Origin of the sequence: Tsukamurella ocularis (assembly GCF_965138335.1) — a bacterium.
GTDB classification, from domain to species: domain Bacteria; phylum Actinomycetota; class Actinomycetes; order Mycobacteriales; family Mycobacteriaceae; genus Tsukamurella; species Tsukamurella ocularis_A.
Map to the genome: position 1 here is coordinate 109,022 of NZ_CBCSDV010000004.1, position 57,671 is coordinate 166,692.

41 protein-coding genes, 3 tRNA genes and 9 pseudogenes (2 of these 53 running past the window's edge) are annotated in these 57,671 nt (G+C 73.2%); 15 read left to right on the forward strand and 38 right to left on the reverse strand.

All coding sequences use genetic code 11. The features are described from left to right. Positions 1-291, forward strand: the end of a protein-coding gene (locus ACNAYW_RS06035) for a class I SAM-dependent methyltransferase (protein WP_415848824.1). It extends 540 nt beyond the left edge of the window; the window shows 291 of its 831 coding nt (coding positions 541-831); its start codon lies beyond the left edge, outside the window; the stop codon is at positions 289-291. A 23-nt stretch (positions 292-314) separates the two neighbouring features. Here ACNAYW_RS06035 and ACNAYW_RS06040 read toward each other — a convergent pair whose 3' ends face one another. The 10 genes and pseudogenes from ACNAYW_RS06040 to ACNAYW_RS06085 form a co-directional block, all read right to left on the reverse strand. Beyond that, positions 315-1,541, reverse strand: coding sequence for a phthiocerol/phthiodiolone dimycocerosyl transferase family protein (locus ACNAYW_RS06040; protein WP_415848825.1), 1,227 nt, complete (start codon positions 1,539-1,541; stop codon positions 315-317). A gap of 16 nt (positions 1,542-1,557) precedes the next feature. Then, a complete protein-coding gene (locus ACNAYW_RS06045; protein WP_415848826.1) occupies positions 1,558-2,403 on the reverse strand; it encodes an ABC transporter permease in 846 nt (281 codons plus the stop codon). Next, positions 2,403-3,206, reverse strand: coding sequence for an ABC transporter permease (locus ACNAYW_RS06050; RefSeq protein WP_415848827.1), 804 nt, complete (start codon positions 3,204-3,206; stop codon positions 2,403-2,405). The genes ACNAYW_RS06045 and ACNAYW_RS06050 overlap by 1 nt, the downstream gene beginning before the upstream one ends. Further along, positions 3,203-4,186 (reverse strand): ATP-binding cassette domain-containing protein, encoded by a 984-nt coding sequence (locus tag ACNAYW_RS06055; protein WP_415848828.1) that lies wholly within the window; start codon positions 4,184-4,186, stop codon positions 3,203-3,205. The genes ACNAYW_RS06050 and ACNAYW_RS06055 overlap by 4 nt, the downstream gene beginning before the upstream one ends. Then, the coding region (locus ACNAYW_RS06060; protein WP_415848829.1) for an acyltransferase domain-containing protein at positions 4,183-7,203 on the reverse strand (3,021 nt) is incomplete at its 5' end. The genes ACNAYW_RS06055 and ACNAYW_RS06060, both read right to left, overlap by 4 nt. A gap of 1 nt (position 7,204) precedes the next feature. Beyond that, positions 7,205-7,529: pseudogene (locus ACNAYW_RS06065) on the reverse strand (ketoacyl-synthetase C-terminal extension domain-containing protein); the annotation flags it as partial. 1 nt (position 7,530) lies between these two features. Continuing rightward, positions 7,531-8,562: pseudogene (locus tag ACNAYW_RS06070) on the reverse strand (beta-ketoacyl [acyl carrier protein] synthase domain-containing protein); the annotation flags it as partial. Further along, on the reverse strand, positions 8,559-10,190 hold a 1,632-nt coding region (locus ACNAYW_RS06075), incomplete at its 5' end, for a beta-ketoacyl reductase (protein ID WP_415848830.1). The pseudogene ACNAYW_RS06070 and the gene ACNAYW_RS06075, both read right to left, overlap by 4 nt. A gap of 1 nt (position 10,191) precedes the next feature. After that, positions 10,192-13,946, reverse strand: a pseudogene (locus ACNAYW_RS06080) (type I polyketide synthase); the annotation flags it as partial. Then, positions 13,946-16,558 (reverse strand): SDR family NAD(P)-dependent oxidoreductase (locus ACNAYW_RS06085; RefSeq protein ID WP_415848831.1); only part of this gene is annotated, 2,613 nt, incomplete at its 5' end. The pseudogene ACNAYW_RS06080 and the gene ACNAYW_RS06085, both read right to left, overlap by 1 nt. Before the next feature lies 1 nt (position 16,559). Here ACNAYW_RS06085 and ACNAYW_RS06090 point away from each other — a divergent pair. After that, a pseudogene (locus tag ACNAYW_RS06090) lies at positions 16,560-16,655 on the forward strand (hypothetical protein); the annotation flags it as partial. Between the two features lie 7 nt (positions 16,656-16,662). Here the strand turns inward: ACNAYW_RS06090 and ACNAYW_RS06095 are convergent. The 10 genes and pseudogenes from ACNAYW_RS06095 to ACNAYW_RS06140 all read right to left on the reverse strand — a co-directional run. Next, positions 16,663-19,376 (reverse strand): type I polyketide synthase (locus ACNAYW_RS06095; protein WP_415848832.1); only part of this gene is annotated, 2,714 nt, incomplete at its 3' end. Between the two features lie 2 nt (positions 19,377-19,378). Continuing rightward, entirely contained in the window at positions 19,379-19,936 is a 558-nt protein-coding gene (locus ACNAYW_RS06100; RefSeq protein WP_415848917.1) for an acyl carrier protein, read from the reverse strand. 75 nt (positions 19,937-20,011) lie between these two features. After that, positions 20,012-21,340, reverse strand: a pseudogene (locus ACNAYW_RS06105) (SDR family NAD(P)-dependent oxidoreductase); the annotation flags it as partial. A 6-nt stretch (positions 21,341-21,346) separates the two neighbouring features. Next, a pseudogene (locus ACNAYW_RS06110) lies at positions 21,347-22,267 on the reverse strand (acyltransferase domain-containing protein); the annotation flags it as partial. A gap of 186 nt (positions 22,268-22,453) precedes the next feature. Beyond that, positions 22,454-22,548 (reverse strand): annotated as a pseudogene (locus tag ACNAYW_RS06115) (hypothetical protein); the annotation flags it as partial. A gap of 20 nt (positions 22,549-22,568) precedes the next feature. Then, positions 22,569-24,124: pseudogene (locus ACNAYW_RS06120) on the reverse strand (beta-ketoacyl synthase N-terminal-like domain-containing protein); the annotation flags it as partial. Beyond that, entirely contained in the window at positions 24,121-29,547 is a 5,427-nt protein-coding gene (locus ACNAYW_RS06125; protein ID WP_415848833.1) for a beta-ketoacyl synthase N-terminal-like domain-containing protein, read from the reverse strand. The gene ACNAYW_RS06125 and the pseudogene ACNAYW_RS06120, both read right to left, overlap by 4 nt. A gap of 2 nt (positions 29,548-29,549) precedes the next feature. Next, positions 29,550-31,307, reverse strand: coding sequence for an AMP-binding protein (locus tag ACNAYW_RS06130; protein ID WP_415848918.1), 1,758 nt, complete (start codon positions 31,305-31,307; stop codon positions 29,550-29,552). Between the two features lie 281 nt (positions 31,308-31,588). Next, a complete protein-coding gene (locus tag ACNAYW_RS06135; RefSeq protein WP_415848834.1) occupies positions 31,589-32,287 on the reverse strand; it encodes a thioesterase II family protein in 699 nt (232 codons plus the stop codon). Positions 32,288-32,335: 48 nt separating this feature from the next. Then, positions 32,336-33,253, reverse strand: coding sequence for an FAD-dependent oxidoreductase (locus ACNAYW_RS06140; protein ID WP_415848835.1), 918 nt, complete (start codon positions 33,251-33,253; stop codon positions 32,336-32,338). A gap of 131 nt (positions 33,254-33,384) precedes the next feature. Between ACNAYW_RS06140 and ACNAYW_RS06145 the strand changes: the two genes are divergently transcribed. Both ACNAYW_RS06145 and ACNAYW_RS06150 read left to right on the forward strand, forming a co-directional pair. Next, positions 33,385-33,981 carry a DUF1269 domain-containing protein gene (locus ACNAYW_RS06145; RefSeq protein ID WP_415848836.1) on the forward strand — a complete coding sequence of 199 codons (597 nt, stop codon included), beginning with the start codon at positions 33,385-33,387 and terminating at the stop codon, positions 33,979-33,981. Positions 33,982-34,006: 25 nt separating this feature from the next. Continuing rightward, positions 34,007-34,840 (forward strand): acyl-[acyl-carrier-protein] thioesterase, encoded by an 834-nt coding sequence (locus ACNAYW_RS06150; RefSeq protein WP_415848837.1) that lies wholly within the window; start codon positions 34,007-34,009, stop codon positions 34,838-34,840. A 19-nt stretch (positions 34,841-34,859) separates the two neighbouring features. Here the strand turns inward: ACNAYW_RS06150 and fdhD are convergent, their stop codons facing one another. Genes fdhD through ACNAYW_RS06180 form a run of 6 tightly spaced genes read right to left on the reverse strand, consistent with a single transcriptional unit; the run spans position 34,860 to position 40,809 of the window. After that, positions 34,860-35,690, reverse strand: coding sequence for a formate dehydrogenase accessory sulfurtransferase FdhD (gene fdhD, locus ACNAYW_RS06155; RefSeq protein ID WP_415848838.1), 831 nt, complete (start codon positions 35,688-35,690; stop codon positions 34,860-34,862). Between the two features lie 41 nt (positions 35,691-35,731). Then, on the reverse strand, positions 35,732-36,493 hold the full coding sequence (locus ACNAYW_RS06160; RefSeq protein WP_415848839.1) for a MerR family transcriptional regulator: 762 nt from the start codon (positions 36,491-36,493) through the stop codon (positions 35,732-35,734). Between the two features lie 9 nt (positions 36,494-36,502). After that, on the reverse strand, positions 36,503-37,987 hold the full coding sequence (locus tag ACNAYW_RS06165; RefSeq protein ID WP_415848840.1) for a flavin-containing monooxygenase: 1,485 nt from the start codon (positions 37,985-37,987) through the stop codon (positions 36,503-36,505). A gap of 18 nt (positions 37,988-38,005) precedes the next feature. Further along, positions 38,006-38,929, reverse strand: coding sequence for a ferritin-like domain-containing protein (locus ACNAYW_RS06170; protein WP_415848841.1), 924 nt, complete (start codon positions 38,927-38,929; stop codon positions 38,006-38,008). A 30-nt stretch (positions 38,930-38,959) separates the two neighbouring features. After that, complete coding sequence (locus tag ACNAYW_RS06175; protein ID WP_415848842.1) at positions 38,960-39,814, reverse strand: SDR family NAD(P)-dependent oxidoreductase; 855 nt, start codon at positions 39,812-39,814, stop codon at positions 38,960-38,962. After that, positions 39,814-40,809, reverse strand: coding sequence for an alpha/beta hydrolase (locus ACNAYW_RS06180; RefSeq protein WP_415848843.1), 996 nt, complete (start codon positions 40,807-40,809; stop codon positions 39,814-39,816). The genes ACNAYW_RS06175 and ACNAYW_RS06180 overlap by 1 nt, the downstream gene beginning before the upstream one ends. Positions 40,810-40,896: 87 nt before the next feature. Between ACNAYW_RS06180 and ACNAYW_RS06185 the strand changes: the two genes are divergently transcribed. Together ACNAYW_RS06185 and ACNAYW_RS06190 are read left to right on the forward strand one after the other, a co-directional pair. After that, entirely contained in the window at positions 40,897-41,961 is a 1,065-nt protein-coding gene (locus tag ACNAYW_RS06185) for a 2Fe-2S iron-sulfur cluster-binding protein (protein ID WP_415848844.1), read from the forward strand. Between the two features lie 73 nt (positions 41,962-42,034). After that, positions 42,035-42,583, forward strand: coding sequence for a dihydrofolate reductase family protein (locus ACNAYW_RS06190; RefSeq protein ID WP_415848845.1), 549 nt, complete (start codon positions 42,035-42,037; stop codon positions 42,581-42,583). Here the strand turns inward: ACNAYW_RS06190 and ACNAYW_RS06195 are convergent. The 6 genes and pseudogenes from ACNAYW_RS06195 to ACNAYW_RS06220 all read right to left on the reverse strand — a co-directional run bounded on the left by ACNAYW_RS06195 (position 42,580) and on the right by ACNAYW_RS06220 (position 45,538). Then, the gene (locus ACNAYW_RS06195) at positions 42,580-43,521 is read right to left on the reverse strand and encodes an LppP/LprE family lipoprotein (protein ID WP_415848846.1); all 942 of its coding nucleotides are present in this window, start codon (positions 43,519-43,521) and stop codon (positions 42,580-42,582) included. The two genes, ACNAYW_RS06190 and ACNAYW_RS06195, sit on opposite strands and share 4 nt — an antisense overlap. Before the next feature lie 123 nt (positions 43,522-43,644). Continuing rightward, positions 43,645-44,073 (reverse strand): annotated as a pseudogene (locus ACNAYW_RS06200) (DUF6264 family protein); the annotation flags it as partial. A gap of 144 nt (positions 44,074-44,217) precedes the next feature. Beyond that, positions 44,218-44,291: transfer RNA gene (locus ACNAYW_RS06205), tRNA-Phe, on the reverse strand. Positions 44,292-44,333: 42 nt separating this feature from the next. Continuing rightward, a tRNA-Asp gene (locus tag ACNAYW_RS06210) sits at positions 44,334-44,410 on the reverse strand. Positions 44,411-44,435: 25 nt separating this feature from the next. Beyond that, positions 44,436-44,508, reverse strand: a tRNA-Glu gene (locus ACNAYW_RS06215). Between the two features lie 178 nt (positions 44,509-44,686). Next, complete coding sequence (locus tag ACNAYW_RS06220) at positions 44,687-45,538, reverse strand: sigma-70 family RNA polymerase sigma factor (RefSeq protein ID WP_415848847.1); 852 nt, start codon at positions 45,536-45,538, stop codon at positions 44,687-44,689. Positions 45,539-45,616: 78 nt separating this feature from the next. On the opposite strand from ACNAYW_RS06220, the gene ACNAYW_RS06225 reads away from it, so the two are divergent. Genes ACNAYW_RS06225 through ACNAYW_RS06235 form a run of 3 tightly spaced genes read left to right on the forward strand, consistent with a single transcriptional unit; the run spans position 45,617 to position 46,850 of the window. Then, a complete protein-coding gene (locus tag ACNAYW_RS06225) occupies positions 45,617-46,003 on the forward strand; it encodes a DoxX family protein (protein WP_415848848.1) in 387 nt (128 codons plus the stop codon). 41 nt (positions 46,004-46,044) lie between these two features. Continuing rightward, positions 46,045-46,371, forward strand: a complete 327-nt coding sequence (locus ACNAYW_RS06230; RefSeq protein WP_415848849.1) for an ArsR/SmtB family transcription factor — start codon at positions 46,045-46,047, stop codon at positions 46,369-46,371. Further along, positions 46,368-46,850, forward strand: a complete 483-nt coding sequence (locus ACNAYW_RS06235) for an SRPBCC family protein (RefSeq protein ID WP_415848850.1) — start codon at positions 46,368-46,370, stop codon at positions 46,848-46,850. Before ACNAYW_RS06230 ends, ACNAYW_RS06235 begins: the two co-directional genes overlap by 4 nt. 57 nt (positions 46,851-46,907) lie before the next feature. Here ACNAYW_RS06235 and ACNAYW_RS06240 read toward each other — a convergent pair whose 3' ends face one another. Together ACNAYW_RS06240 and ACNAYW_RS06245 are read right to left on the reverse strand one after the other, a co-directional pair. After that, a complete protein-coding gene (locus ACNAYW_RS06240; protein WP_415848851.1) occupies positions 46,908-47,477 on the reverse strand; it encodes a YdeI/OmpD-associated family protein in 570 nt (189 codons plus the stop codon). A 360-nt stretch (positions 47,478-47,837) separates the two neighbouring features. Beyond that, positions 47,838-48,254, reverse strand: coding sequence for a VOC family protein (locus tag ACNAYW_RS06245; RefSeq protein WP_415848852.1), 417 nt, complete (start codon positions 48,252-48,254; stop codon positions 47,838-47,840). A gap of 100 nt (positions 48,255-48,354) precedes the next feature. Here ACNAYW_RS06245 and ACNAYW_RS06250 point away from each other — a divergent pair, with 100 nt between their 5' ends. After that, positions 48,355-49,578 (forward strand): glycosyltransferase, encoded by a 1,224-nt coding sequence (locus ACNAYW_RS06250; RefSeq protein WP_415848853.1) that lies wholly within the window; start codon positions 48,355-48,357, stop codon positions 49,576-49,578. Here ACNAYW_RS06250 and ACNAYW_RS06255 read toward each other — a convergent pair. From ACNAYW_RS06255 to ACNAYW_RS06270, 4 genes are read right to left on the reverse strand one after another with little or no spacing between them, the layout of a single operon-like run. Beyond that, a complete protein-coding gene (locus ACNAYW_RS06255; protein WP_415848854.1) occupies positions 49,492-50,562 on the reverse strand; it encodes an ABC transporter ATP-binding protein in 1,071 nt (356 codons plus the stop codon). The two genes, ACNAYW_RS06250 and ACNAYW_RS06255, sit on opposite strands and share 87 nt — an antisense overlap. A gap of 47 nt (positions 50,563-50,609) precedes the next feature. After that, a complete protein-coding gene (locus tag ACNAYW_RS06260) occupies positions 50,610-51,926 on the reverse strand; it encodes an ABC transporter substrate-binding protein (protein ID WP_415848855.1) in 1,317 nt (438 codons plus the stop codon). 38 nt (positions 51,927-51,964) lie between these two features. Continuing rightward, positions 51,965-52,768, reverse strand: coding sequence for a carbohydrate ABC transporter permease (locus ACNAYW_RS06265; protein WP_415848919.1), 804 nt, complete (start codon positions 52,766-52,768; stop codon positions 51,965-51,967). A 26-nt stretch (positions 52,769-52,794) separates the two neighbouring features. Further along, positions 52,795-53,727, reverse strand: a complete 933-nt coding sequence (locus tag ACNAYW_RS06270) for a carbohydrate ABC transporter permease (RefSeq protein ID WP_415848856.1) — start codon at positions 53,725-53,727, stop codon at positions 52,795-52,797. Positions 53,728-53,919: 192 nt separating this feature from the next. On the opposite strand from ACNAYW_RS06270, the gene ACNAYW_RS06275 reads away from it, so the two are divergent. The 5 genes in view from ACNAYW_RS06275 to ACNAYW_RS06295 are tightly spaced (each overlapping or abutting the next) and all read left to right on the forward strand, a layout consistent with a single transcriptional unit that may run on beyond the window. Then, positions 53,920-54,201 (forward strand): hypothetical protein, encoded by a 282-nt coding sequence (locus tag ACNAYW_RS06275; protein WP_415848857.1) that lies wholly within the window; start codon positions 53,920-53,922, stop codon positions 54,199-54,201. Next, positions 54,198-55,160, forward strand: coding sequence for an ABC transporter ATP-binding protein (locus ACNAYW_RS06280; protein WP_415848858.1), 963 nt, complete (start codon positions 54,198-54,200; stop codon positions 55,158-55,160). The genes ACNAYW_RS06275 and ACNAYW_RS06280 overlap by 4 nt, the downstream gene beginning before the upstream one ends. Beyond that, the gene (locus ACNAYW_RS06285) at positions 55,157-55,990 is read left to right on the forward strand and encodes an ABC transporter permease (protein WP_415848859.1); all 834 of its coding nucleotides are present in this window, start codon (positions 55,157-55,159) and stop codon (positions 55,988-55,990) included. The genes ACNAYW_RS06280 and ACNAYW_RS06285 overlap by 4 nt, the downstream gene beginning before the upstream one ends. After that, positions 55,987-57,144: a sensor histidine kinase gene (locus ACNAYW_RS06290; RefSeq protein WP_415848860.1), complete on the forward strand. Its 1,158-nt coding sequence runs from the start codon at positions 55,987-55,989 to the stop codon at positions 57,142-57,144. The genes ACNAYW_RS06285 and ACNAYW_RS06290 overlap by 4 nt, the downstream gene beginning before the upstream one ends. Further along, a protein-coding gene (locus ACNAYW_RS06295) for a response regulator (protein ID WP_415848861.1) crosses the window boundary here: on the forward strand, positions 57,141-57,671 show its 5' portion. The gene runs 108 nt beyond the window's last position; the window shows 531 of its 639 coding nt (coding positions 1-531); the start codon lies at positions 57,141-57,143; its stop codon lies off the right edge, out of view. The genes ACNAYW_RS06290 and ACNAYW_RS06295 overlap by 4 nt, the downstream gene beginning before the upstream one ends.

The following is a 57,671-nucleotide window of genomic DNA, read 5'->3' on the forward strand; positions in this document are numbered from 1 at the left end:
GTGGGCGAGGTGCAGATCGACTTCTACAGTCGGCTCGCGATCCGCAGCCAACGGCTCCACATGCTCAACCGCACCACGGGATCGGTCCTCCATTGGGGCGTCGACGATCCGGCCGAGGTGGTCGCGGCGGTGCCGGGCCTGCGTCCGGTCGCCGCCCTCGGCTTCTTCGACGCGGAGACCTTCCGCGGCAGTTCGCGGCTGTTCGCCGCGCTGGGCGGCGTCGGCCGGGTGGTGCGGCCGATACGGCGCGCGCTGCAGTACCACCGGTACGCGTTCGGCCCGCGGGGCTGACCCGCGCGGGCGGGTCCGGACGGTCATCGCCCCTCGGCGAGCGCGCTGAGCAGCGCAGCGACGGCTGCGACGGCGCGCTCCGGATCGGCTCCGTGCGTGTGGTACTCGAGCTGCAGCCGGCCGTCGAAGACCTTGCTGGTGTACATCTCGATCCCGGAGCCCACCTGGAAGTACAGTTCGCCGTGCACGGCACTGAGCTCGACGCCCGGCGGGGTCCGGACCGGTGGCACCACGCCGTTGTCGGTCACCATCACCACGTCCGGCAGCCCCGGCGGGTTCCCCACGTACGCGGGGCGGAAGTGCAGCAGCGACTGCTGGATCACGCCCTCGGCCAGGTCCGCGCGGAACGTCTCGGCGATCTCGCGCGCCAGGTCCAGGATCCCGGTCTCCGAGTCGATCTCGGCGAGATACGTCGCCACGCCGACCGGGTTCGTGCAGGCCGTGGCCGACACGGTCGGGGAGAGCACGTAGCGCAGGTCGACGGGGTAGATGTAGGGCACCGGGACGGCGGTCCCGCCGCGCAGCCGCCACTCCGCGAGCAGCACGGCGGCGGAGAAGATCCCGTTCACGCTGACCCGCTCCGCGCGCGAGACGTCGAAGAGCGCGCGGGTCTCCGCGGCGCTCATGGTGTGCTGCACCATCGGCACCCGGATCGGCCGGTCCGGGCGCTCCGCGGTCACCGACCGGCGCGAGGCCGGCAGATCGTAGGCGTACATCGCGGGCATGAACCGTTCGAGCCCGGATCGACGTTGCTTGACGATGTTCCGCTCCGCGAGCACCGCCTCCAGCGCGGCCGGCGTCGGTCGCACCGGCCCGGGGCTGACGGTGCCCGTCGCGACGAGGTCGGTGTAGAACCCGAACAACTCCTCGATCAGCGCGAACTGGTGATGGCCGTCGGCGAGCGCGTGGTGGACGTACAGCGTCGCCGCGGTCTCGGTCTCCCGCGGATCGACGACCAGCCGCACCAACGACTGCACCTGGTCGAAGGGCTGATCGGCCGCGGCGTCGGAGGCGAGCACGACTCCCTGCGGCAGGAGGTCGTCGGCGACGATCCGGAAGCCGCCGTCCCCGTCCGGCTCGAGGCGCGCGGCGAGCACCGGATGCACCTCGAGCAACGTCTCGAAGGCCTCGCCCAGCAGCTCGACATCGACGGGCCCGCGCACGTGGGCTCCGAGCCCGACGAAGTTGTGGGTCTCGGCGAACATCTTCTCGCTCTCGGCCAGCGGGCGCAGGACAGCGGATTCGAACATCTCTGCCTTTCTCGGTTCAATCTCGGGTGCTCGCCCGGCGGTAGCCGATGGTGAGCGGCACGACGCACACCGCGATGATGCCCACCGTCCAGGCGAGCAGTTCCATGAGCGGCGCGGCCACCGGGCCGCCCACGGCCAGACCGCGCATGGTGTCCACGGTGTTGCTGAAGGGCTGGTGCTGCACCGCCGGGCGCAGCCACTCCGGGTACTGGTCGAGGGGCACGAATCCGGTGCAGAAGAACATGAACAGTCCGGAGATCAGGGCGGTGGCCTCCACGACGATGGTCTTCGCGGCGTAGACGGCGACGGTCAGGACCGCGGTCGCGAAGGCCACGCCGAAGAGCACCGGCACCAGCAGCCAGCCGAGCACGGAGAGCACGCCGTTCTCGAAGCGCAGACCGAGCAGGACACCGGTGACGGTGAGGACCGACGTGGCGACGACGATCCGCAGCGCCTCGGCGAGCAGCCGGGAGGTGATCCCGGCGCCGCGATGGATCGGCGTGCCCCATAACCGGGCGAGGAATCCGTTGTCCCGCTCGGCCATCACACCGAGTCCGCCGACGGTGGCGCCCTGCGTGGCCGCGACCAGTGCCACGAGCGGCACGCTGCCCGCGAGGGCGTCGGCGCCGGTGATCTTCGAGATGCCGTCTCCGAGCACGATGTCGAGGGTCACGAGGAAGGCGACCGGCACCAGCACCGTCTCCGCCAGCGTGGCGGGGTCCCGCACCCAGCGCCGGACGATCCGTCCGGCCAGTACTCCGGTCTGCCGAAGCAGGTCCCGCGGCGACCGCTCGCTCGATCGAACGGCCCGATGACTGCGCACGCGCGTGCCGGGGCGCTCCTCCAACCGATGCGCGCACATCACCGGTTCCTCCGCGCCGCGACGAGGGCGTGCAGTGGGAGGAGGACGGCGAGCAGGCCCAGCGCCCAGTAGACCGCGGGGCCGACGACCGCCCAGGACGCCTCGCCCGCCGCGCCGGGGATCGAGTCCCCGGCCAGCGCGCGCAGCCCGAAGACGAACTGCGAGATCGGCTGGTCGCGGACGAATCCCTGGATCCACTCGGGGAACCGCTCGACCGGCTGCACCCCGACCGAGAGCAGGCCCAGCGTCAGCTGCGGCAGCATCATCAGGTGGGTGGTCGCGTCCGGGTTGCGCGTGGCGGTGCCGACGAGGTCCCCCAGCACCGACAGCGTGAACCCGAGCAGCAGCACCAGACCCACGAACCCCGCGGTGTGGAGCGGCCCGCCGTAGAAGCGGAAGCCGATCACGTAGCCGCACACGAGCGAGATCGCCAGCGCCAGCGCGCACCGGTACATGCTGCCGGACATGCGCGCCGCCATCGGGGTGAGCCGGCCGATCGGCATCGACCGGAACCGTCGGTCGATGCCCTCCACCGCGTCGGTGGCGGCCCGGAACCCGCCGGAGATCGCGGCGAACGAGATCGCCTGCAGCACGATGAGGGGGGTGAGGTACTGGGCGTAGCTGCTCATGGTCGCCGCGTAGGCGCCCATGAACTGCTTGAGCGGGATGTAGAAGCCCACGGTGAACATCACCGAGGCGGCCACCTGGGTGACCAGCTCGCCGTTGCGCAGGCTGGGTGCCACCGCGCGCACCGTCAGCACCCACCACTGCTGCGCCCGTGAGGTGTCGGGGCGAGAGCTCACAGAGTCACTCCCTCGGGCACGGCCGCCGTGTCACGGGTCGCGGGATCGCCGGTCAGCGCGAAGAAGACCTCGTCGAGCGAGGGGCGCCGCAGCGCCACGTCGAGCAGCTCGATCCCGGTCGGGTCGATGCGCGAGACGGCCGCGACGAGGGTCCGCGTCCCGTACGGGGCGGGGATCGAGATCCGATCGGCCCCCTCGGCGACGCGCTCGCGGCCGACCAGCGGGCCCAACGCCCTGAGGATCGCCGGGACGTCGCTGCGGTGTCGCGGCACGATCTCGCAGATGGTGGCCCCCGTGCGGGCCTTGAGCTGGTCGGCGGTGCCCTCCGCGATGACGGTGCCACGGTCGATCACGGTGATCCGATCGCTCAGCGCGTCCGCCTCCTCCAGGTACTGGGTGGTGAGCAGCGTCGCGATCCCGTCGTCGCGCAGCTGGGCCACCAGCTCCCACACGCCCTGCCGACTCCGCGGATCGAGCCCGGTGGTCGGCTCGTCGAGGAAGACCACCTCCGGCCGGATCACGAGGCCGCAGGCGATGTCGATGCGGCGGCGCATGCCTCCGGAGTACGTTCCCACCCGGCGGTCGGCCGCGTAGTCGAGGTCGAAGCGGCGGAGCAGTTCCCGCGCCCGGGCGCGGGCCTCGGACTTGCGCAGGCCCTGCAGGCGCCCGAACAGGACCAGGTTCTCACGGCCGGTCAGCAGGTCGTCGAGCGCGGCGTTCTGCCCGGTGAGCATGATCGCGCGCCGGACTCCCGCGGGGTCGAGCGCCACGTCGCAGCCTGCCACCCGCGCGACGCCGCTGGTGGGCCGGGACAGCGTGGCGAGGATGTCCACCGTCGTCGTCTTGCCCGCCCCGTTGGGACCGAGCAGGCCGAGGATCTCGCCGCGCCGCACGTGCAGGTCGATGCCGCGCAGCGCGGTGAAGTCGCCGAAGCTCTTGGTCAGGCCCTCCACGATCACGGCGGGTCCGGAGTGCCTCATCGCGCATCCCCCTCCGACAGGTCGACCAGCTCCCAGTCGTCGGCCTCGTCGTCCGCGGGCTCCGCGTTCGTGCGCGACACCGCGCCGAGCGCCTGCTCGACGGCGGCCGACAGGGCGTCGATGCGTGCGGCGTCGACGCGCCGCGCGTCGTACCACCAGTCCAGGTGCACCCTGCCGCCGCTGCGGTAGACCCGCACCTCGACGGCGTGCCCGAGGCCGGGCACGGCGTCGCGCACCGGCATGGCGGCGTCGGCGGCGAACCACACCGCCTTGGGGCCGTGCGCGATCTCCGGCGGCTCGGGAACGGTGCCGGTCACCACGAGGTGCAGGTCGGCGCCGGGCGCCCCGGCCAGGTGGGCCGCGGTGGGCGCGTGCAGGTAGCGCAGCAGTCCGTGGCCGACGCCGTGGTGCGGCACCGCACGCAGAGCGGTCCGCACGTCGTCGACCAGCTCCTCGTCGCCGTCCGGAACGGTCAGGGCGACCGGGTGGACGGTCGTGAACCAGCCCACCGTGTTCCGCGTATCGACGGCGGGCCTGAGCACGGACCGGGCGTCGCCGTCGACGTCGACCACCACGCGGCCGGGGCCCACCGCCGCCGACACCCCGCGCACGAGCGCCGCGGTGACGAGCTCCTCGAGGCGGACACCGGTGCGGCGACGTGCGTCGTCGATCTCGGCCGCCTCCACCGTGCCCACCATGGTGGGCAGGCGGCGGTAGTCCGCGGCGACGGGACCGTCGTCGGGGTCGGCGGTCGCGATGCGCACCGCCGGCCGCGCCGCATCGATCCAGCGCGACCGGGTCTCGAGGACGGCCGGGTGGCCGGCGAGCGCCGCGAAGTGCTGGCACCACTGCGCCCACCCGGTGGCCGGCGGCGCGAGGAAGACCTCCATGCCCGCGGCGCGCTGCCCGAACGCGGTGAGCAGGTCGGCCGCCAGGATCTCCCGGGAGCGGGTCTCGCCCACCCAGCCGGGCACGGCCAGCGCGAGCCGACCGTCGCCGCCGCCCGCGGGGCGCAGCAGCAGCGCCCGCACGGGCGGGGCGCCGGCGTCCGCGTCGGCGATCATCGCCGTCAGTCGCTCCTGCGCGGCGGTATCGAGATCGGCTGCGGCGGTGCTCTCCTCAGTGACCGACAGGTTTCCGTCGACATCGTCGGCGTCGGCGATCACCTGTTCCCACAGCCCGGCCTCGTCGCGTTGCAGCCGGAGCCGCAGGGCGTCGTGCCGGCGCACGAGCGCCCCGAGTACGGCGGCCACGTCCTCGGCGGTCACCTCCGACCCCACCCCCAGCACCAGCGGAATCCGCCACCGCGGGTGATCGCGCAGCCCCGATTCGCCGAGTCGCGCCAGGTTCGGCGTGAGCGGCGGGCGCTGCGACGGTGCCGTCGGCTCCGCGAGGCCGCCCGCGGCGTCGCGGGCGGTGACGGCGCGGGCCAGCGCCGCCACCGTCGGGTGGTCGTAGAGGTCCTGCGGGGTCAGGTCGATCCCGGCGTGCCCGGCGGCCATCGAGACGCCGATCGCCACGAGGGAGTCACCGCCGAGGTCGAAGAAGTCCGCCTCCGGGTCGACGGCGTCCACCCCCAGGCACGCGGCCCACACCCGGCCGAGCACGGCCTCGGCGCCGGTGTCGGCACCGTCCTCGCCCGCCGTCGCCTCGCCGGACGGTCCCGCGTCGGAGGTCGGGGTGGGGCGTCGGTGCGGTGCCGCGTCGATCCAATGCCGCTCCGGGAGGAACGGATAGCCGGGCAGGAGCACCTCGCGTCCCTCCGGCGCTCCCGGGTCGACGTCGAGCCCGGCGGCCCACAGCTGCCCGAGGCCCTCCAGGAAGAACTCGCGATCGTCCCGGTCCTGAGCGGGGTGCCGCACGAGCCGCGCGATGCGATGTCCGTCGCCGAACCGGGGGTGCCGCTTCGCCGCGGAGGTCAGCGTTCCGCCGGGACCGACCTCGACGAGCACCCGGTGCGGGTCGGCGAGAACGGCGTCGAGCTCGTCGGCGAACCGGACGGTGGCCCGCATCTGGCGCGCCCAGGTGGCGGGGTCCGTGGCCTCCTCGTCGCTCATCATCGCCCCGGTCACGTTGGAGGCCATCGGGATCCGGGGCGCACGCAGCTCGATGCCGGCGAGGAAGTCGGCGAACCGCGTCGCGGCGGGTTCCATCAGCCGCGAGTGGAAGGCGTGCGAGGTCCGCACGCGGCGCGCGGTGATCGTGTCGGCCGCGAGCTTGGCCGTCAGGTCGGCGATCGCCCCCTCCGGGCCCGCGACGACGCACCCGCCCGGCTCGTTGACCGTGGCGACGTCGATGTCCGAGTCGAGGTAGGGCCCGAGGTCGCTCTCGCCGAGCGGCACCGCGAGCATCACCCCGGGGGGCGCGGCCTGCATCACCCGGCCGCGTTCGGCGACCACCGCGATCGCCGTGGGCAGGTCGAAGACCCCGGCCAGCGTCGCGGCCACGTACTCGCCGACGCTGTGTCCCACCAGGATCGACGGCCGCACGCCGCGCGATTCGAGCAGCCGGGCCAGCGCGTACTCGACGGTGAACAGGGCGGGCTGCGAGCGATCGGTGCGCTCGAGCTCGCGGCTGCGGCCGCCGAACATCAGCGCGCGGAGGTCGATGCCGAGAGCCGCGTCGAAGCCGGCGGCGCAGCGGTCCACGTTCTGCGCGAAGACCGGCTCGGCGTCGTAGAGGCCCCGCGCCATCCCCACGTACTGGGCGCCCTGCCCGGGGAAGAGCAGCGCCACCCGGTCGGTGGCGGCCGTGGCACCGTCGGGAACGGACCCGACGCTCCCCTCGCCCGCACGGAGGGCGGTGATCGCGTGGGAGCGGTCGCGCACCACCGTCACGGCGCGGGTGGTGTCGGCGGGCCGCGCGGCGAGAGTGGCTGCGACATCGGCCGGTTGCAGCGACGGGTCCGCCTCCAGCTCGTCGGCGAGCCGGGCACGGGCGACGGCGATCCGCTCGGCCCCGCGTGCGGAGAGCAGCAGCGGGTAGGCGCCCGGGGCGGGGGCCGGCGCCGCGGGCGANGGGGCCTCCTCGAGCACGAGGTGCACATTGGTGCCGCCGACGCCGAAGGAGCTCACGCCGGCGAGCCGCGGCCCGTCACTCTCCCAGTCGACGAGGTCCCGAGTGATCGCGAACGGGCCGTCGCCGAGGCGCAGCTCGGGGTTGGGGGCCGTGTAGTGCACCGTGCCGGGCACGGCCCGGTGCTTGAGCGCGAGGATCACCTTGATCACGCCGGCGATGCCGGACGCGACCTCGAGGTGCCCGATGTTGGCTTTGACGGAGCCGAGGCGGCAGGGGGCGGCGCGGTCGCGCTCGCCGAGATCGAAGGCCTGGCGCAGCCCTTCGANCTCGATCGGATCGCCGAGCGGGGTTCCGGTGCCGTGGGTCTCGACGTAGCCGATGTCCGCCGGGTCCACGCCGGCGACGGCGTGCGCCTCCGCGATGACGGCGGCCTGCCCGGCCGCGGTGGGGGCCGCGTAGGTCATCTTGGCCGCGCCGTCGTTGTTGATCGCCGAGCCGCGGATCACCGCATGCACGCGGTCGCCGTCGGCCCGCGCCCGTTCCAGGGTCTTGAGCATCACGACGCCGACCCCGCTGCCGAAGACCGTGCCGTCGGCGCGCACGTCGAAGGGCCGGCAGTGGCCGCTCGGCGACGTCATGGCGCCGGCGGTGTGCCAGTATCCCGCTCGGTTGGGCACCCGGATGGACGAGCCGCCGGCCAGGGCCGCGTCGACCTCGCCGGAGAGCAGCGCCTGGCAGGCCAGGTGCACGGCCACGGCCGACGAGGAGCAGGCGGTCTGCACCGACAGCGCGGGCCCGTGCAGGTCGAACTGGTGCGCGATGCGGGTCGCGATGTGGTCCTTGTCGTTGCGCAGCGACAGGTCGATCATCTCGTAGCTGGCACCCTGGCCGATGGTGCGGTCGACGTCCAGCCGCGACATCAGGTTGTTGAGCAGATAGCCACTGGCGGAGCTGGTCCCGTACACGCCCACGGCACCGTCGAGCTCGCCGGGCAGGTACCCCGCATCCTCGATGGCGTGCCACACGCTCTGCAGGAACAGGCGGTGCTGCGGGTCGAGTCCCTCGGCGACCGCCGGGGTGAACCCGAACAGGGCGGCGTCGAACTCCTCGATGCCCTCGAGCGGGGCGCCGGCGCGGATGTAGCCGCGGTCGTCGAGGGCGTCGTCGCCGATTCCGCTGCGCCGCAGCTCGTCCTCGGCGAGCGGAACGATCGATTCGACGCCGTCGCGCAGGTTGCGCCAGTACTGCGCGAGGGTCCGGGCCCCGGGGAAGCGCCCGGCCATGCCGATCACGGCGATCGACTCGCCGTCCTCGGGTGCGTCGTCGTCGATCCCGGTGCGGGGCTCGGTCGAGGTCATACGGTGTTGCCTGCCTTCCGTCGTGCCGTTCCGCGCCGGCGCGCCGCGGCGCGCTGCTGCGCTCGATCGCGGAGCCCGCCGGGCGCCGCTGCGGTCTCGTCCGTGTCGTCGTCGACGCCCAGCCTGCGGACCAGGTCCACGGCGAGGGCCGTGAGGTCCGCGCCCTGCAGAAGCAGGGCCACGGGCGGTTCGATCCCGAACTCACCGCGGGCCGCGTTGCGGATGCGGACCGCCATCAGCGAGTCCAGGCCCAGTTCGGTGAGGGGGCGGTCGGTCGCGATCCCGGCGCCGCCGGAATACCCCAGGACGGCACCGATCCGTTGGCGCAGGCGGTCGAGCACCAGGGTGACGGCCGCCGCGAAGGGCAGTGCCGTCAGCGCTTGTAGATCGATCGCGCCGGCGTCCTCCTCCGGTTCGAGCTCGGCGAAGAGGTTCGCGAAGTAGCCCCGGCCCGCCAGCTCGGGGAACGCCGACGCGGCCCGGTCGAGCCGCAGCCGGGCGACGCCGACGCGGGCGTCCCCGCCACCGAGGACCGCATCCAGGGCCTCGAGGCCCTCCGCCGGCGAGATCGGGTCGAGCACCCCCATGTCCAGCGAGCGGGCGAGCCCCACCTCGGACCACTGGCCCCAGCAGATCGCCGTCGCCGCGGCGCCGCGAGCGCGCCGTCGTTCGGCGAGGGCGTCGAGGTACGCGTTCGCCGCGGCGTAGGCGCCCTGCCCGGGCGAGCCGAGCAGCGAGGCCACCGACGAGAACAGGACCCACCAGTCCAGGTCGCGGTCCGCCGTCGCCGCGTCCAGCCGGTCGGCGCCGAGCGCCTTGGGCCGCCACACCCGGCCGAGTGCATCGCGCGACATCGCGGCGACCAGCTCGTCGTCGAGCACCGCCGCGGAGTGGATCACGCCGCGCAGCGGGCGGCCCGTCGCCTCGGCCGCGGCCACCAGCCGCTCGGCGACGCCCGGGTCGGCGATGTCGCCGCGCAGGTACTCCACGTCCGCATCGGCGCGGAGCTCGTCGAGCGCCGCGGCCGCCTCCGGCGAGGGCTCGCCGCGGCCGCTGAGCACCACCCGGCCCGCCCCGGCCGCGACCAGGTGCCGGGCGATCACCAGCCCGATGCCGCCGAGGCCGCCGGTCACGAGGTACGCGCCGTCGGCCCGCACCGCGGGAGTGCCGGTCGTGGCGGGGGTGCCCTCGCGGCGGACCAGCCGCTGGACGTACCGCACCCCGTCGCGCCAGGCGATGAGGTCGTCCGCCCCGGGCGCCGCGCTCTCGCGCGCCAGCGCACCGCCGAGATCGGCGCCGGAGGGCAGGTCGACGAGCGTGGCCCGCAGGTCGGGGTGTTCGTACGCGAGCACGCGGACCAACCCGGTCAGCGCGCCCGCCGCGGGGGTGCCGGCGTCGCCGTCGCGCACGACCAGCCCGTCGCGGGTGATCAGCCACAGCCGGGGCGCCCGGCCGTGCCACCCGCTCGTCACGGCGCGCACCGCCGTGGCGACCCGCCAGACCAGTGCCTCGGCCTCCTCGGCGCCCGTCCCGGTCCCGGTCTCCGACGGTGCGCCCTCCAGCAGCAGCACCACGTCCGTCGGGGGGTGCTCGGGGTCCTCCGCGCATCGGGCGACGGCGTCGGCGAGNGCGCGCTCGTCGAACCCGGCCGTGACGATCCGGCGGTGCGGCGCCGCGAGCGAGTCCGCGGCCGCGCGGGCGGCATCGTCGGTGCCCGCGAGCACCAGCCAGCCCTCGGAGCCCGTCGCGGCGGCCGCGGCCGGGGCGGGAACGGCCTCCCACCGGTGCCCGAACAGCTTGCGCTCCAACGGCAGCGGAACCGATCGGCGGTGGATGCGCCGGAGGAACACCCCGCGCACCTCGACGGCGACGGTCCCCGCGGTGTCGAGGACGGTGATGTCACCGGTGGCGCCCTCGTCGCCGAGGGAGGTGATCCGGGCGCGGCACAGCGCGCGGCGTCCCACCGGGGCGTGCAGCCGGATCGACTCCACGGCGACGGGGAGGTAGGCGGCGTCGCCGTCGGCGGCCTCGTCGGGCAGGGCCGCGGCGAGGGTCTGCAGCGCGGCGTCCAGCGCCACCGGGTGCAGCAGCAGCGCCGGGTGCGCGGTCGCCTCGGTAGGCAGCGCGATGTCCGCCTCGGCGGCGCCCGCCGGGTCGCGCAGCACTCGCTCCAGAGCGGCGAAGGCGCGGTCGTGGTGCGCGCCGGCACGGCGCAGCGCCGTGTAGACCGCGCGGGGTGAGACGGGCGCACCGTCGGCCGGGGCCCCGACGGGCGCTCCCGCCGGTTCCTGCGCCACGCCGACGCGGGCGCGGGCGTGCCGCACCCACTCCCCCGCGGCGGTGCGGCTGAACACCTCGACCAGGGCGGTACCGTCGTCGGCGCGCGTGAGCTGCGTGGTCAGTGGTACCGAATCGGTCAGCGGCAGCATCTGTTCCACGTCGAGCCGGGTCGCCGCGACGGCCTCCGGGCCCAGGGCCGCCCGGCCCGCGGCGAGCACGATCTCGGCGAACCCTGCGGCCGGCATGATCGGCTGCCCCTGCACCCGGTGGTCCGCGAGCCAGGCGATCGCGTCGAGGCCGACGTCACCGTGCCACACCACGCCCGTCCCGGAGGGCAGGTCCACGCGATCGCCGAGCAGCGGGTGCGCCGCGCCGGCGCCGCCGGCGCGGCGGCCGGGAACGGCGCTCGCCCAGTACCGCTCGTGCTTCCAGGTGTGCGGTGGCACGTCGATGATCCGGCCGGCCGGCGGCTCGCCGCCGAGCCGGGCGCGGTGGGTGTGGAAGACGACGGTCTCGTCCTCGTCGCGCAGCAGGGTGGGCAGCACCGCCACGCCGCGGTCCGGCGGAACGTTGTCCGTGAGCGCGTGCGTCAGGACGGGATGCGGGCTGACCTCGATCAGGGAGCCGTAGCGGGCGGCCGCCTCGGCCGCCACGGGGGCGAAGGAGACGGGCCGGCGCAGGTTCGCCACCCAGTACTCGGCGTCGAAGACGGGGGCCTCCTCGCCCGGCCGCACGGTGGAGAGCACCGGGATCCGGGGTGCGACGGGCTGCAGTCCGGCGAGGGCGGTGCGCAGCTCGGGCAGGATCGGGTCGACCGTCGCGTGGTGCGAGGCGACGTCCACCTCGACGCGGCGGGCCAGCAGGTTGCGGGCGGAGACCGCGGCCACGACGGCGTCGACCGCCTGCGTCGATCCGGCGACGACGGTCTGCCGCGGCGAGGCGATGACCGCGATCGAGACGCCCTCGTGCGCGCTGAGCAGGTCCTCGACGCTCGCGGCGTCCATCTCCAGCAGGGCCATCGCGCCCTGCCCGGACAGTTCGCGCCGCATGAGGGCGGACCGGGTGGCGATCACCCGCAGGCCATCGGCGACGGTCAGGCCGCCGGCCACCACGGCCGCGGTGACCTCCCCCATCGAGTGCCCGATGACGGCGTCCGGGGTCACGCCGTGGGCGCGCCACAGCTCGGCCAGCGCGAGCTGCGTTCCCACCAGCACCGGTTGGATCCGGTCGATGCCCTCGACGGGCTCTCCGCTGCGCAGGGTCTCCCGCAGCGAGAAGCCCACCTGCGCCGTGAACTCCGGCTCGATCCGGTCGACGGCGGCGGCGAACGCGGGCTCCTCGGCGAGCAGCCTGCGTCCCATCCCGGGCCATTGCGAGCCCTGTCCGGAGAAGGCGAAGACGACGCCGGGCTTCGGCGCCGCGGCGGGCGCGCCGACCCCCGGGCGGAACTCCCCGGCGGCCAGGGCCCGCAGCCCCTCGACGGCGCCCGCGTGATCCCGCGCGACGATTGCGCCGGCCACGGCCGCGCCGTCGCCCTGCCGGGCGGCGGTGTACGCGACGTCGTTCAGCGCGACGGACGTCCCCTTGCCGGCGAGCCAGGAGGCGAGGTCGGCGGCGCGCGCGGCGACCGCCTCGGCGGAGCCGCCGCCGATGCGGAGCACCGTCGGTCCGGCGGGCGGCGTGGACGGCTCGACGTCCGGGCCCTGCTCGAGCACGACGTGCGCGTTGGTGCCGCCCAGACCGAACGACGAGACGGCCGCCCGGCGCGGCCCGGTGGCCGACGGCCACGGATCCGGCTCGGTCGGCACGTAGAGCCGGGTGGGGGCGGCATCGATCGCCGGATTCCACCGGGTGAAGTGCAGGTTGGGCGGGACCTGGCCGCGGTGGACGGCGAGCACCGACTTGATGAACCCCGCGATCCCGGCCGCGGCCTCGAGGTGGCCCATGTTGGTCTTCACCGCGCCGAGCGCACAGCGGCTCTCGCCCGCGCCGTACACCTGGGAGAGCGCGTCGAACTCGATCGGATCGCCGAGCGCGGTGCCGGTGCCGTGGGTCTCGACGAAATGGATGGAGGCCGCGGGAACCTCGCCGAGGGCGCGGGCGATCACCTCCCGCTGGGCGGGCGCGTTGGGCGCTGTCAGCCCGTTGCTGCGGCCGTCCTGGTTGGTGGCCGAGCCGCGGACCACGGCGAGCACGCGGTCCCCGTCGCGCACCGCGTCGGTGAGCCGCTTGAGGACCACCACGCCGCACCCCTCGCCGCGCACGAAGCCGTCGGCCCCGGCGTCGAAGGAGTGGCACCGGCCCCGCGGCGAGAGCATCCCCCACTTGCCCAGCGCCAGTTGGGTCTCCGGCCGCAGGATCAGGCTCACGCCGCCCGCCAGGGCGAGGTCGCTCTCGCGCGAGCGCAGGCTCTGGCAGGCCAGGTGGACCGAGACCAGGGAGGAGGAGCACGCGGTGTCCACCGCGATCGCGGGGCCGCGCAGGCCCAGCAGGTAGGCGATCCGGCCCACGGTGACGCTGTGGGCGTTACCGGTCGCGGAGTACGCGTCGATCGTGTCCGGGTCCGCCGCCGACGTCGACTGGTACTCGTTGTAGTAGACGCCCATCATGACCGCGGCGCGCAGGCCCTCGGTGCGCTGCGTCGAGATGCCGGCGTGCTCGAGCGCCTCCCAGGCGACCTCGAGCAGGATCCGCTGCTGCGGGTCCATGGTCTCGGCTTCCCGCGGTGCGATGCCGAAGTGTTCGGCGTCGAAACCGGCTATGCCGTCGAGGAACCCGCCCCACTTCGAGGGCATCCGGCCGGGCATGGCGGGATCGGCGTCGAAGTAGGCATCGGCGTCCCAGCGGTCGGGCGGCACCTCCACCACGGCGTCCTGGGCGCGCATGAGCATGTCCCAGTACTGCTGCGGCGCGTTCGCGCCGCCCGGGAAGCGGCAGCCGATGCCGACGACCGCGATCGGCTCGGCCGCGGAGATCCGCGCCGCCTTGGCGAACTGGTCGGTGAGCGCGTCGCGCTGGACCTCGCTCATCGCCTGCACCCGCGCGTAGGTCGAACCGCGGGGCGCGGCGCCCGTCGTCGGCGATGTCTGGTCGGTATCGGCCATCAGATCTCTCCCTCGGCGAAGTCGAAGTTCTCCGCACTCTCGAACAGTTCGTCCAGCAGGCCGCCGACGTCGTCGGGTGCTGCCTCGACGCCGGGCGGCGGTGCGGCGCCGGGCGATGCGGCGCCGGCGGCCGCGGTCGGTGCGACGGTCGCGGCGATGTGCGCGGAGAGCCGGGCCACGGTCGGGTGGTCCCACAACATCGTGGCCGAGAGGTCCACCCCCAGAACCGCCTTGGCGTCGCGCAGCATCGCCATCGCCATCATCGAGTCCAGCCCCAGCTCGGGGAAGGGCTGCTCGACGTCCACGGCACCGGGGTCGGTACCCAGTTCTCGTGCCAGCACCTCTCGGAGCGCCCGCTCCACCGCGCCCGGCACCTCCGCGGGCGCGAGGGCCGTCAGGTCGGTGACGGGCATCGGGGCCGCGGTCGAGCCGTCGTCCCCGGGACCGGCGACGACGATCGGGTCGACCGCCGCGAACCGCACCCCGGTCAGCCGCAGTGCCGTTCGCCCGTCCGGGTCGTCCACCCGGACATCGACGAGCAGCCCCTCGTCGCGGTCGGCGCGGCGCCCCACCACGACGACGGCCTCGGCACCGAGATCCCCGTCCTGCGTCACGGATCCGATCGCGGTCGGCAGCAGCAGCCCGTCGTCGAGCCCGCCCGTGAGCCGCGCCAGGTGCACCGCGGCGTCGATCGCGGCCGCGGTGGCCGCCTCGCGCGGCAGCCGGACGCGGGCCCGCAGCGCGCCGGGACCGGCCTCGTGATCGACGACCTCCCAGCGGAACGGGACGCCCTCGACGCCCCACCCGCGGGCGAGCTCGGCCACCGCGGCGGCGTCGTAGTCGACGTCCTCGAGGCCCTCCTCGTGCGGGGCGACCGACTCCTCGGCCGCCGGCCGCGACCGCCCGGCCGGGGCACCGATCCCCGCCGCCGCGTGCCGGATCCACCGGTCGGCGGGCGCCTGCGGATCGGTGCTCGAGCTGATCGTGATCGCATCCGGGCCGGCGGTCACCCGCACGGCGCGCGGCTGATCGAGCACGATCGGGTACTCGAAGCGGATGTCGCGCAGCGGTTCCCCGGGGCGCGCCGCCAGCAGCGAGGCAGCGAGCACCGACACCGGCACCACCTCGACGCCGCGCACCCGGTGGGCCGTCGCGTGCGGCCGGTCCGCCGCGGACACGCGGACGTCGGCGCCGTTCACGGCCGTCAGGACGCCGGGGGCCGGTGTCGGCAGCTGCGCGAGGGTGGGCCCGGCGGCGCCGAGCAGGTCGTCGACCACCCGGAACGCGGTGCGGCTGCGGAAGTTCTCCGCGAGGCGCGGCCAGTCGGCGCCCACGACGATGCTCCGGGTGGGCGCCTCGGGCCCGAGCACGGCGGGCAGGCAGCGGACGGCGGCGTCGTTGGGCATCGGCGTCAGGCCCGCCGAGGCGGTCTCGGGCTGCGCCTGCGCCCAGGACTCGAACAGGCCCCAATCCACCACGCGGGCCGGAAGACCCAGGTGCCGTCGGGTCGCGGCGACCGCGTCCGCGTAGGCGTTCGCGGCGGTGTAGTGCCCCAACCAGCGCGAGCCGATGATCCCGGTGATCGACGAGAAGATCACGAACTCGCGCACCGGCGCACCGAGGCTCAGCCGATGCAGGTTGGCGAGGACGTCCACCTTGGACCGGAACATCGCGTCCACGTCGCCGTCGGTGAGCTCGGAGAGCGCCCCGGCGCCGCCCGCGAGTGCGGCGACGTGGATCCCGCCCAGCGGCGGCAGATCGGCCCCGAACCGCGCGAACAGCGCGGCCAGTGCCTGCGCATCGGAGGCGTCCACCGCGACCGGGATCACCGTCGCGCCCTGCGCGGCGGCCTCGTCCGCGAGTCCCTCCGGCAGCCCGCCGCGGCGCGAGAGCGCCACCACCGTACCGGCGCCCATCCGCGCCAGTTGACGCACCAGGTCGCCGCCGATGTTCCCGGTCGCACCCACCACCAAGTGGGCGAGGTCGGGGTCGACGTCGGCCCGGGCCATCGGGACGCTCGCGCGCCGCAGGCGCGGCACGCGGCGCACGCCCGCTCGGTGGTGCACCTGGTCGTCGCCGTCGTCGTTGCCGGCCTCGGCGCGCAGGATCGGCGCGAGCAGCGCCGGCGGGACGGCCGCATCGACGTCGACGAGGCCGCCCCAGAACTCGGGGTGCTCCAGCGCGAGGGTACGGCCGGCGCCCCACAGCGCGGCGTGCACCGCGCTCGCGGCCTCGCCCTCGGCGACCGCCTCCGCGTTGCGGGTGAGCACGGTCAGTCGCGGCGCGCGATCGCTCCCGGCGAGCAGCCGGACCAGCGCCGTCAGGTCGCCGAGCACGCGGCGCGCCGCGATCGGGTCGAGGCCGTCGGCGGCCGGCGCGGGGGCGTAGAGCACGCGGTCCGCGCCGGCGAGAGCGGCGCGCACCGCATCCGGGTCCTGGCGCAGCGCGGCGGCGGGCAGGCTGTCGGAGCCGGCCCCGAGCGCCTCCGCCAGCTCCGTGCCGCCGACCTCCGCGAGCACCAGCCACCGGCTGCTCTCGTCGGGCGCGCCGCCGGCCTCGCGGGCGGGGTGCTCGAGGGTGAGGAACCAGCCGTTGGGCCCACCGTCCGGCGCNGCCGTGATCGCCGAGGTCTCCGCCCGCGACCTCCTGGCCCGCCGGGTCGAGGTCGACGTGGCCTCGCACCACGCCACCGTCGACCCGATCCTGNNCNANCNNNTGCCGGCGGCGCAGCCACGGGGTGGTCGGCACGGCGACCGGTGGGCGCAGCGCCCCGACCGTCTCCGGGTACGACGGTCCGCGGACCGCGACCAGGTTTGCCTCGAAGACCGCCTGCTCCGGGGTCTCGCGCAGCAGGGTGCCCACCACCAGGTGATCCGCGTCGTCCACGCCGTCGGCGATCGCGCCGGTCAGCAGCGGGTGCGGGCTGATCTCGATGAAGGTGCCGTTCTCGGCGGCGGCAGCAGCGACGGCGTCCGCGAAACGCACAGGGTGGCGCAGGTTCTCGGCCCAGTAGTCGGCATCCGGGCGGGGCGCGCGCTCCCCCGCGCGCACGGTGGAGTGGAAGGTGATCCGGGGCGCGGTGGGGGCGACGCCGCTCAGCGCCGCCCGCAGCTCGTCCAGGATCGGGTCGACGGTGGCGTGGTGCGAGGCCACGTCGACCTCGACCCGGCGGGCCAGGAGGTCGCGGGCGGAGACCTCGGCGATCACGGCGTCGACCCGCTCGGGATCGCCCGCGACGACGCACTGCCGGGGCGACGCGACGACCGCGATCGAGACCCCGTCGTGGCGGGCCACGACCTCGGCCGCGGCGGCCTCGTCGAGCTCGAGGACGGCCATGGCGCCGCGACCGGCGAGCTCGCGGCGCATGAGGGCGGACCGGGTGGCGATCACGGTCAGGCCGTCCGCCACGGAGAGGGCCCCGGCGGTGACCGCCGCAGCGACCTCGCCCATCGAGTGCCCGATCACCGCGTCCGGGTGCACCCCGCGCGAGCGCCAGAGCTCGACGAGCGCGAGCTGCATCCCGACCAGCACCGGCTGGATGCGATCGATCCCGCTGGTCACCTCGCCGTCGAGCAGGGCCTGCTCCAGTGAGAAGCCCACGATGCGGCGGAATTCCGGCTCGAGCGCGCGGACGGCGTCCGCGAAAGCGGGTTCGGTGCGCAGTAGTCGCCGGCCCATCCCCGCCCACTGCGCGCCCTGCCCGGAGAAGACGAACACGGTCCCGCTGCGCCGGCCTCCGCGTTGGGGCGCGACCACCCCGGGCGCGGGGCGGCCGGCGGCCAGCGCCCGCAGGCCCTGTACGGCACCGTCGTGATCGCTCGCGACGACGGTGGCGATCCGCGGGAACCGGGGCCGCCGATGGGCGATCTCGTCCGCGACGTCGGCGAGCGGCACCGTCGCGCCCGGACCGGCGAGCCAGTCGGCGAGGTTCGCGGCGGCGGCCTCGACCCGACCGATCGATTTGCCGGACACGATGATCCGGTGCACGGTGGCGTCGCCGGGCTCCGGCGCGGGAGCGGCGGCCGGGTCCGCGGCGGGCGCCTCCTCGAGCACGACGTGGGCGTTCGTCCCGCTCACGCCGAAGGAGGAGACCCCGGCCCGGCGTGGGCGATCCCGCTCGGGCCAGTCCACGGTGTCGGTGGGGAAGACGAAGCGCGCCGCACCCGCGCAGGCGTGCGGCGTGAGGGACTCGAAGTGCAGGTTCCGCGGGATCCGGCCCCGGCCCAGGGCGAGCACGGTCTTGATGACGCCGGCGATGCCGGCGGCGGACTCGAGGTGCCCGAGGTTGGACTTGACCGCACCGACGATCAGCGGCGCCGCCTCGCCGCGCTCGCCGAAGACCCGGTCGAGGGTGTCGAGTTCGATCGGATCGCCGAGTCCCGTTCCGGTGCCGTGCGATTCCACGAAGTCGATGTCGGCCGGTTCGAGGCCGGAGGCGTCGAGCGCCTGCCGGAGCAGCGCCTGCTGCGCCGGACCGTTGGGCACCGTCTGGCCGCTGCTCGCGCCGTCCTGGTTGACGGCGGTGCCGCGGACCAGCGCGAGCACACGGTCGCCGGCGGCGACGGCGTCCGAGAGCCGCTTGAGCACGACGACGCCGCAGCCCTCGCTGCGGACGTAGCCGTCGGCGGCGGTGTCGAAGGACTTGCACCGGCCGTCCGGGGCGAGCATCCCCCAGCGCGAGCAGGCGATGCTGTTCTCCGGGCTGAGAACGAGATTGACACCGGCCACGAGCGCGGCGTCGCTCTCCCGGCGGCGCAGGCCCTGGCAGGCGAGGTGCATCGCGCTCAGGGACGACGAGCACGCGGTGTCGAGCACGACCGCCGGCCCGTTCAGGCCGAGGAAGTACGACAGCCGGCCCGCGGCGAAGTTGTGCGCGCTGCCGAAGGGGATGTACGGGTCGATCTCGTCGAGCTCGAGCTCGCCGGCGAGGGCGTTCGAGTAGTCGGCGGTGGTGAGGCCGACGTACACCCCGGTGCGGGTGCCGCGCAGGCTGCTGGGCACGATCCCGCTGTGCTCCAGGGCCTCCCACGCCACCTCCAGCAGGAGCCGGTGCTGGGGATCCATGCCCGCGGCCTCGCGCGGGGAGATGCCGAAGAACTCCGCGTCGAACTGCGCGGGGTCCCAGTGGGTGAGGAAGCCGCCGTCGCGGTTGCAGATGGTGCCGGGAACCGTGTGGTCCGCCGAGTACAGCGCGTCGGCGTCCCACCGGTCCTCGGGCACGCGCACGACGCCGTCGGCGCCGCTCTCGAGCAGGTCCCAGTACTCGTCGGGGCCGTCGACCCCGCCGGGCAGGCGGCAGCCCATGCCCACGACGGCGATGGGCTCCCTCGCGCCCTGCTCGGCGATCGCGAGCCGCTCGGTGAGGTCGTCGATCCGCCGTAGCGCGTCGGTGATGAGTGCCCGGCGGTCCGGGGTGGTGGCGGACGTCATGATCAGCCCAGCCTTTCCGCGAGCTGCGCGAGCAACTCGTCCTCACTGAAGTCGTCGTAGTCGTCGGTGGCGGCGTCGACCGCACGGGCCTCGATGAGCTCGGGCAGGATGGCGGACAGATGGGCGGTGAGGCCGTCGGCGCTCGGGTAGTCGAAGACCACCGAGGTCGGCAGGTCCTCGCCGACGGCCTGGGCGAGCGTGCGCGCCACGGTGACCACGGTGAGCGAATCCATGCCGGCCTGGAAGAAGCCCGCGCCCCGGTCGAGCACCGCCGCGGATTCGAGTCCCAGTGCCGCGGCCACGATCTCGGCGACGGCGTCGCCGAGGAGGGTCTCGCGCTGATCGAGCGGCGCGGCCCGCAGGGCGGTCCGCAGCTCCGTGGCGGCGTCGGTCGTGCCGCCCCCGGCGTGCGCGTCCAGGTCGTCGACGATGCGCAGCGCCGCCCGCACCCGGTACGCCGCGGCCAGCGTCGGCCAGTCGGCGGCGACCACCACCGACCGCACCGGGGCCCCGGGCGCGAGGGCGCGAGGAAGGGCGCGGATCGCGATCCCGTCCTCCATGGGGACCAGGCCGGAACTCTCGGTGGTCTCGCGGACCACGGCGTCCTGCGTCTCGTACAGCGAACGCCACAGTCCCCAGTTGATCACCGTCGCGGGCAGTCCCGCGGCGCGCCGGGCGAAGGCGAAGGCGTCGAGGTAGGTGGTGGTCGCCGCGTAGTGGCCCAGCCACCGCGAGCCGGTCAGGCCCGAGATCGAGGTGAACAGGACGAAGGCGTCGAGGTCGACGGTGCGCGTGAGCCGGTCCAGCGCCGCCACCGCGTCGAGCTTCGGGCGGAACATCGCCGTCACGTCCTCGTCGCGCATCTGGGCGAGCGTCACCGGGCCGCCGCCGAAGGCCGCCAGGTGGACGGTCGACAGCCGCGGCAGGTCCGCGCCGAACCGGCGGAAGAGCGGGGCCAGGGATGCCTCGTCGGCGGCGTCGGCGGCCACGACGTGCAGCGTCGCGCCGCGCTCGGCCAGCTCCCGTACGAGCGGTTGCAGCCGGTCCCCGGGGGTGCGCGCGACCGCGACGACGGTGCGCGCCCCGGCGCGGACCAGCTCGCGGATCACGGTGGGCCCCAGGTTGCCGGTGGCGCCGATCACCAGGTGCGCGGCGTCCGCGTCGAGCACGTCCCCGTCGGGCGCCGCCGCGCCGCGCGCCGGGCGCAGGCGCGGCACGTGCCGCACTCCGCCGCGGTGGACGACCTGGTCCTCGGCACCCGGCCCGCCGCCCTGCCCGATCTCCGCGCGCAGGTACCGCGCGAGCACGGGCGCGGGGACGGAGGCGTCGACGTCGAGCAGCCCACCGAAGTGCTGCGGGTGTTCCAGGGCGAGCGTGCGACCCAGGCCCCACAGCACGGCGTGCGCGGGATCGGCGCGGTCGCCGACGTCGATCGGCTGCGCGTTGCGGGTCACCAGGTGCAGCCGGCCGCCGCCGTGGGCGACGAGGGCGGTCACTAGCGCGCGTCCGGTGGCGAACACCGCGTACCCGGCGCGCGGGTCGAGCGGATCCGCGGCGGGCGCGGGCACGTGGACGACGTGGTCGGCCGCGGTGAGCGCCGCCAGCGCCGTCGGGGCGGGAACCGTATCGGGCGTGGCGAACTCGGCCGCGGAGACCAGCGTCGCGCCCTCGCCCAGCGCGGCGGCCAGGTCCCGCGCACCGTCGCCGTCACCGATCACGGCCCAGGTCCCGCCGGACGGCGCGTCCTGCTGCGGGGCGTCCTGCGCGACCCAGTCGAGTCGGTAGCGCCAGTCCGCGGGCTCCCCGGCACCGGGGTCGGCGGGCGCGCCGGCGGCGCCGGGGCGCACTCCGGAGCGCTCGGCCAGCCAGTACGGACGGTGCTGCCACGGCGCGGTGGGGAGCCTGCCCGCCGCGCCGCGCGCTCCGGCGTCCGCCGCCGGCCGCGGTGGGCGGACGGCGGCCACGGCGCGCCGGAAGGCGACGAGGTCGTCACCGTCGCGCTCGAGCGTGCCGAGCACGAGGGCATCCCCGGGGAGGGTCGCGGCGAGCGCGTGCGTGAGGACCGGGTGCGCGCTGATCTCGATCACGGTCCCGTGTCCCGCGACGGCGGCGACCGCGCCGCGCAGGTCGACGGGCCGGCGGACGTTGTCCGCCCAGTAGTCGGCGTCGACGTGGGGCGCGGCATCGCCCGCGCGCACCGTGGAGTGGAACGGGATCGACGGGGTCGCGGGGATCAGGTCCGCGAGGGCGGCGGTGAGCCGGCCGAGGATCGGGTCCATCTGGGCCGTGTGCGAGGCGACGCGCATATCCACGCGGCGGGCGAAGACGTTGTGCGCCGTCGCCGCCTCGATGACGGCGTCCACGGCCGCGGGCGGGCCGGCGACGCCGGTCTGGCCGTCGGCGGCGAGGACCGCGATCTCTACACCCGGGTGCGGCGCGATGAGCTCGGCGGCGGCCTCCGCGCCGACGCCGAGCATCGCGACCGCCCCCTGCCCGTCGCGCTCGGCCATCAGCGCGCCGCGCGCGGCGACCACGCGCAGGCCCTGCTCCACCGTCAGCGCGCCCGCGACCACGGCCGCCGTCACCTCGCCGACCGAGTGGCCGATGACGGCGTCGGGCTCGACGCCGTGCGCGCGCCAGGCTTCGGTGAGCGCGAGCTGCAGCCCGACCAGGGCGGGTTGCAGCCGCTCGTCGCCCTCGAAGGGCAGGCCGGCGGCGAGGGCGTCGCGCAGCGAGAATCCGACCTGCGCCTGGAAGTCCGGCTCCAGCCGGTCCACGGCGGCGGCGAAGGCGGGCTCCTGCGCGAGCAGGTCGCGTCCCATCCCGGCCCACTGCGCGCCCTGTCCGGAGAAGACGAAGACGGTGCCACCGCCGGGGTTGTCGGAGCGCACCGGGGTCAGTGCGGTGTGCTGCTCGCCCGCGGCCAGGGCCCGGAGCGCGGCCGCAGCGCCCGCGGTGTCGCGCGCGACGACGCTCGCCGTGACGGAGTGGGTGGGGCGCCGCAGCGCGAGGGCGGCCGCCGCGGCCGGCAGCGGGAAGCCNGCCCCGGCACCGTCGANCCNGTCGGCGAGGCGCTNCGCCCACGCGGCGAGACGGGGCGCGGACGGGGCGGAGAGCGTCAGGGTGGTCACCGGCTCGGCCGGGGGCGGCGGGCCGTCCGCGCGCGCGGGCGNCTNCTCGAGCACGACGTGNGCGTTGGTGCCGCCGAAGCCGAACGAGGAGATCCCGGCGCGGCGCGGCCGGTCGACGGCCGGCCACGGCCGCTGCTCCTGCACGACGGCGAGCCGCAGCTGATCGAACGGGATGTGCGGGTTCGGGTCGGCGTGGTGCGGGGTGGCGGGCAGCAGCCGATGCCGCAGGGCGAGAACGGTCTTGATCATGCCCGCGATGCCGGCGCCGCCCTCGAGGTGGCCGAGGTTCCCCTTGACGGAGCCGATCAGGAGGGGCTCGTCGGCCCGCCGGCCGCGGCCGAGGACTCCGCCCAGCGCGCGGGCCTCGATCGGGTCGCCCAGCGGGGTGCCTGTGCCGTGCGCCTCCACGTAGTCCACGTCGCGGGGCGAGACGCCCGCCGCGGCGTACGCGCTGCGCAGGACCGCCATCTGCGCGGCGGGGTTGGGCGCGAACAGCCCGTTCGAGAGGCCGTCCTGGTTGACGGCGCTGCCGCGGATCACGGCGAGCACGTCGTCGCCGTCGCGCTGGGCGTCGGAGAGCCGCTTGAGCACCACTACGCCGCAGCCCTCGCCGCGGACGAAGCCGTCGGCCGCGGCGTCGAACGCGCGGCACGTCCCCGTCGGCGAGAGCGCGCCGGAGGCGTCGAAACCGCGGAAGACGGCCGGGGAGAGCAGCAGGTTGACCCCGCCGACGAGCGCGGTGTCGGACTCCCCCAGTCGCAGCGATTGCGTGGCGAGGTGCACCGCGACCAGCGAGGAGCTGCACGCGGTGTCGATGGTGAGGGAGGGCCCGCGCAGGTCGAGCAGGTAGGAGAGCCGGTTGGCGATGATGCTCAGCGCGCCGCCGGTGTTGCTCCAGGCGTCGATCGCGGTCAGGTCGGCCGCGGAGAGGACGCCGTACTCGCTCAGGCACGCGCCGACGAAGACGCCGGTGCGACTGCGCCGCAGCGATTCCGGCGGAATGCCCGCGCGTTCGAGCGCCTCCCAGGCCACCTCGAGCAGGATCCGCTGCTGCGGGTCCATGGCGGCCGCCTCGCGCGGCGGGACGCCGAAGAACTCCGCGTCGAAGCCGGCGATGTCGTCGAGCAGGCCGGCCCACCGCGTGGTGCCGGCGAGGACGGCGCCGAGCTCCTCGCCGCCGTCGTCCCACGGCGCCCACCGGTCGGCGGGCACTTCGCGCACACCGTTGCGGCCGCCGGAGAGCAGGTCCCACAGGGCGTCCGGATCGTCGGCGCCGCCGGGGAACCGGCAACCGAGGCCGACGATCGCGATCGGTTCGTCGATGCGGCCCCGCGCGCGGTCCTCGATGTCGGTCTCGGGCCGGTGCGCCGCGTCGTCGGTCAGGTGTGCGACGAGCTGATCGATCGTGGGATGCTCGAACAGCTCGACCGGGGAGACCGGCCGTCCCACCAGTTCACCCAGCTCACCCGCCAGGACGATGGCGTCCTTGGAGCCGACACCGAGATCGATGAGCGGCGTTCCCGTTCCGAGGGCGGACCGGTCGACGCCGAAGCGATCGACCAACTGCTGGACCATCCAGGAGCGGATCGTCCCCGCGTCCGGTTGCACCGTCGTCATAGTGCGTTCTCCTCCACGCTGTCGAACAGGCTCTCCAACAGGCCGTCCTCCGTGCCCTCGACGGCGCCGTGGCCCGCGGCCGGCGCCCCGTCCACCTGCACGCCCACCCGTTCCGCGAGGTGCCCGGCGAGCGAGCCCAGCGTGGGGTGGTTCCACAGCATCGTGACCGACAGCTCCGTGCCCACCAGCTCCTCGGCATCGCGTCGGATCGACATGGCCATCACGGAATTGAGCCCGATGTCGGCGAAGGGACGATCGGCGGTCAGCTCGCCCGGGTCGAGGCGCAGCTCGCGCGCGACGATGCCGCGCAGCCCGTCCTCGATGCGGCTCAACGCGTCCGCGGGCTCCATCGCGGACCAGTCGGAGCCGGGTTCGGCGGCCGCGGCCGGGGCGGCGCTCTCGGCCGCGGGGCGCGGCACCATGATCGCCTGGGTCGGGCCGTGCGCGGCCGCGTGATCCCATGCTGCGAAGGCCTCTCCGGACCGGATCGGGCGCGAGCCGAGCCTCGCCAGCTCGTCCCGGACCACCACGGCGTCGGCGCCGAATCCCATGCCGTCCCACGCGACCCAGTCCAGCGCGAGGGTGTCGTCGGCGCCCTCGTGGGCCCGGCGCCGGGCGAGGCCGTCGAGGTAGGCGTTCGCCGCCGCGTACGCGCCCTGCCCGGGAACGCCGAAGACGGCGCCGGCCGAGCCGACGAGGTGCAGGAAGTCGACGCTGCCCGGCGGGAAGGCGTCGGCGATGGCGCGGGCCCCGGCGACCTTGGGCGCGAGCACCGCCCGCACCGCATCCGGTTGCAGGTCGGTGAGCAGGGTGGCGGACTGCACGCCGGCCGCGTGCACGACGCCGCGGATCGGCGGGGCGCCCGTCCGGTCGCGGGCATCGAGGTAGTCCACCAGGGCGCCGGGCTCGGCCACGTCGAGCCGGACCGCCTCGACGGCGATGCCGCGACGCTCGAGCGCGATCACCGCGTCGATGCGGCGCCGGGTCTCGGCGTCCTCGGCGTCGGCCCACTCGTCGCGCCGGGGCAGGGCGGTGCGTCCGGCGAGCACGATGCGGCGGGCGCCGCGATCCGCGAGCCAGCCGGCGATCGCCGGGCCCAGCCCGCCCATGCCGCCGGTCACCAGGTAGGCGGCGTCCGGGCGGCAGCGCAGCGGGTAGCCGGTGCCCGCCGCCTCGAACGGCGTGGGCACTCCCGACGTGATCCGCCCGTCCCGGAGCCGCAACGGATTCCGCAGCCCCCGGGCGCCGAGCGCCGCGACGATCGTGCGGGCGGAACCCGCGTCGACACCGCCCGGTGCACGGTCGAGGAGACCGCCCCACGACTGCGGATGTTCGGCGGCGACGACGCCGGCGAGGCCCCACAGCACCGCCTGCGCGGCCGCGTCCGGGGTGCTGCCGTCCGCCGCGCCCTCGGTGATCAGCCAGAGCCGACCGCCTCCGTCCGCGGAGACCAGCTCCCGCACCAGGCGCAGCACGTCCTCGGTGTAGCGGTGCGCGGCCTCGAGATCGGTCTCCCCCGCGCGCGGCCGGGCCACGTACACGACGCGATCCGCATCGGTCGGGGCGGCGGCGCGCGGGCCGGACGCGGTCAGCGCGGCCGCGACGTCGTCGGAGCCGAGCACCGCGACACCCGCGACCGGGTCGGCCTCGGCCCCGGCCTCCCACGGCGTCCACTGCAGGGTGTGCACGATCTCCGCGGGCAGCGCATCGGGTTCCTGCGCACCCTCGTCGAGGGCGGCGAACCGCAGCCCCCGCAGCGCGGCGAGCGGGCGCCCGTCGGCCGCGTTCACGTCGATGTCGACGCCGCCGAGCAGGAAGTCCGCGCCGCGCAGCGACTGCCCGGGCCGCGACGGCCGGACCACCACCGTCGCCGGGCCCTCCTCGGGTTCGCCGAGCACGTGCATCGACCGGACGGTGGCGGGTACCAGCAGGCGCGGATCCTCCAGGGCGATCATCCGCGCGGCGGAGACCGCGGCGTCGAGCAGCGCGGTGAGCGGCGCGGTCGGGGCGGAGACCGTGATGGCGGCCGCGTCCTCACGGGCGCGGACGGCCGCGACGGCCCACGGGTAGGGGGTGCCGCTCACGCCCCACGCCGCCGGCGGTCCCGCGGGCGGCGCCTGCTCGACGCCGTCGGACCCGGGCCCGGCGAGCGGTGCGGGCGCCGACCCCACGGCGAGCCGCGCGGTCGCGTGCCGCGTCCAGGGCCCGGCGTCATCGGGCGCGCTGGAGAGGGCGAGCGCACCGTCGTCGGCCACGACCTGGATCGTGCGTTCGCGGTCGAGCACCAGCGGGCGCTCGAAGGCGAGTCGGTCGACGCCCTCGGCGCCGATGTCGGCGGCCGCGGCCGCGAAGGTCCGCAGGAGCACGGAGACGGGCACCAGCTCGACCTCGCGGATGCGATGCCCTCCGGGGTACGGGCGCAGTCCGGGCGCGATCCGAGCGCGCCACAGGTGCTCGGCACCGGCGCCGGCGATCGGGACGTGGCCGCCGAGCACGGTGCCCGGGCGCGGCACCAGCCCGGGGCCCGCGGCCCGCCGCGTCGGGCGCACCCAGTGGCGGGTGTGCCGCCACGGTGTGGCGGGCAGGTCGACGTGCGGGCCCCGCGCCAGGGCGACGGGCCGGCCGACGACGGCCAGGGCCGTGTGGAATTCGATCCGCTCGTCGCCGTTCCGCACCAGGGTGCCGGTGACGCGGTGGCCGGAGTCACTGAGGGACTCCGCGACGGCGTGGGTGAGGATCGGGTGCGGCGAGACCTCGACGAAGGTGCCCCAGCGCTCATCCGCGGCGTTCACCGCGTCCGCGAACCGGACGGGCGACCGCAGGTTCGCGCACCAGTAGTCCGCGTCGAAGACCGGGGACTCGACGCCGGCGCGCACCGTCGACAGGACCGGGATCGTGGGGGTCCGCGGACTCAGACCCGCGAGTTCCGTGCGCAACTCGTCCAGGATCGGATCGACCGTGGCGTGGTGCGAGGCCACGTCGACCTCGACCCGGCGCGCCAGCCGGCCGCGCGCCGCGACCGCGTCGATCAGCGCGTCGATCCGGTGCGGCTCCCCCGCGACGACGGTCTGCCGCGGCGAGGAGAGCACCGCCACCGTCACCCCCTCGAAGCCGGCCGCGACCTCGTGGGCGGCCGCCGCATCCATCTCGATCAGCGCCATGGCGCCGCGGCCGGAGAGCTCCCGGCGCATGAGGCGGGACCGGGTGCAGATCACGCGGAAGCCGTCGTCCACGGTCAACCCGCCCGCGACGACCGCGGCGGTGACCTCGCCCATCGAGTGCCCGATCACCGCGGCGGGCACCACGCCGTACGCGCGCCACAGCGCCACCAGCGCGAGCTGCACGCCGACCAGCAACGGCTGGATCCGATCGATGCCCGTCACGGGCTCGCCCGAGCGCAGCGCTTCGAGCAGGGAGTAGCCCGCGTGCGCGGTGAAGACCGGGTCCAGCTCCGCCACCGCGGCCGCGAAGGCCGGTTCCTCGTCGAGGAGGCGGCGCCCCATCCCCGCCCACTGCGAGCCCTGTCCCGAGAAGACGAAGACCACCCCGGAGCGCGGCGCGGCCTCGCGGGGCGGGACCACGCCCGCGGCGCCCGCCGCCCCACCGGCGAGGGCACGCAGACCGGCGGTCGCGGCGTCTCGGTCGGCGGCCACGACGGCACCCGTGCAGCGTCCGCGCGCGCGGCGGTGCGCCAGCGCTGCGGCGGCATCGGCCAGATCGACTCCGCGGCCGGCATCGTCGAGCCAGTCCGCGAGGACGCCGGCGAATCCCGCGACACGGCTGGGCGATCCGGCCGAGACCTCCAGCCGGAACGGCCCGGTGCCGGGCGCCGCGGCAGGTGCTGCGGCCGCGGGCGCCTGCTCGAGGACGACGTGGGCGTTGGTACCGCCGAAGCCGAAGGACGAGACGCCGGCCCGGCGCGGCCGGTCGACGGCCGGCCACGCGGTGCCCTCGGCGACGACCCGCAACCGGTGCGCGTCGAAGGGGATGTGCGGGTTGGGGGTGGTGTACCCGACGGTGCCCGGTATGCGCCCGGTCCGCAGGGCGAGAACGGTCTTGATGAAGCCCGCGACGCCCGCCGCGGCCTCGAGGTGGCCGATGTTGGCCTTGACGGCGCCGAGGAGCAGCGGCGCCTGCGCCGCTCGGCCGCGACCGAGCACCCCGCCGAGCGCCCTGGCCTCGATCGGATCACCGAGCAGCGTTCCGGTCCCGTGCGTCTCGACGTAGTCGACCTCGGCCGGAGCGATGCCCGCGTCGGCGTACGCGGCGCGGAGTACGGCGCTCTGCGCCGCGGGATTGGGCGCCGTGAGCCCGTTCGAGCGACCGTCCTGGTTGACCGCCGAGCCGCGCACCACGGCCAGCACGCGGTCACCGTCGCGCTGGGCGTCCGTGAGCCGCTTGAGCACGACCACGCCGCAGCCCTCGCCGCGGACGTAGCCGTCCGCCGCGGCGTCGAAGGAGTGGCACCGGCCCGTCGGCGACATGGCCCCGAGCTGGTCGAAGCTGCGGGTCACGGCGGGCGAGAGCATGGTGTTGACCCCCGCGGCGACGGCGAGATCCGTTTCGCCCGAACGCAGGCTGCGGCAGGCGAGGTGGATCGACACCAGGGACGAGGAGCACGCCGTGTCGATCGTGACGGAGGGTCCGCGCAGGTCGAAGGCGTAGGAGACGCGGTTGGCGATGACGCTGAGCGCGCTGCCGGTTCCGGACCACCCGTCCACCGCACCGAGATCGCCGCCCACCAGGTACCCGTACTCGGCGGCACAGGCGCCCGCGAAGACGCCGGTGGCGGACCGGGCGAGCGAATCCACCGGTATCCCCGCGTGTTCGAGCGCCTCGTGGGCGACCTCCAGCAGCAGTCGCTGCTGGGGATCCATCTTCTCGGCCTCGTTGGGCGAGACGCCGAAGTGCTCGGCGTCGAAGGCCTCGATGTCGTCGAGGTAGGCACCCCACCGCGTGGTGGTACGCGCGGCCTCCATGTTCTCCGGTGCGTCGCCGACGAAGCCGTCCCACCTGCCGTCGGGGACCTCGCCGACGGCGCACCGTCCCGATTCCAGGAACGCCCAGTAGTCCTCCGGTCCGCGGATGCCCGCCGGGAACCGGCATCCCATGCCGATCACGGCGACCGCGTCGTCGGTCGCGCGCTGGTTCCGCGCCGGTGTCCGTGCGACGTCCCCCGCCCCCGCGCCCGCGAGTGCGGCCGCGAGGGAGTTCACGGACGGGTGCTCGAACAGTTCCTCGACGGGGACGGCTCGGCCGAGCAGCTCACTCAGCTCACCGGCCAGTACCACCGCGTGCGTCGACCCGAGCCCGAGGTCGCGCACGGGTGCATCCGGATCCACCTGATCCGGGGTGCAGCCGACGACGTCGACGAGGTGGTCGGTCAACCACGCTCGGAGGGCGGCCTCGTCAGGACCGGCCATGATCAGGCCTCGCCCAGCCTCTGCAGCGCCCCGGACCGATACAGATCGGCGGTCTGCCGGCGACGGGTCTTGCCGCTCGTGGTGATGGGAATGGCACCCTGCGGCACCAGCGCGACATCCGCGACCCGCAGGGCGTGCTTCTGCGCGATCGCGGTGGTCACCCGGCTGCGCACGTCCCGCACCAGTTCCGCGATCTCGGCGGGATCGGCAGGAAGGCGGCGCAGTTCGGCGACCACGACCAGGCCCTCGGTCCCCTCGCCCGCGACGGCGAGCGCGGCGGTCCGCGCGCCCGTGTGGGCGGTGACGGTGGCCTCGATGTCGTCCGGGTAGTGGTTGCGACCGTCGATGATGATGAGGTCCTTGATCCGTCCGACGATGAACAGATCGCCCTCGAACATCACCCCCAGATCGCCCGTGCGCATCCACGGTCCCTCCGGGACGCCCTCGGACGGTGTGTTCAGGCGGCCGTTGAAGACCTGCTCGGTGCGCACCGGATCGCGCCAGTAGCCCGCAGCCAGGTTCTCGCCGTACGCCCAGATCTCTCCTACCCGGCCGTCCGGGCTCTCCTCGCACGTGTCGGGATCGACGATCCGGAACACCGTGCTGCGCGGGCCGCCGAGGCCCACCTGCACGGAGGCGTCGTCGCCGTCCACCCCCGCCTCGACGCGGAGCGCGTAGCCCGCCGCGAGCTTCTCCAGATCGAAGGCCACGATGGGCAGTTCGCGTCCGGGCTCCAGCGAGGAGACGTAGAGCGTGGCCTCGGCCAGACCGTACGCGGGCAGCTGCACACCGTCCCGCAACCCGAACGGGGAGAACCGTTCGTTGAACCGGCGCACGGTGCCGGCCTGCACGCGCTCGGCGGCGTTCATGACGCCGTGCACACGTGCGAGCGAGAGCCCTTCGAGGTCCTCGTCGCGGGTGCGCCGCGCTGCGAGATCGAAGGCGAAGTTGGGCGCCGCCGAATGCGCATCCGGGTACATGGCCAGGAGTCGGATCCAACGAGAGGGCTTCTGCAGGAACGACACCGGGCTGGTGACCACCGCGTGGCGGCCGGTCCCCACCGGCGCCATGATCCCCAGCATCAAGCCGAGGTCGTGGAAGAACGGGAGCCAGGAGACGAGGGTCGTCTCCTCGGTGGGGCGGCCGCCGTTGTCGGCGAACTGGTCGGCCACGATCTGATTGATGTTGAGCGCCACGTTCCGGTGGGTGACCATGACGCCCGAGGGCGTGCCGGTCGATCCCGAGGTGTACTGCAGCAGCGCGGGCCGCGCACCCGAGTGCTCGCTGCGGTACGAGCCGGCAGGGCCGTCGTAGTCGAGTGCGTCGAGCTCGATCATCGTGATCGCCGGGCCCGCAGCGGCGTTGACCGAGGGGAGGACGGCGTCGATCGCCGCCGTGGTGGTGAGCACCGCCACCGGTTCGCAGTTCTCCAGCACCTTCGACGCGCGTTCGTCGTGCACACCGAAGATCGGCACCGACAGGGGCACGGCGATCAGTCCGGCCTCGAGCGCGCCGAGGAAGCCGACGATGTAGTCCATCGACTGCGGCGCCAGGAGGGCGACCCGGTCGCCCGCGACGCCGTGACGCAGCAGCTCCGCGGCCACGACTCGGACCCGGTGATGGAGCTCCGACCAGGTCAGCGTCTCGAAGAAGCCGTCCGGGTCGACGTCGTAATCGACGAAGGTGAACGCGGGCTCATCGGCCTGCGTCCTCGACCGACGCTCCAGCGCAACGGGGATCAGCTCATCCTCAGGGGCGATAGACACTTGCACCACACCTTCCGTGCCGACGACATCGGGGCGTTCCTGCGCCGCCCCGTCGGGACGACGCCCCCAACAGGTACGTCAGTTCCCAGTTGTTTGCAACTGCGCGAAGTATGGCACGAATGAATCACACCCGTCCGGCGTTCGCACGATCGACAAGGGCGGCCCCGCCGAAAGCACGGCTGACGTGCGGACGATCAAAACCGTCTCAGGACAGCACAATCAACGCTGCATTAACCACCAGGGACGTTGCGGGTTCATCGAGCGGCGTTGCGGATTCACCGGGCGGCAGGGAATCGTTCCTCGATGTCCGCGGCCAGGTCCGCGGCGCACTCCTCCAGGTAGAAGTGGTGCCCCTCGAACGTGGTCAGGTCGAACGTCCGTGAAGTCCGATCTACCCAGTGACGCATACTCTCCACGGTCGCGATTTCATCATTCGTTCCAGCGTAGGCGTGGATCGGGCACTCCAGCACCGCTTCCGCGGGGGCTCGGTAGCGCGTGATCGCCTGGAAGCCGCGCAGCGTGGGCAGGATCCGGGGCGCGAACTCCTCGTGCGCCAGGAGCCGCGGATCGATCCCCGTCATGGATGCGGCCGCGGCGAGCAGCGCATCGTCCGTCCCGCCGATGTCGTCGAACCCGCTGTGCCCCGGCGCGGCGCACGCGGAGACGAACAGGGCGTCCACCGCGCGGCCCTGTGCGGCGAACCGGCGCGCCGTCTCGAACGCCACGAGCGCTCCCATGCTGTGCCCGAAGAACGCGATCGGGCCGTCGCCCACCGTCTCCGGGGAGAGCTTGCGCCACAGGCGATCCACGAGCTGCTCGATCCCGTCCAGACTGGAGACGTCATGCGTGCCACCACGCCCCGGGTACGGGACCGCGATCCGCCGGATCGCCGGCGAGAACCGCTGCGCGAACGGCGCGTAGTACGAGGGCGCCCCGCCGGCGTGCGGGAAGATGAACAGCGTCGCAGTACTCACGCTGTGCACCTTAACCACGATCCGCCGGCGCGCTCGGGGGTTCGGGCGTCAGCCGATCAGGGTGGCGACCTCGTCCGCGCAACCCCAGCTCAGCGTGACCCCGGCGCCGCCGTGGCCGTAGCAGTGGACGACCTCGCCCTCGCGCTCGAGGCGGACCGTCGGGCGGGAGGGCCGTAGCCCGATGTTGTGCCCGAGCACCCGCGCGTCCGCGAGTTCGGGGACGAGGGCACGGGCGCGCGCGACGATGGCGTCCGCGGTGGCCGGGTCGACGGTCAGGTCCTCCGCCCCGTGGTCCTCGGTGCCGCCGACCACGACGTCCCGCGAGCGCGGCACGACGTAGGTCGTCACGCCGAGGTCGAGGGCGGAATCGTCGATCCACCACCGGTTGACCCCCACCTGCTCGAGGTAGACCACCTGCCCGCGAACGGGTTCCATGGTGGCGTCGCCGACGAGCTCGCGCGCGCCGAGGCCGGTCGCGTTGACGACGGTGCCGTCGAGTTCGGAGAGTGCAGCGACGTCCCGCTGTTCGACGACGCCGCCCAGCTCGCGCACGCGGGCCGCGAGCCACGGCAGGTAGACGGGCATCTCGATGACGGGAGAGACGAAGCTCCACCCCTCGGCGTAGCCGGGCCTCGGCGCCTCGACCCGCTCCACGGACGGCACCGCGGACGTCCACCAGGGTTCCGCCACGGACTCGCGGAACAGCTCCGTGCCGGGCGTCATGACGACGCCGTCGACGCCCCGCGCGGCGAGGGCGGTGAACTCGGTGAGCGTCGCGGCGGACCAGCCGGTCACCCGGTCGCGCGGTTCGGCGAGATACGGGTACCAGACGGCGGCGGCCACCGCGGAGGTGACCTCGGGCGTCAGGCTCCGCCCGTGGACCCGCACCCGGTGCCCCGCCTCGAGAAGGCGCACCGCGCACGACAGCCCGATCACACCGGCACCGACGATCGTCACCTCAGCCATGCCCACACCCTGTCATGCCGGGCACCGGGAGCGGTGGCCGTTCCCGCGATGACACCGCCTCTTCGCGATGACGGCGTACGCTTTGCAGTGGCACCATCCGATCGAATCACTCACCGAGACAAGGACCTGCCATGAGCGAATACGTCGCCGTCATCTCCCTACCCACCCGCGCCGCCACGTACGAGGAGTACTCGGAGCTCAAGAACACGGCCGACACCTACGGCGTCGTCTCGTCGGCGATAGTCGAGCGCAACGCCGACGGCACCTTCGCGATCCCGGAGACCACGGACGGCACGACGGGCACCGGCACCCTCAGCGGTTCGCTCATCGGCATGCTCGTGGGTGTGCTCGGCGGCCCGGTGGGCCTGCTTCTCGGCCTGTCGGTGGGCACGGCGACCGGCGCGCTGGTGGACGCGAGCAACCTCGACGACGCCGACGATGTGATCTCGCTCTTCGCGCAGCAGCTGCCGCCCGGCAACAACGCGATCATCGTGCAGACCGAGGAGCCCACCACCGATGCGCTCGACGCGCAGGTGGCCCGGGCCGGCGGCCGCATCGTGCGGCGCCCGCTCGACGAGGTGATCAGCGAGCTCGAGGCGCAGCAGGACGCCGCGGACGCCGCCGCGAAGGCCGCCCGCAAGGCGGCGCACGAGCAGAAGAAGCAGGAGCGTCACGACAAGAACGAGGACCGGATCAACGCGCTCAAGGCGAAGTTCAGCCGCGACTGATCGCCACCCTCGTTAGGCTCGCCATGTGAGTGATTACGAGTTCCTGCAGGCAGCGCCACCCGGTCCCTCGTTCGAGAGGAGCTGGCCCGTCCGCACGGGCGACGTCGATCCCGACCGACGCGTCCGGCTCGACGGGATCGCGCGCTACCTGCAGGACATGGCGAACGACGAGATGTTCCACCGCGGATTCGACGCCACCGACCCGTACTGGCTGGTGCGCCGCAGCATCATCGACGTGCACGAGCCGCTGCACTGGCCCTCCGACGTGACCCTGCTGCGGTGGTGTGAATCCACCAGCTCCCGCTGGTGCAACATGCGGATCACGCTGCGCGGGAGCGCCGGCGGGCACGTCGAGACCGAGGCCTTCTGGATCCGGTTCAGCGCCGAGTCCGGAATGCCCACGCACATCAGCGACGGAGGCATGGAGTACCTGCAGCAGTACGTCACCGAGACGCGGCTGCGCTGGAAGGCGCTCAACACCGCCGCACCGCCCGCGCCCTCGGCGAGCGACTACACGGTGAAGCTCCGCGCCACCGACTTCGATCCGTACCAGCACCTCAACAACGCCGCGTACCTGCAGCTCGTCGAGGACGATCTGAACGGCGATCCGCTGCTCGCCGCGCCGCACCGCGCCGTCATCGAGTACCTCGCGCCGATCCCGCTGGGATCCAGCGTGCAGGTGCGGTTCGAGCGCGACGACGCCGGCTACCGGCAGTGGCTCTACCTCCTCGACGAGGACGGCGCGCCCGCGCGCAAGCCCGCGTCGGCCGTCTCCGTCGTGGCGCTCCCCGGCGAGCCCTTCTCCCCGCCCGCGCCGTGGCCGCCGGAGCAGGTGGACCGGATCGAATGGCGGGTCTGAGCGGCCGTCCGCGGCGGCCTCAGCCCACCCGATGGGCCGCGGTGTAGACGTTGAAGTGATCGCCGCGGACGAAGCCGAGGAGGGTCAGGCCCGCCTCGTCGGCGAGTTCGGCCGCGAGGGACGACGGTGCCGACACCGCGGAGAGAACGGGGATCCCGGCCATCACGGCCTTCTGGACCAGCTCGAAGCTGGCGCGGCCGGAGACCTGGAGCACGACGCCGCGCAGCGGCAGCCGTCCCTGCAGGAGGGACCAGCCGATCACCTTGTCGACGGCGTTGTGCCGTCCGACGTCCTCGCGCAGCACGAGCAGGTCGCCGGAGGCACCGTCGAACAGCGCGGCCGCGTGGAGGCCGCCCGTCTTCTCGAAGACGGCCTGCCCGGCGCGCAGCCGGTCCGGGAGCACGACCACCCGTTCGGGCGCGACGACGAGCGGGTCCTCCCGCACGTCGAACCGGGAGACGGTGCGCACCGCGTCGATACTCGCCTTGCCGCACAGCCCGCACGAGCTGGTGGTGTAGAAGTTCCGGGCCGCGTCGGGCCCGGGCGGTCGGGCGCCCGGCGCGAGCGTCACGTCGAGCACGTTGTACTCGTTGGTCTCCCCGCCGGTGCCGGGCCCGCCGCAGTGGATCGCCGAGCGGAACTCCTCGGCGGCGGCGAGGACGCCCTCGGAGACGAGGAAGCCGGCGGCCAGTTCGACGTCGTGCCCGGGGGTGCGCATGGTCACGGCGAGCGGTGCGCCGGCGACCCGGATCTCGAGCGGTTCCTCGGCGGCGAGGGAGTCGATCCGCCGCACGGGATCGCTTCCGACGGTGACCTTCTCCACCGCCCGCCGCACCGTGATCCGTCCCATGATCCCGACGTTACACCGGGCGGCGAGGCGCGGATCGCGGGCTAGGGAGCGTCGGCCGCGGTATCGGCGTCGGCCCGGTTGCCCGCGGCGACCTTGTGCGCCCGCAGCTCCCGGTCGAGGGCCGCGTCCAGCGCCCGGTCGAGGGCGGCGTGCGCGTTCTCGGTGCCCGCACGGCGCATCGCGCCGAACAGGTCGACGGCCCACGCGACGTCCTCGTCCGTCGAGGGCAACCAGCCCGGCCCACGCCGGCGGTCCACCTCGTCGTGCGCGGCGGTCATGTAGATCTCGGCCGCCGCGGTCATGGTCGCCGCGAACCGCCGGTGCACATCGACGAGCACCGCGAGATCCATGCCCCTGCCGACCAGCCGTGCGAGGTTGCCGATGATGTGCCGGTCCGCGGCCTCGTAGCGGCCCGGCTCGTCGGTCGCGCTGACCACGCCCGCGTCGATCAGCGAGGCCAGCGCGGCGTCGTCGAGCGGCCCGAGCCGGGCCTCGAGGTCGCCGCGATCGAGGACGGGGCCCTTGCCGGACGCCCAGGGCTCGTCGAGGATCTCCGTCAGGTCCAGCGCGTCGCCGATCCGGGCGCCGGGGTTGGTGAGGAAGGTCGCGATGTGCCCCAGGTTGAAGCCGTTGCTGAGCAGCTTGTTGATGGCCAGCAGGTTCCGCAGGTGCTTCTCGGTGTAGATCGCGACCCGGCCCCGGCGCAGCGGCTGGGGCAACAGCCCCCGCTCCTGGTAGCCCCGGATGTTGCGGGTCGTCGTCCCGGACACCCGGGCCAGGTCGTCGATCCGGTACTCGGTCATGCCCGCATGTTATCCGGCCGCCACCGCGGCGCCCGCCTCCTCGTGCACGAGGATCCGGTAGTCCTGCAGGTCGACGGTGCGCAACTGGCCCACGTACTGCGAGGCGAAGCCCGGGTACATGGTGGCGTTGAACCCGTCGTCGGTGAGGTACCAGCTGCTGCACCCGGAGTTCCAGGTGGTCGCGGTGAGCCGCCGCTGGATGTCGCGGTTGTACTCCTCCTGGGCGTCCGCGCGCACGTCGAGCGCCTTCCAGCCGTTGCGCAGGAGCTGCCCGATCGCGTCGGTGATGTAGTCGATCTGCGCCTCCATGTAGACCAGGGCCGAACTGTGCCCGGGGCCGGAGTTCGGCCCGAAGGTCACGTAGAGGTTCGGGTAGCCCGAGACGGCGACGCTGCGGTAGGCGTAGGCGCCGCCGCTCCACTCGTCCGCGAGCACGCGACCGTCGAGCCCGGTGACGGGGATCGGCGAACCGGTCTTGGAGACGTCGAAGCCCGTGGCGAAGACGATGCAGTCGAACCGGTGCTCCACGCCCTCGACGGTGCGGATGCCCTGCGGTGCGATGCGGGCGATGGGCCAGGTCACGAGCGTGCAGTTGTCGCGTTGCAGGGCGGGGTAGTAGTCGCTGGTCATGAGCAGTCGCTTGCAGCCCGCCGCGAAGTCCGGGGTGAGCTGGCGGCGCAGCCACGGGTCGCGCACCTGCAGCCGCAGGTGCAGCTTGCTCACGGCCTCCACGACCCGGGTGAGCGGCGTGTTCCACACGACGCCGAGGGCGACGGACTCGTGCCCCCAGAACCAGAGGGCGCGGGCGAGCTGCTGCGCCCCGGGGATCCTCCGGTAGATCGACTTGGTGAATTCGCCCGTCTCGGTGTTGATCCGGGGCAGCACCCAGCCGGGCGTGCGCTGGAAGACCTTGACCGAGGCCGCCTGCTTCACCAGCTCGGGCACGATCTGTACGGCGCTGGCCCCGGTGCCGACGACGGCGACCTTCTTGCCGGCGAAGTCGTAGTCGTGGTCCCAGCGGGCGCTGTGGATCTTGTGGCCCTCGTAGTCCTCGATGCCGCGGATCGCGGGGAAGGAGCAGTTCGCGAGGGGGCCGGAGGCGATGATCACGGCGCGCGCCCGCTCGGGTTCGCGGCCGTCGAAGGAGATCGTCCACTCCCCCGCATCGGCGTCGTAGACCACGCCGGTCACGGTGTGCTCGAAGCGGATGCGCGGTGCGACGCCCGAGGATTCGACCATCGAGTCGATGTAGTCGAGGATCTCGGCACTGCCGGAGTACGTGTGCGACCAGTCGGGGTTCGGGGCGAAGCTGTAGGAGTACAGGCGCGACGGGATGTCGCACGCGGCACCCGGATAGGTGTTGTCGCGCCAGGTGCCGCCCACGCGGGTGTCGCGCTCGAAGACGACGTATTCGTCGATCCCCTTGTCCCGGAGGCGGATGGCGGCGCCGATGCCGGCGAAGCCGGCACCGATGATGGCTACGGAGTGCGTCATGGCTGTCAGGCGTCCTCGTCAGGCGGTGGGCTCGTAGGTCAGTTCCTGCGACCAGGTGGGGGTGCGGTGCACCAGGGGGAAGGGGATCAGCGCGGTGGCCTTGACCAGCGCGTCGGCGGGCACGTGGTAGAGCTTGTTGCCGCGGTCGATCACCCGGCTGCCGTGCCAGGCCACCATCCGGAACATGGGGAGCCGCTGGATGTACTCGCTGCGCTCGCCCGCCGCGCGGTAGCGCTTCATGGCCCCGTACAGCCGCTCCTCGTCGACGCCCATCTCGACGATGTTGTCGCGCATCTTGTTCAGCAGCGGGACGTAGCTCAGGAAGCCGATGAGCAGCGAGGGCTTGATCCAGCCGCCGACGAAGTCGATGGTGCGCTTGCGCAGGTCGGCGTGGCCGAGCATGTCCATGACCTCGAAGTCCACCGCGAGGTGGCGGGACTCGTCGGCGTTGATCCGCTTGAACACCTCCTGCGCGATCGGGTCCTTCACCTCGTCGGTGATGAACTTGATGAGGGCGCCGTCGAGCGCGACCTCGAGCATGGGGATGACGGTGCCGAGGAAGGAGAGCGACATTCCGTCCGAGTACTGGTCGAGCCAGTTGATGACCAACTGCACGTTGATGTTCGGCGACGGGATCTCGTCGTCGTCGAGCATGCCCCAGCGGCGCATGAGCGCGAGTTCGGCGTTGGCGTGCTTCTGCTCCTCCGCGTGGAAGTGCTCGTAGATGCTCTTGAGCGTGGGGGTGGGCGCCTTGCGCGCCATCGCGGCGAACCCACGGGCGCCCACGTTCTCGATCCACATCAGGTCGGAGAGGAAGGGCTTGAGCTTGGCGTGCAGGTCCGGGTCGATGAGCTCGGCACCGGGTGCGTCCCAGTCGATGTCGGCGAGTGCCCACTGCCGGTCCTTGATCATCGTGAGCATGTTGTCGAGGTCCATGGCCATGGCGGGAGTTCCTTTCGGGGAGTGCGGCGGTCAGGAGGCGGGCAGGAGCCGGGCGAGCAGCCCCAGGCCGCGGACGTAGGGCGTCGGGAAGTGGCGCTTGAGGTGCCAGATGACGTTCGCGTCGAGCTGCGGCACGACGTAGAGGCGGCCGAGGTCGAGCGCGTCGAGGGTCTGCGCCGCGACGCCGTCGGGCGAGATTCCCGTGAGCTTCATGAGGGTGCCGGCGAGGTTCTTGCTGCCCTCGGTGATCCGGCCGTCGCGCGCGACGTTGGTCTTGACGAAGGTGGGGCACAGCACGGTGACGTCGACGCCGGTTCCGGCGAGCTCGGCGGCGAGGGTCTCCGACAGCGACATGACGCCCGCCTTCGAGACGTTGTACGGCCCCATCGACGGCGCGGCGGCGAAACCGGCGGCGGAGGCGACGTTGATGATGCCGCCGCGGCCGGCCTCGCAGAGCATCGGCGCGAAGAGCTCGCAGCCGTGCACCACGCCCCACAGGTTGATGCCGAGGGCCCAGTTCCAATCGTCGAGCCCGATGTCGCCCACGGGGCGGCCGCCGATCCCGACGCCCGCGTTGTTGATCACCACGGTCGGTGGGCCGTCGAAGACGGTGCGCGCGAACGCCGCGAGGGATTCGACGGCCGCACGGTCGGCCACGTCGACGACGACCGCGTGCGCCGTCCCGCCGCGGGCCTCGATCAACGCGACGGTCTCCTTCGCCCGCCCCTCGTCGATATCGGCGCAGACGATCTCGCCGCCGCGGCGGGCGAGTTCGAGCGCGAAGGCGCGACCGATGCCGCTGCCGGCGCCGGTGACGACGGCCCTGGCGTCGGCGGTGACGGGATTGCGGACGAGGTGGTGCAACAGTCTGTCGATGCCGAACATCAGGAGGCCTCCGAATCGGTGTCAACCGCAGTGGTGTCGAGCGCGGCGGTGTCGAGCGCGGCGAGGAAGTCGCGCACCCGCAGGAGCGCGGCGTCCGCCTCCGGCGCGAGCCGGGGCAGTGCCTGGAAGACGTGCATGAGGCCCGGCCAGATCTCCAGCGTGCTGACGCCGCCGTGGCCGCGGAGCTCGGCGTCGAGGTGACGCGCGTCCGCGGACAGCATCTCGGCGCCGCCGGCCTGGATCAAGAAGGGCGGCAGGCGGTCCGAGCGCCAGAAGTCGAGCTGCAGGCGCGGATGCGCCGGATCGATGCCCGCGGTGTAGAGGTCCACCAGGCGCTTCGCCGCGGCCGCGGAGATCGCCGGGTCCCGGCGGACGCGTTCCTGCTCCGCGGCGAGGGCGAAGGTGAGGTCGATGAGCGGGGAGAACAGCACGGCCGCGGCGGGCTGCGGGCGATCCGCGCTCGCGTGATGCAGCACCAGGTCGCAGATGAGGTGGCCGCCCGCCGAATCGCCGGCGATCACCAGGTCGCCGGCCGCGTAGCCCTGGGTGAGCAGCCAGTCCCAGCCGGCGGCGACGTCGCCCGCCGCCGTCGGGAACGGATGCTCGGGGGCGAGCCGGTAGTCCACCACGAACACCGGTAGGCCGGTGGCGACGGACAGCCGGGCCGCGAGGCTGCGGTGCGTGCGCGCCGAGCAGATCGCGTACGCACTGCCGTGCACGTAGTAGATGGCGCGCCGGCCGTGGTCGACGCCGGGGCCGAGGACCCAGTCGCCGCGGACAGGGGCCCGCACGGGCGTGACGACGGTCCCCCGCGGTGTCGAGCCCAGAGCGCCCATGATCGCGGCCACGAGGCCGCGGGCGACGCGGATCCCGGGGGCGTTCATCGGGATGAGCCCGCTGGTCACTCCGAGCCCGTAGCGGGTCAGGACGGCGGCGACGTCGGACCGCGTGGTCGACGCCGACGGGACCGGCGGCGCCGGTGTGGTGGTTCGCATGACTTTCACACCACCAGCAATCGTGCCATTTGTCAACGGCACAGTTAGCGCGGTAGCGTCCGGGTCCCCGACGAAGGAGCAGAGCACGTGGATTCACCGACGCCCGCGCCAGCGCGTCCGCTCGAGATCATCGACGTGATCGAGGAGACCGCCGACGCGGTCTCCCTGGTGTTCGCGCACCCGGCCGGGGATCGCTTCGACTACCGCCCCGGGCAGTTCCTAACGCTGCGGGTACCGGGCACGCCGGAGGACGGCACCACGTGGGCGCCGCGCTGCTACTCGCTCTCCAGCACCCCCGGGCTCGACGAGCACCTCCGGGTCACCGTCAAACGCACGGCCGGCGGATACGCCTCGAACTGGCTGTGCGACAACGCGAAACCGGGCATGACACTCGAATCACTGCCACCCGGCGGGCGGTTCACCGTGCGCGACGATCCCGACCGCCTCGTGCTGTTCGCCGCCGGGAGCGGCATCACGCCGGTGATCTCGATCCTGCGGGCCACCCTCGCGGAGTCCGCCGTGCCGGTCGTGCTCGTCTACGCGAACCGGGACCGGGGCTCGGCGATCTTCGACGCCGCGCTGGCCGACCTGGCCGCGGCCCACGGCGACCGGCTGCAGGTGATCCACTGGCTCGAGGCCGAGCGCGGACTGCCCGACGCCGCCGCGCTCGCCGCCCTCCTGTCGGCGCCCACCGGCGCGACGTCGGCGTACCTGTGCGGGCCCGCCGCGTTCATGGAGTGCGCCACCGAGGCCGCCGCAGCCGCCGGCATCGACGGTGCGCGGATCCACCGCGAGAGCTTCTCCTCCCTCACCGGCGATCCCTTCGCCGCGCCCACGGTCACGACCGCCCCGGCCGGCGGCCCGGCACCGTCGGACGGTGCCGCGACCGTCACCGTCGACCTGAACGGGGCGACCACCACTCTCGCGTGGCCGCGCGATCAGGTCCTGCTCGACGCCCTGCTCGAGCATGGTCTCGACGCGCCGTACGTGTGCCGCGAGGGCAACTGCGGCGGGTGCGCCTTCACCCTGCGCCGCGGGGAGGTGCACATGCTGGTCAACGACACCCTCGACGACTACGAGCTCGGCAACGGCGTCCGGCTCGCGTGCCAGTCGCTCCCCCGCGCGGACGAGCTGGAGGCCGAGTTCGGCTGACCGATGAGTTCCGGGCGCCCGCGGAGTCAGTATTGACGGGTGGCGCGCGCCGCGACGCCCGGAGAGGACAGTCATGCGAACGCTCGCGATCACGCAGAACATCACCCTCGACGGACGGGTGGAGATGCTCGGCGACTGGTTCGACCCCACGGACCAGCCGTCCGACCTCCTCGCCGAGATACAGCGCCAGGACGCGACCTGCGACGCGGTGCTGCTCGGCCGCCGGACCTTCGAGGACTTCCGCGGGTACTGGCCCGAGCAGGACGACGACTCCACCGGGATCACCGACCAGCTCAACGCCGTCACGAAGTACGTGGTCAGCACGACCCTCACCGATCCGGGGTGGGCGAACTCCGTCGTCCTCGGTGGGGACCCGATCGCCGAGGCCGCGGCCCTCAAGGCGCGGCCCGGCGGCGACATCGTGGTGACCGGCAGCATCACGCTGTGCCACGCTCTGATCACCGCCGGCCTGGTGGACGAGTTCCGGTTGTTCACCTACCCGGCGGTGCAGGGCCGCGGTCGGGGGCTGTTCCCCGAGGGGCACGAGTTCGCACGTCTCGACCTCATCGGCGAACTGGCGTTCGGCAACGGTGTCGTCGGCCTGCGGTACCGCCCGCGTTAGCAGCCGAGGCGAGCGGCCGTGGCGGGCGGGACGCCCTTGTCCGTGCACGAGAACCCGCTGCCGAGGGCGACACCGCTCCAGCCGCCGCCGGTGTAGCGGAACAGCAGCTTCGTGTTCTGCGGGTAGGCGTCGCGGGCGGGGATGCGGGCGCTCGCCCACTCGTCGGCGCAGACGATCGCGTCGACGGTGAAGGGCTTCACGATCTGTGCGCCCCAATTCATCTCGGCCGTGCTGCGCAGCGTCTCGGACGTCGCCTCCGCGCAGTGCGAGACCGGCGCGGGCGCCGCCGTCGGCGAGGCGGAGGTGGGCGCGGCGGTGGGGGCCGCGCCACCGTCGAAGGCCTGCGGCGGCACGTCCTTGTCGGGCGTGACGGTCCGCCCGGACAGCGTGTAGGTCACGATCACGGGTCCCCCCGAGGGGCCGGCCGTGGCGTCGCCCGGGTTGAGCCAGCGGTAGGCGAGCGCCACGGAGTCGTGGGTGCTGCCGAAGACGCCGGTGAACGCGGTGTAGCGGCTGGTGGCGGTACCGAGGTAACCGAGGCGGTCGAAGAACAGGAACCACACCGGCGAGCTGCCCGTGCCCCCGGTCAGGTCCGCGCGCACCCACATCAGGGCGGGGCAGTCTCCGGTGCTCGCGTCGGTGGCGCGCGTGGCGGTGTATCCGATGCCGCGGAACGACGGGAGCTTCGCCACCGCGTCCCGGACCGTCGGCGAGGCGAGGTCCAGGCATTTCCCGTTCCCTTCGGTCACCGGGCGGGCCGCGCCAGCGTCGGGGGCCGGCGGCGTCGAGGCGCCCTGCCCGGTCCCGGCCCGCGCGCTCGTCGCCGGGGTCGCGAAGGTCGACGGTGCCTCTCCCGCCGGGGTCGGCCCGTCGCCGCACCCGGCGAGGAGAGCGAGTGCGGCGGCGAGACCGATGACGGTCGTCGAAGTCCTGATCATGCGTCCCCCCGAACGATCGGCGTCCCCGGGTGGTGCGCCGTCGTCCTGTCGTTCGGTGACGACGACGAGATCGTTACCACCGCGTACCGCACATCGGTCACCGAGTGATCGGGGGGCGTCGTCCTACGCGGGGCTCACGCCGCTGAGCTGCTGCATCGCGGCGAGGAACAGGCCGGCCTGGACGAGGCCGCCCAGGAGGGGCAGCCAGAACGCCGGCGTGCGCCGCACCATGAGGACCACGGCGACGACGAGCGTCACCAGGAAGGCGATGATGCCGCCGACGTCGTTGAGCACGTAGGCGGTGGAGAGCTTGTCGTAGTCGCAGTCGTTCGCGCCGCACGAGTCCGTCGCCATCACCCAGAAGAGGCTGAAGTACAGGAGCCCTAGCACGACGACCGAGTACACGCCGAACAGCGCGATCGTCACCACCGTGTCGAGGATGCGCCACGTCGGCCAGCGGTTCGGTACGTGCGGCGCGGCCGGCATCGGCGCCGGGTACGGGTGCGGCGGGGCGTGATTCATACCTCGATCATGGTGCGCCGGAGCCCGCCGCGGATCCGTAGCCCTGCGCGTCCCGCTAGGGGGAAGTACTCATGCGGCGTCAGTCGAACGAGTGGACCGCGTTGTACACCACGCTCAGGCGGACGTCGAGGTCCTGAACACGAGAAAACCCCCTGCGAACAGGGGGTTTTCTTGTGGCCAGAGCCGGGATCGAACCGGCGACCTACCGCTTTTCAGGCGGTCGCTCGTACCAACTGAGCTACCTGGCCGTGCCGGTAAAACCGTCACCGCCGAGTTCCTACGAACTCGGATGGCGACCCTGACGGGACTCGAACCCGCGACCTCCGCCGTGACAGGGCGGCGCGCTAACCAACTGCGCCACAGGGCCATATGCAATTTTTCGTCTTGCGACGTACCCCCTACGGGATTCGAACCCGCGCTACCGCCTTGAAAGGGCGGCGTCCTAGGCCACTAAACGAAGGGGGCTCGCTTCGGGCGACTTGAAGCCGCTCTCCGCACCGCTTCCGTGTTCCGTTGGGAGCTGGGATAGCTTATGGCACATTCCACCCAGTTCCCAAATCGGCAGGTCAGCGTGTGGAAATCCGGCGCACAAGTCCTCCTCGACGATCAGCTCCTGAACAGCGCCTGAACAGCTCCGGCACGCTCATCGTGCCGGCAGGTCCATCCGCGCGAGCCGTGCCGGGTCGAGGATGGACACCAGGTCGACGATCCGGCCGCCGACCACCGTGCACGCCATGAGGCCCACTGGTTTCCCCGTCGGGCCCCAGACCAGGATCCCCGGCGCCCCGTTCACGCTGACGCGCCGCGCCTCGATCCGGCTCGGATCGCCCCGTCGAACCACCTCGAGCACCGCGTTCGCGCCGATCGTGACCGTCTCCCCGCGAGGCGTCCGTCGGGTCCACGTGAGGTCGGGGTCCAGCACCGTCAGCAGCGCCTCGAAGTCACCATCACGCGCCGCGGCGAGGAAGGCGTCCACGACCGCGCGCTGCTCCCGTCGCTCGGCCGTCGGCCGCGGGCCGTTCTGCACGCGGCGCCGGGCCCGGCTCGCGGCCATCTTCGCGGCGTCGGGCGAGCGGCCGACGATGGCGCCCACCTCGGCGAAGGGCACGGCGAACAGGTCGTGCAGGACGAAGGCGAGGCGTTCGTCCGGCCGCAGCGAGTCGAGCACCACCATCAGCGCGAGCCCGACGGCGTCGGCGGCGACCGCGACGTCCTCGGGTCCGTCGTCGTCGGTGACGATCGGGTCGGCGTCGTCGACGTCCGTCTCAGGGTGCGCCGTGCGGGCACGCAGGACGTCGATGCAGATCCGCCCGACCACCCGGGTGAGCCACGCCCCCAGGTTCTCGATCGGCGGACCGTCGTACCGGTCGAGCCGCAGCCACGCCTCCTGGACGGCGTCCTCGGCGTCGGCGCGCGCCCCGAGGGCGCGCGTGGCCACCGCGATCAGTCGCGGCCGGTGCTGCTCGAACTGCTCCGTGCGGGTCGTGCGGTCCATCGTCGTTACCTTTCCATGCGGCGATCCGTCATACCTGTGACGAGCCCGCACGGGCGAAGGTAACGAGAGGACACCGCCATGAACACCGCACTGTGGATCATCACCGCCGCCCTGGCGCTCGGCTTCACCGCCGGCGGCCTGGCCCTGCTCGCGCTCCCCCGCGATCGCTACCGGGCCCTCGGGGCGAACCAGCACTGGGTGGACGACTTCGGCGACGGCCACCTCAAGGCGATCGGCGCGATCAAACTGACCGGCGGGCTCGGGCTGATCCTGCCGGCCGTCACCGGGGTGGCGACGGTGCTCTCGCCGCTCGCCGCATGCGGCCTCGCCCTGTTCATGGCGGGGGCCGCGACCACGCGCTTCCGTCGCGACGAGTGGGGGTACATGGCAGGCGACGTCGTCTTCATCGCCGCCTTCGCGTTCGTGGCCTGGGGCCGGTTCGCGCTCGCCCCGTACGGCGCCTGACCCGTTGACGGACGCAATGCGTAAGTAGTAACTTACGTATTGTGTCCGCCACCGATCCCTGGTCCGCCCTCGCCGATCCCACCCGGCGCACGGTCTTCGCCCGCGTGGCGGCCGGGCCGTGCTCGGTCACCGAGATCGCGCGGGACCTCCCGGTCAGCCGGCCCGCCGTCTCGCAACACCTGCGGGTCCTCCTCGACGCGCACCTCGTCGACGTGCGCAAGCAGGGACGCGAGCGCCTCTACCGGCCCCGGCCCGACGGGCTGGCAGCGATGCGTCGCGAACTCGAGGGCTACTGGGCACAGACGCTGACCACGTTCAAGCAGTTGGCCGAACAGGCTTACGCCGAAGAAGGGAATCCACCGTCATGAATGCCACCTCGCCCGCCCCCACCGCACTGCAGGTCGACATCACCGTCGACGTGCCCGTCGATTTCGCGTATCGGGTGTTCACCGAGCGCTTCGACGAGATCAAGCCGCGCGAGCACAACCTGCTCGCGGTGCCGATCGAGAAGACCGTGCTCGAACCTCGCGTGGGCGGCACGGTCTACGACGTGGGGACGGACGGCTCCGTGTGCACCTGGGCCCGCGTGCTCGCGTGCGACCCGCCGAACTCGCTGACGATCAGCTGGGACATCAGCCCGCAGTGGCGGATCGAGCCCGATCCGGAGCGGACCAGCGAGGTCGAGCTCCGCTTCGTCGCCGAGACGCCGGAGCGCACGCGGGTCGAGATCGAGCACCGGCACCTCGACCGGCACGGCGAGGGCTGGGAACAGGCAGCCGCCGGGATCGGCGGGGAGCGCGGCTGGCCGCTGTACCTGGACCGCTTCCGGGCGGCCGCCGCCCGGTAGGGGCGGGGCGCCTCAGGATGTCGAGTTCTGGAGGCACGGAGGTGCGCCAGTGCACGTCTACGCGTCCGGAGGTCGAATTCCTGAGGCGCCGAGGTCGGCGACGGCCCGCGCGACCAGCTCCGCACGCCGCCGCGGGGTCCGCGCCTTGAGCAGCGTGAGGATCACGGCGTAACGGTCGGACCGGCTCATCGCCTCGAACGCCACCGCGGCGCCGGGGTTCTCCGCCAGCGCCGCCACGAGATCGGGCGGGGTCTCCGCGGTGCGCTGGGACGCGTAGGCGGCGTCCCAGCGCCCGTCCGCCCGCGCGGCGTCGCGCTGCGCGTAGCCCGCCGGCCGCACCCGCCCCGCAGCGGCGAGCGCCTCGAACTTCTCCACGTTGATCGCCGACCACGAACTGGTGCGGCGTCGCGGCGAGTACCGCTGCAGGAACGAATCCGCGTCGTTCGACTTCCGCTGACCGTCGATCCAGCCGAAGCAGAGCGCGCCGTCGAGCGCGTCCTCGATCGTCAGTCCCGGGACGGCGGAGTTCCGTCGTGCGATCCGCAGCCACGCCTCGGTCGCGTCGACGTGATTGCTCTCGAGCCAGCGCTCCCACTCGTCGACGGTGACGAATTCGAGTACATCCATGATCGATCCTTCGGTGGGCCCCGTGGGACTCGAACCCACAACCTACGGATTAACCTGCCACTTCGTCTTTCGACGCCGCCCGGAGGCGTTCGTGGTCTGGACTGTCCCTTCACCCTGGCGCTGACGCGCTGTAGGTGCCACCCGTCCAGTCTCTACACCTTCCGAGGTTGCCCTCGGCTTGGCTCGGGATCGCCATGCCGGTATCCCGGCGAAGGGTTCCCCGAATTTGAGTGGTGTCATCCCGGCCGTTTCCGACCGAGCGCTCCTATTTCGAAGTCCGCTGCTCTGCCAATTGAGCTAGAGGCCCTAGCGCCGGTCAGTCTAGCGACTGACCGACGCCGGGACATGAACCGGGCCGGATCAGGACGCCGCGGCGTTGACCATCCAGTGCACACCGAAGCCGTCGACGCACATGCCGAAGGTGTCACCCCACGGCGCCTGCACGAACGGGACGGTGACGGAGCCGCTGGCGGACAGCTTCTCCCACCACTCGGTGAGCTTGGCGAGGTCGTCGCCCGAGAGGGAGACGGACACGTCGTCGCCGACGTTCCGCGGCATCCCCGTCGGCGTATCGGCGCACATGAGGGTGAAGCCGTCCGGCGTGGTGAGCTGGCCGTGCATCACCTTGGCGGCGTCGGAGGGATCCGTGAGCATCTCGGGCGGCATGCCCTCGAAGGTGGAGATCTCGAGCTCGCCACCGAAGACGTCCCGGTAGAACTCGAGCGCCGCGCGGGCATTGTCGGAGAAGCTGATGTAGGGGTTCAGGCGTACGGTCATGCCTCTGATTCTGCTCCCGCTCACCGACAAGTTCACACAGTTCGTCCAGCCGATTCCACCCGTTCACCCCCGCGACCGTCCCCACGGGCAGCCTGACGGGATGCAGCCGATGCACATCGTTCAGCTGGCGAACTTCTACGGGCCCCGTTCGGGCGGCCTGCGCACTGCCGTGGACCAGTTGGGCGCGGGCTACGTCGACCGGGGGCACGCCGTCACCCTGGTGGTGGCGGGCCGCGGGCACCACGACGAGGTGCTCGACTCCGGGGTCCGCCGGATCACCGTCCCGGGCCGCAAGTTCTTCCGCGTGGAGGGATACCGCGCCGCGAGCCCCGTCCTCATCCGCCGCCTCCTCCCGACGCTCGGCGCCGACTCCCTGGAGGTCTCCGACCGCCTCACCCTGCGCGGCATGGGCCCGTGGGCGAAGGCGCATGGCATCGGCTCGATCATGATCAGCCACGAGCGCCTGGACCGGATGATCGAGCTCGGGGCACCGCCCCGCGTGGCGACCTGGGCCGCCGACGTCGCGAACCTCGGCACGGCCCGCAGCTACGACACCGTCGTCTGCACCACGGCCTTCGCCGGCGAGGAGTTCGCGCGGGTGCAGGCGCCCAACGTCGAGACCGTCCCGCTCGGCGTCGACCTCGCGACCTTCCGCCCGGACCGCGCCACGCCGTCGACGCGCGCGAGGTGGTCCGACGGTGCCGACGTCCTCCTCGTGCAGTCGTGCCGGTTGTCCATGGAGAAGCACCCGGCGCGGGGCATCGAGGTCCTCCGGGCCCTCGTCGCCGACGGTGTCCGCGCCCGCCTCGTGATCGCGGGCGACGGCGCGATGGCCGACGAGCTGCGGCGGCAGGCCCGCGGCCTGCCGGTGGTCTTCACCGGCCACCTCGCGGACCGCGACGATCTGGCCGACCTGCTCGCGGCAGCGGACGTCGCGATCTGCCCGGGCCCGCACGAGACCTTCGGGCTCAGCGCGATGGAGGCGCTCGCCTCCGGCACGCCGATCGTGGTGTCGCGCAACAGCGCTCTCGCGGACGTGACCCGCGACGGGTGCGGGCTCCCCGCCGCCGACACGGGCGCCGCGTTCACCGCCGCCGTGCGGGCGGTCCTGGGGGGCGACCACGGCGCGGCCGCGCGGGCGTGCGCCGAGCAGTACACCTGGGACACCGCGGTGGAGACGATGCTCGGCCTGCACCGGGCGACGGCGGACCGGCGGCGGTTCCTGCGTGCCGGCCGTTCAGCGCAGCCGCTCGCCCGACTCCGCGTGGAAGAACAGCGCCTGCTCCGCCGCCGGAACCAGGCCGGCCTCCTCGCCGGCTCGTAGCGTCGACGCGCGGTCGGTGCGCGCCACGACCGGCTTGTCCTGGCCGTCGACGGTGACGTAGACGAGGGCCTCGGCGCCGAGCTCCTCCACCAGCGCGACGGTGCCCTTCGCCGCGCCCGGGGTACCCGCCGGGACGACCTCGAGCCCCTCGGGCCGCAGGCCGACGGTCACCGTCGCACCGGAGTCGATGGAGCGCGGCACCGGCACCGTCGCACCGGCGATGTCGGCGCCGGCGTCGGTACGGGGCACCGTCAACAGGTTCATGCCGGGCGAGCCGAGGAAGCCCGCGACGAAGGTGTTGACCGGGTCGTCGTAGAGCTCCCGCGGCGGCGCGGCCTGCTGCAGCAGACCGTCCTTGAGCACGGCGACGCGGTCGCCCATGGTCATGGCCTCCACCTGGTCGTGCGTCACGTACAGCGTGGTGACGCCGAGCCGGCGCTGCAGCGCGGAGATCTGCGATCGGGTCGAGACCCGCAGTCGCGCATCGAGGTTCGACAGCGGCTCGTCCATCGCGAAGACCTTGGGGTGGCGCACGATGGCGCGCCCCATGGCGACGCGCTGGCGCTGCCCGCCCGAGAGCCGCGCGGGCTTGCGGTCGAGCAGCGGCTCCAGTTCGAGCATGGCGGCGGCCTCGGCCACCTGCTTCGCCGTGTCCTCCTTGGAGACACCGGCGTTGCGCAGCGCGAAGCCCATGTTCTGCGCCACCGTCATGTTCGGGTAGAGCGCGTAGTTCTGGAAGACCATGGCCACGTCGCGCTTCTTCGGCGAGACCGCCGTGACGTCCACGTCGTCGATGAGGATCCGCCCCTCGGTGACCGCCTCGAGCCCGGCCAGCGCCCGCAGGCTGGTGGACTTGCCGCAGCCCGACGGGCCGACCAGCACCACGAACTCGCCGTCGGCGATGTCCAGGTCGAGCGAGCTGACCGAGGGCCGCTCGGCGCCCGGGTACTGGACGGTCGCACCGTCGAAACGCACCGTTGCCATGGTCTTCCTTGACTCCCTAGTTCCTACGAAACCGACTGCCGCCGAGCTTACTTCGGCAGCTTGGGCTTGATCTGCGAGTCGATCTTGCCCTGGATGGTCTTCTGCAGCGCGCCGAGCACGGCCGCGGTGTCGCCGCCCGCCACGATCTGCTGCAGCGCCCGGCCGATGTCCTCGCCGCCACCGGGGACGAAGACGCGGGCGTTGTCCTGGCTCCGGGTCAGCGGCAGCTGCTTGACGGCGGTGCCGAAGTTCGGGTTCTTCTCGATGAAGGCCTTCATCGAGGGCTCGTCGACGGCGGCCTTGCGCACCGGCATGTAGCCCGTGGCCTGCGAGAACTTCGAGGTGTTCGTCGTGTTGGTGAGGAACTCGATGAACTTGACGGCCGCGGCCTTGCGCTCGGCCGAGATGCCCTCGGCCACCGCGACACCCGCGCCACCGGTGGGGCACGACTTGCCGGCGGGGCCGGGCAGGAAGGCGGTGCCGAGCTCGAACTTTGCGGACGTGGTGATCGTCTTCAGCGAGCCGGTGGACTGCAGCGTGACGGCGGCCAGCCCGGCGCCGAAGTCGTTCTCGGGGGTGGTGGCCAGGCGGCCCCACTTGCTGATGGTGTCCTTGAGCTGGTTCGCCGCCGCGATGGACTCCGGGGTGGTGAACTTCAGGTCCCAGCCGTCGGAGTAGGCGCCGCCCTTGGACCAGTTCCAGCCCTCGAAGACCCAGTCGATGTAGTTCTCGCCGTCGGCGATGACGATCGCCTTCTTGTCGCCGCCGATGGCGTCCTGGATGCGGGGCGCCCACTGCGCGAACTCGTCCCAGTCCTTGGGGCCGCGGTCCTCGAGGCCGGCCTTCTTCCACACGTCCTTGTTGTAGTAGAACAGCGGCGTCGAGCGGGCGAAGGGCACGGCGTAGTGCTTGCCCTCGAACTTCGTGTCGGCCAGCAGGGAGTCGACGTACTCCTCGGGCTTGAGGCCGGCGCCGGCGAACAGGTCGTCGAGCGGGGCGATCTGCTTGTTCAGCGCGAAGTTGAACCAGGTCACGTCCGAGACGACGACGATGTCGGCCTTGTCGCCGCCGGAGAGCGAGGTCTGGAACTTCTGCGCCACCTGCTCGTAGTTCTTGCCGCCGTCGAGCAGCTCCACCTTGATGCCGGGGTTGGCCTTCTGGAACTCGTCGATCAACGCCTGCTCGGTGGCCTTCGAGCTGCCCGGATGGTTGCTGAGGAAGCGCAGCGTGATGTCGCCGCCGCCCCCGCCGCTCCCCGAGTTCGACGAGCCGCCGCCCGAACCCGAGCCCGCGCACGCGGCCGCCACCGCCGCGGTCGCCGCGAGGCCGGTGACGAGGAATCCGCGCCGTGTGAAGTCGCCCATGAGTTTCTCCCTTGGTGTTTCTTCTGTGGTGGTCCCGGTCAGCCCTTGACGGCGCCGGAGGTCAGGCCCTTGATCATCTGCCGCTGCAGGATCAGGAAGACGATGAGCATCGGCAGGGCGGTGAGCAGGGTGGCCGCCATGACCGGCCCCCAGTTCACCCCCTGCTCGGTGTTCTGGAGCAGGGTGAGGCCGACGGGCAGCGGCGCGACGGCGGCGTTGTCCGACATGAGGAACGGCCAGAGGTACTCGTTCCACTCGTTCACGAGCGTGATGACCGCGAAGGCCACCATGGTGGGGATCGAGACGGGCAGGATCACCCGGAACAGCAGCCGCAGGTGCCCGGCCCCGTCCATGCGCGCCGCCTCCACGATCTCCTTGGGCAGCGAGAGGAAATGGTTGCGCATGAGGAAGGTGCCGAAGGCGACCCCCGCCAGCGGCAGGATGATGCCGACGAAGGTGTTGCGGTAGTCCGCCATGAGCGCGTAGTTCGAGATCACGGTGATCTGGTTGGGCACCATGAGCGCCGCGATCACCACGAGGAAGAGCGCCTTCTTGAACGGGAAGCGCAGGAACACCAGCGCGTACGCGGTGCTCACGCCGAGGACGAACTTGATGGTCCCGGTGACCAGGGTGATGATCGCCGAGTTCCGCAGGTACTGCCAGTACGGGATCTCCTGCGTCACGTAGCTGTAGTTCTCCGGGTACCAGGTCGGCGGCCACCAGGTGGCGGGCGAGACGAAGATGTCCGGCCGGTCCTTGAACGAGGTGATCACGATGAAGTAGACCGGCACCGCCACGAGCAGCAGCGTGGCCGCCATCCCGAGGTAGCCGAGCGCCTTCATTCCGGTGCTGCCCGTGGCTGATCCGCTCACTTGTCGTCTCCTCGGTCCATCATCCGCACCTGCACCACGGTCACGACGAGCAGGACGAGGAACATGATCGTCGCGATCGTCGCGCCGTAGCCGGCGCGCTGGTTCCGGAAGGTCTGCCAGTAGATGTCGAAGACCATCGTCGTGGTGCCGCCCTGCGGGCCGCCCGCGGGGAACATGATGTTGATGATGTCGAAGACCTGAAGACTGTTGAGCAGCACGGTGATCGACAGGAAGTAGGTCGCCGGGCGCAGCTGCGGCAGCGTGACGCGCCAGAACTTGCGCCACGCCGGCGTCCCGTCGATCGCGGCGGCCTCGTCGAGGTCCTTGTTGAGCCCCTGCAGCGCCGCGAGGTAGATGACGAAGGTGTAGCCCAGGTTCTTCCAGATGTAGGTGAAGGTCACCAGGAACAGCGCCCAGCCCGGGCTCTGGTAGAAGTCCGGGCTCTCGATGCCGAACCACGACAGGATCGACGCGGCCGCGCCGAACTGCGGGTTGAAGACGAAGTAGAAGGCCGCGCCGATGGCCGCACCGGAGATCACGAAGGGCGCGAACACCGCCGAGCGGACCAGGTTGCGGCCCTTGAGGTTCTGGTCCAGCAGCATCGCCAGCGCCAGGCCCAGCACCATCGAGAAGACCACCGCGCTCACGGTGAACACCAGCGTGATCGTGACGACCTGCCAGCTCTCCGCCTTGGTGAAGAACTCGCGGTAGTTGTCCAGTCCGATCCAGCGCGCCGGGTCCACACTGGCGAGGGACCAGTCGTGGAAGCTCAGGCGCACGTTGTCGATCAGCGGGCGGTAGGTGAAGACGGCCAGCAGCACCAGGTTCGGCACCACGAACAACAGGAAGAGCAGATTGTCCTTGGGCACCAGGTTGGCGGCCAGCCCCGTCTTGGGTGATGGCTCCACCCGTTCGGTCGTGGCGGTCACTGCCGTAGCGTGCTGCACTTCCCCGTCCGGCGGACGAAAACCAGGAAAAGATTCGGTAACGAATTCATGATCGCGCGGGGCCCGTGCCGCACTCCGGCATGACAGATGTCACCGGGAATCGATGACAACCGGCGGAAAAGCCCTGACAGCACGCACTACTGGGCGGCCCGGATCGCGGCGAAGCTGGATCACATGAACGCCAACGATCTCCACACCGCCCACCGTCCGCACCAGTCGCCCGCGGCACCGTCGTCCGGGGCGCTGCACGACCTGTTCGTCGACTCCTGCCGGCTCGGTCCCGCCCCGACCCGGGCCCGCGAGGGCGCGGTGGTCATCGCCACCGTCGTGCTCATCGCCCTCGTCGTGATCCTCCTCCAGCCACCCGTCGTGCTCGCCTCGATCGTCACCGCCGTCGTCGCACTGCACCTCGCGGTGCGCTGGGTGCTCGGCATGCGGAAGTGGGACCGTCGATGAGCGCCCCCACCGCCGCCCCCGGCCCCGTCATCGAGGCGACCGGCCTGCGCCGCACCTACGGCTCGGGCGCGACCGCCTTCGAGGCGGTGCGCGGCATCGACCTGCACGTCGCGGCGGGAGAGGTCTTCGCGCTCCTCGGCACCAACGGCGCCGGCAAGACCTCGACGCTGGACCTGCTGGAGGGCCTCGCCCGGCCCAGCGCGGGCGAGCTCGCCGTCTTCGGCCTCGACCCGCACGCCGAGCGGCGCCGGGTCCGCCCGCTGACCGGCATCATGCTGCAGTCGGGCGGCCTGCCCGCCGAGCTGACGGTGCGCGAGACCCTCGAGATGTGGCGCGGCACCTGCAGCAATCCCACCACCGCCGACGCCGTGCTCGACCGCGTGAACCTGCGCGACCGGGCCGACGTCCGGGTGGGCGCCCTCTCGGGCGGCGAGCAGCGGCGCGTCGACCTGGCGTGCGCGCTCATCGGGCAGCCGCGCCTGCTGTTCCTCGACGAGCCGACCACCGGCCTCGACCCCGAGAGCCGCCGCGCCACCTGGAAGCTGCTCGACGAGCTCAAGCGCGACGGCGTCACGATGGTGCTCACCACGCACTACCTCGACGAGGCCGAGGCGCTCGCCGACCGCATCGCGATCATGCACCGCGGCGCGATCGCCCGACTCGGGACGCTCCGCGACATCGTCGGTGGCCATCCCGCCGAGATCGCCTTCGACGACCCCGGCGTGCCCCTGCCGTCGCTCGCGGGCGGCTGGTCCGCCGGGGCGGACGGTGCCGGCCGTGTCACCCTGCGCACCTTCCGGCTCCAGGACGATCTGCACGCCCTCCTCGGCTGGGCCGCCGATCGGGGCCTCGCGCTGTCCGGGCTGCAGGCCCGGCACCCCTCCCTCGAATCCGTCTTCCTCACCATCGCGAGCGGCGACGAGACCGTCGCCGACGATCCGATCGGAGCCCCCGCATGACCGCCGAAGTCACCGCACCCACCGCACCCGCGCCCGCCGTCGGGTACGGCCGGCACCCCCTGCGCGCCCTCGCGCACGCCGAGTTCCTGCAGTTCCGGCGGAACAAGACGCTGCTCTTCATGGGCACCGTCTTCCCCATCGGCATGCCCCTGCTCCTGTTCTTCCTCGCCCGGGGCGACGCGGCGCCGAAGCCGCTCGGCGTGGCGATCACGATGGAGATGTTCGCCGTCTTCGCGCTGCTCTTCGTGCAGTACTACTCGGTGCTGTCGATGGTCACGACCCGTCGCTCCGAGGGCGTGCTCAAGCGGCTGCGGACCGGCGAGTCCTCGGACCTGCAGATCCTCACCGCCCCCGCGGTGCCGGGCGTCGCCCTCACCGTGCTCGGCGCGGTGATCGTGGCCGGCGCCGTGTACGGCGCGGGCGGGCCGATGCCGGTGAACGCCCTGCTCATGGTGTTCGCGCTGGCCGCGGGCCTGGTGATCTTCACCCTGCTGGCCCTCGCCACCAGCGCGATGACCAAGAACGCCGAGGCCGCGCAGATCACGTCGATGCCCGTCATGGTGGTCTCGATGGTGGGCATGGCGAGCATCCGGCAGATCCTCCCCGACCGGCTCGCGCTGATCGCCGACTGGACGCCCTTCGCCGCGATCTCCGACCTCATCCGGTTGGGGCAGGCGGGCCTCGCGCCCGGCGCGCCCGACGATGCCGCCACGCTCGGCTTCGCCGCCACCTTCGGTGAGACGGGCCGTCCGCTTGCGACACTGGCGGTATGGACCGTGATCGCAGTCATCCTCGCGAGGAAGTGGTTCCGCTGGGACGATCGCGGGTGATCCCCCGGCCCGTGCGGGCGGCCCTCGACTGGTGGCACGCGATGCCGAGTGTCGAGCGCTACCGGCTCTACACCCGGCTGGTGCTGCAGATCGTCATGATCAGCGTGGTCGTGATGATCCTCGTCAGCGGCGCCCGCACCTGGCCCACCGTCGGCGTCGTCGTGGCGGGGCTCGCCGCGATCGCGGGGATCGAGGCTCAGCCCGACCTGGCCCTGCGGGCCACTGCCCGGCAGCGACGCCTGGCGTGGCGGTTCGCCGTCGCCGGCGTCGTCGGGGCCTGGCTGATCGCCGTGGTCTCCGCGCGGCTCGCGAGCCCGGGAAACGATCGCGAGGCCGCGATCACCGCGTCGATGACCCTGCTCATGGCCGCCGCGGGCGTCATCCCCTTCGTCCGCCACCGCTGGATCATCCTGGCGGTGGGCGCGGTCCTGACCCCGCTGCTCACCGGCGTGTCCGACCCGGTGCAGCTCGCACTCCTGCTGATCGTCGTCGGCACCGCCCTGATGTGGACCTCGCGCAGCACCGTCTGGGCCCTCCAGGTGCTCACCGAACTGGAGAACGGGAAGCGGATCGCGGCCGAGCTCGAGGTCGCCGAGGAGCGCCTGCGCTTCTCGCGCGATCTGCACGACGTGGTGGGCCGCGCCTTCTCCGCCATCTCCGTCAAGAGCGAGCTCGCGGCCACGCTCGCCCGGGCCGGCGCCGTCGAGCGCGCCGCGGGCGAGATGGACGAGGTCAAGGCGCTCGCGGTCGCCTCGATGGAGGACGCGCGCACCCTGGTCCGCGGCTACCGCGCCATCGACCTCGCCACCGAGGTCGCCGGCGCCCGCTCGCTGCTCTCCGCCGCCGGCTGCGAGCTGCGCGTGATCGGCGTGCCCGACGAGGTCCCGCCCGCGCTGCACGAAGCCGCCGCCTGGGTGGTCCGCGAGGGCACCACCAACATCGTCAAGCACTCCACGGCCACGCAGGCCGTGCTCACGCTGCGCACGTCGGGCCTGGTCCTGCGCAACGACGGTGCCGGCCCCGCGACCGGGGGCGACGGCGCACCGTCGGGCATCGACGGGCTGCGCGGACGGCTCCGGGCGGTGGGCGCCGGCCTGGACGCCGCGCACGACGGCGACGAGTTCACCCTGACCGCGACCTGGGAGGCGGCATGACCGACACACCGGCGATCGAGGTGATGATCGCGGACGACGAGCACCTGATCCGCACGGCCGTGGCCGCGCTGCTCGGCCTCGAAGCGGACATCACGGTGGCAGCGGAGGCGGCCTCCGGCACCGAGCTGATCTCGCTGTGGGACCGCCGCGCCGCCGAGGGGCTCGCGCCCGCGGTCGCGGTGATCGACCTGCAGATGCCCGGGCCCGACGGCATCGACACCGCCGCCGAGCTGCTGCGCCGCACGCCCGGCGCCGCGACGCTCATCGTCACCAGCCACGGCCGGCCCGGCTACCTCAAGCGCGCGCTCGCGACCGGTGTGCGCGGCTTCCTCCCGAAGACGGTGCCGGCGACGACGTTGGCGCAGGTCATCCGCACCGTCCACGGCGGCGGACGGTACGTGGACCCGGAGCTGGCCGCGGAGGCGATCAGCGCGGGCGATTCCCCGCTGACGGCCCGGGAAGCCGATGTCCTGGAGTTCGCCGTGGACGGGGCGTCGGTCGAGGAGATCGCCCGGCGCGCACACCTG

Coding starts and splice junctions, on each gene's coding strand:
- ACNAYW_RS06040 (WP_415848825.1), bottom strand. CDS start 1,541: ATGTTCGAATCCGCTGTCCTGCGCCCGCTGGCCGAGAGCGAGAAGATG.
- ACNAYW_RS06045 (WP_415848826.1), bottom strand. CDS start 2,403: ATGTGCGCGCATCGGTTGGAGGAGCGCCCCGGCACGCGCGTGCGCAGT.
- ACNAYW_RS06055 (WP_415848828.1), bottom strand. CDS start 4,186: ATGAGGCACTCCGGACCCGCCGTGATCGTGGAGGGCCTGACCAAGAGC.
- ACNAYW_RS06100 (WP_415848917.1), bottom strand. CDS start 19,936: ATGGAGGACGGGATCGCGATCCGCGCCCTTCCTCGCGCCCTCGCGCCC.
- ACNAYW_RS06125 (WP_415848833.1), bottom strand. CDS start 29,547: ATGGCCGGTCCTGACGAGGCCGCCCTCCGAGCGTGGTTGACCGACCAC.
- ACNAYW_RS06140 (WP_415848835.1), bottom strand. CDS start 33,253: ATGGCTGAGGTGACGATCGTCGGTGCCGGTGTGATCGGGCTGTCGTGC.
- ACNAYW_RS06145 (WP_415848836.1), top strand. CDS start 33,385: ATGAGCGAATACGTCGCCGTCATCTCCCTACCCACCCGCGCCGCCACG.
- fdhD (WP_415848838.1), bottom strand. CDS start 35,690: ATGGGACGGATCACGGTGCGGCGGGCGGTGGAGAAGGTCACCGTCGGA.
- ACNAYW_RS06160 (WP_415848839.1), bottom strand. CDS start 36,493: ATGACCGAGTACCGGATCGACGACCTGGCCCGGGTGTCCGGGACGACG.
- ACNAYW_RS06165 (WP_415848840.1), bottom strand. CDS start 37,987: ATGACGCACTCCGTAGCCATCATCGGTGCCGGCTTCGCCGGCATCGGC.
- ACNAYW_RS06170 (WP_415848841.1), bottom strand. CDS start 38,929: ATGGCCATGGACCTCGACAACATGCTCACGATGATCAAGGACCGGCAG.
- ACNAYW_RS06175 (WP_415848842.1), bottom strand. CDS start 39,814: ATGTTCGGCATCGACAGACTGTTGCACCACCTCGTCCGCAATCCCGTC.
- ACNAYW_RS06180 (WP_415848843.1), bottom strand. CDS start 40,809: ATGCGAACCACCACACCGGCGCCGCCGGTCCCGTCGGCGTCGACCACG.
- ACNAYW_RS06190 (WP_415848845.1), top strand. CDS start 42,035: ATGCGAACGCTCGCGATCACGCAGAACATCACCCTCGACGGACGGGTG.
- ACNAYW_RS06195 (WP_415848846.1), bottom strand. CDS start 43,521: ATGATCAGGACTTCGACGACCGTCATCGGTCTCGCCGCCGCACTCGCT.
- ACNAYW_RS06220 (WP_415848847.1), bottom strand. CDS start 45,538: ATGGACCGCACGACCCGCACGGAGCAGTTCGAGCAGCACCGGCCGCGA.
- ACNAYW_RS06225 (WP_415848848.1), top strand. CDS start 45,617: ATGAACACCGCACTGTGGATCATCACCGCCGCCCTGGCGCTCGGCTTC.
- ACNAYW_RS06235 (WP_415848850.1), top strand. CDS start 46,368: ATGAATGCCACCTCGCCCGCCCCCACCGCACTGCAGGTCGACATCACC.
- ACNAYW_RS06240 (WP_415848851.1), bottom strand. CDS start 47,477: ATGGATGTACTCGAATTCGTCACCGTCGACGAGTGGGAGCGCTGGCTC.
- ACNAYW_RS06245 (WP_415848852.1), bottom strand. CDS start 48,254: ATGACCGTACGCCTGAACCCCTACATCAGCTTCTCCGACAATGCCCGC.
- ACNAYW_RS06250 (WP_415848853.1), top strand. CDS start 48,355: ATGCAGCCGATGCACATCGTTCAGCTGGCGAACTTCTACGGGCCCCGT.
- ACNAYW_RS06255 (WP_415848854.1), bottom strand. CDS start 50,562: ATGGCAACGGTGCGTTTCGACGGTGCGACCGTCCAGTACCCGGGCGCC.
- ACNAYW_RS06260 (WP_415848855.1), bottom strand. CDS start 51,926: ATGGGCGACTTCACACGGCGCGGATTCCTCGTCACCGGCCTCGCGGCG.
- ACNAYW_RS06265 (WP_415848919.1), bottom strand. CDS start 52,768: ATGAAGGCGCTCGGCTACCTCGGGATGGCGGCCACGCTGCTGCTCGTG.
- ACNAYW_RS06275 (WP_415848857.1), top strand. CDS start 53,920: ATGAACGCCAACGATCTCCACACCGCCCACCGTCCGCACCAGTCGCCC.
- ACNAYW_RS06280 (WP_415848858.1), top strand. CDS start 54,198: ATGAGCGCCCCCACCGCCGCCCCCGGCCCCGTCATCGAGGCGACCGGC.
- ACNAYW_RS06285 (WP_415848859.1), top strand. CDS start 55,157: ATGACCGCCGAAGTCACCGCACCCACCGCACCCGCGCCCGCCGTCGGG.